At 42.0% G+C, this 57671-nt stretch carries 54 protein-coding genes (1 of these 54 running past the window's edge); 24 read left to right on the forward strand and 30 right to left on the reverse strand.

All coding sequences use genetic code 11. The annotated features are described in order from the left end of the window. Positions 1–235: 235 nt before the first annotated feature. Together ABJF11_RS02785 and ABJF11_RS02790 are read left to right on the forward strand one after the other, a co-directional pair. Positions 236–652, forward strand: coding sequence for a VOC family protein (locus tag ABJF11_RS02785; RefSeq protein ID WP_348117913.1), 417 nt, complete (start codon positions 236–238; stop codon positions 650–652). A gap of 76 nt (positions 653–728) precedes the next feature. Continuing rightward, positions 729–1136: a hypothetical protein gene (locus ABJF11_RS02790; protein WP_348117915.1), complete on the forward strand. Its 408-nt coding sequence runs from the start codon at positions 729–731 to the stop codon at positions 1134–1136. Positions 1137–1147: 11 nt separating this feature from the next. On the opposite strand, the gene ABJF11_RS02795 is transcribed toward ABJF11_RS02790, so the two are convergent. Further along, entirely contained in the window at positions 1148–2122 is a 975-nt protein-coding gene (locus ABJF11_RS02795) for a radical SAM protein (protein WP_348117916.1), read from the reverse strand. 272 nt (positions 2123–2394) lie between these two features. Next, on the reverse strand, positions 2395–2694 hold the full coding sequence (locus tag ABJF11_RS02800; RefSeq protein ID WP_348117917.1) for a hypothetical protein: 300 nt from the start codon (positions 2692–2694) through the stop codon (positions 2395–2397). Positions 2695–2822: 128 nt separating this feature from the next. On the opposite strand from ABJF11_RS02800, the gene pyrF reads away from it, so the two are divergent. The 5 genes from pyrF to ABJF11_RS02825 all read left to right on the forward strand — a co-directional run bounded on the left by pyrF (position 2823) and on the right by ABJF11_RS02825 (position 11326). Beyond that, on the forward strand, positions 2823–3635 hold the full coding sequence (pyrF, locus tag ABJF11_RS02805; RefSeq protein ID WP_348117918.1) for an orotidine-5'-phosphate decarboxylase: 813 nt from the start codon (positions 2823–2825) through the stop codon (positions 3633–3635). Between the two features lie 94 nt (positions 3636–3729). Continuing rightward, positions 3730–5091: a dipeptidase gene (locus ABJF11_RS02810; protein ID WP_348117919.1), complete on the forward strand. Its 1362-nt coding sequence runs from the start codon at positions 3730–3732 to the stop codon at positions 5089–5091. 76 nt (positions 5092–5167) lie between these two features. After that, positions 5168–6310 carry a class I SAM-dependent RNA methyltransferase gene (locus ABJF11_RS02815; RefSeq protein WP_348117920.1) on the forward strand — a complete coding sequence of 381 codons (1143 nt, stop codon included), beginning with the start codon at positions 5168–5170 and terminating at the stop codon, positions 6308–6310. A gap of 64 nt (positions 6311–6374) precedes the next feature. Continuing rightward, positions 6375–9101 (forward strand): hypothetical protein, encoded by a 2727-nt coding sequence (locus tag ABJF11_RS02820; protein WP_348117922.1) that lies wholly within the window; start codon positions 6375–6377, stop codon positions 9099–9101. Positions 9102–9103: 2 nt separating this feature from the next. After that, complete coding sequence (locus ABJF11_RS02825) at positions 9104–11326, forward strand: amino acid permease (RefSeq protein WP_348117923.1); 2223 nt, start codon at positions 9104–9106, stop codon at positions 11324–11326. Between the two features lie 50 nt (positions 11327–11376). Here the strand turns inward: ABJF11_RS02825 and ABJF11_RS02830 are convergent, their stop codons facing one another. Beyond that, complete coding sequence (locus tag ABJF11_RS02830; protein ID WP_348117925.1) at positions 11377–12096, reverse strand: ABC transporter permease; 720 nt, start codon at positions 12094–12096, stop codon at positions 11377–11379. 159 nt (positions 12097–12255) lie between these two features. On the opposite strand from ABJF11_RS02830, the gene ABJF11_RS02835 reads away from it, so the two are divergent. After that, positions 12256–12915, forward strand: coding sequence for a GyrI-like domain-containing protein (locus ABJF11_RS02835; RefSeq protein WP_348117926.1), 660 nt, complete (start codon positions 12256–12258; stop codon positions 12913–12915). Here the strand turns inward: ABJF11_RS02835 and ABJF11_RS02840 are convergent. The 5 genes from ABJF11_RS02840 to ABJF11_RS02860 form a co-directional block, all read right to left on the reverse strand. After that, on the reverse strand, positions 12881–14101 hold the full coding sequence (locus tag ABJF11_RS02840; RefSeq protein ID WP_348117927.1) for a rubredoxin domain-containing protein: 1221 nt from the start codon (positions 14099–14101) through the stop codon (positions 12881–12883). The two genes, ABJF11_RS02835 and ABJF11_RS02840, sit on opposite strands and share 35 nt — an antisense overlap. A gap of 107 nt (positions 14102–14208) precedes the next feature. Next, positions 14209–14871, reverse strand: a complete 663-nt coding sequence (locus ABJF11_RS02845) for a response regulator transcription factor (RefSeq protein ID WP_348117928.1) — start codon at positions 14869–14871, stop codon at positions 14209–14211. A gap of 4 nt (positions 14872–14875) precedes the next feature. Continuing rightward, positions 14876–16246 (reverse strand): sensor histidine kinase, encoded by a 1371-nt coding sequence (locus tag ABJF11_RS02850; protein WP_348117929.1) that lies wholly within the window; start codon positions 16244–16246, stop codon positions 14876–14878. Positions 16247–16358: 112 nt separating this feature from the next. Then, positions 16359–17651, reverse strand: a complete 1293-nt coding sequence (gene kynU / locus ABJF11_RS02855; protein ID WP_348117930.1) for a kynureninase — start codon at positions 17649–17651, stop codon at positions 16359–16361. Positions 17652–17690: 39 nt separating this feature from the next. Next, the gene (locus ABJF11_RS02860; RefSeq protein ID WP_348117931.1) at positions 17691–18218 is read right to left on the reverse strand and encodes a 3-hydroxyanthranilate 3,4-dioxygenase; all 528 of its coding nucleotides are present in this window, start codon (positions 18216–18218) and stop codon (positions 17691–17693) included. 113 nt (positions 18219–18331) lie between these two features. Between ABJF11_RS02860 and ABJF11_RS02865 the strand changes: the two genes are divergently transcribed. Both ABJF11_RS02865 and ABJF11_RS02870 read left to right on the forward strand, forming a co-directional pair. Beyond that, complete coding sequence (locus ABJF11_RS02865; RefSeq protein ID WP_348117932.1) at positions 18332–18838, forward strand: metallophosphoesterase family protein; 507 nt, start codon at positions 18332–18334, stop codon at positions 18836–18838. An 18-nt stretch (positions 18839–18856) separates the two neighbouring features. Continuing rightward, positions 18857–19444, forward strand: coding sequence for a hypothetical protein (locus ABJF11_RS02870; RefSeq protein ID WP_348117934.1), 588 nt, complete (start codon positions 18857–18859; stop codon positions 19442–19444). 45 nt (positions 19445–19489) lie between these two features. On the opposite strand, the gene ABJF11_RS02875 is transcribed toward ABJF11_RS02870, so the two are convergent. From ABJF11_RS02875 to ABJF11_RS02895, 5 genes are all read right to left on the reverse strand, one after another. Beyond that, complete coding sequence (locus tag ABJF11_RS02875) at positions 19490–19738, reverse strand: hypothetical protein (protein WP_348117935.1); 249 nt, start codon at positions 19736–19738, stop codon at positions 19490–19492. 92 nt (positions 19739–19830) lie between these two features. Further along, entirely contained in the window at positions 19831–20151 is a 321-nt protein-coding gene (locus ABJF11_RS02880) for a cupin domain-containing protein (RefSeq protein WP_348117936.1), read from the reverse strand. After that, positions 20148–21044, reverse strand: a complete 897-nt coding sequence (locus ABJF11_RS02885; protein ID WP_348117938.1) for a DUF1684 domain-containing protein — start codon at positions 21042–21044, stop codon at positions 20148–20150. The genes ABJF11_RS02880 and ABJF11_RS02885 overlap by 4 nt, the downstream gene beginning before the upstream one ends. Beyond that, positions 21010–21891, reverse strand: a complete 882-nt coding sequence (locus ABJF11_RS02890; RefSeq protein WP_348117940.1) for an aldose 1-epimerase family protein — start codon at positions 21889–21891, stop codon at positions 21010–21012. The genes ABJF11_RS02885 and ABJF11_RS02890 overlap by 35 nt, the downstream gene beginning before the upstream one ends. 369 nt (positions 21892–22260) lie before the next feature. Then, complete coding sequence (locus ABJF11_RS02895; protein WP_348117941.1) at positions 22261–22422, reverse strand: hypothetical protein; 162 nt, start codon at positions 22420–22422, stop codon at positions 22261–22263. Positions 22423–23039: 617 nt separating this feature from the next. On the opposite strand from ABJF11_RS02895, the gene ABJF11_RS02900 reads away from it, so the two are divergent. Continuing rightward, a complete protein-coding gene (locus ABJF11_RS02900) occupies positions 23040–23930 on the forward strand; it encodes a DMT family transporter (protein WP_348117942.1) in 891 nt (296 codons plus the stop codon). Positions 23931–23957: 27 nt separating this feature from the next. Here the strand turns inward: ABJF11_RS02900 and ABJF11_RS02905 are convergent, their stop codons facing one another. The 4 genes from ABJF11_RS02905 to ABJF11_RS02920 form a co-directional block, all read right to left on the reverse strand. Then, a complete protein-coding gene (locus ABJF11_RS02905) occupies positions 23958–24701 on the reverse strand; it encodes a LytTR family DNA-binding domain-containing protein (protein ID WP_348117943.1) in 744 nt (247 codons plus the stop codon). 3 nt (positions 24702–24704) lie between these two features. Beyond that, on the reverse strand, positions 24705–25766 hold the full coding sequence (locus tag ABJF11_RS02910; protein WP_348117944.1) for a histidine kinase: 1062 nt from the start codon (positions 25764–25766) through the stop codon (positions 24705–24707). A 9-nt stretch (positions 25767–25775) separates the two neighbouring features. Beyond that, positions 25776–26489, reverse strand: a complete 714-nt coding sequence (locus ABJF11_RS02915; RefSeq protein ID WP_348117945.1) for a LiaF domain-containing protein — start codon at positions 26487–26489, stop codon at positions 25776–25778. 175 nt (positions 26490–26664) lie between these two features. Next, positions 26665–27435, reverse strand: a complete 771-nt coding sequence (locus ABJF11_RS02920; RefSeq protein ID WP_348117946.1) for a DUF5668 domain-containing protein — start codon at positions 27433–27435, stop codon at positions 26665–26667. Between the two features lie 213 nt (positions 27436–27648). On the opposite strand from ABJF11_RS02920, the gene ABJF11_RS02925 reads away from it, so the two are divergent. Continuing rightward, positions 27649–28773: a hypothetical protein gene (locus tag ABJF11_RS02925; protein ID WP_348117947.1), complete on the forward strand. Its 1125-nt coding sequence runs from the start codon at positions 27649–27651 to the stop codon at positions 28771–28773. A 35-nt stretch (positions 28774–28808) separates the two neighbouring features. Here the strand turns inward: ABJF11_RS02925 and ABJF11_RS02930 are convergent, their stop codons facing one another. The 6 genes from ABJF11_RS02930 to ABJF11_RS02955 form a co-directional block, all read right to left on the reverse strand. Beyond that, on the reverse strand, positions 28809–29294 hold the full coding sequence (locus ABJF11_RS02930) for a YfiR family protein (RefSeq protein ID WP_348117948.1): 486 nt from the start codon (positions 29292–29294) through the stop codon (positions 28809–28811). Positions 29295–29401: 107 nt separating this feature from the next. After that, positions 29402–29995, reverse strand: coding sequence for a hypothetical protein (locus ABJF11_RS02935; RefSeq protein WP_348117949.1), 594 nt, complete (start codon positions 29993–29995; stop codon positions 29402–29404). Positions 29996–30100: 105 nt separating this feature from the next. After that, entirely contained in the window at positions 30101–32275 is a 2175-nt protein-coding gene (locus tag ABJF11_RS02940; protein WP_348117950.1) for a methyl-accepting chemotaxis protein, read from the reverse strand. Positions 32276–32522: 247 nt separating this feature from the next. Next, positions 32523–32894 (reverse strand): nuclear transport factor 2 family protein, encoded by a 372-nt coding sequence (locus tag ABJF11_RS02945; RefSeq protein ID WP_348117951.1) that lies wholly within the window; start codon positions 32892–32894, stop codon positions 32523–32525. Between the two features lie 105 nt (positions 32895–32999). Continuing rightward, positions 33000–34391, reverse strand: a complete 1392-nt coding sequence (locus ABJF11_RS02950) for an aldehyde dehydrogenase family protein (RefSeq protein ID WP_348117952.1) — start codon at positions 34389–34391, stop codon at positions 33000–33002. A 26-nt stretch (positions 34392–34417) separates the two neighbouring features. Further along, positions 34418–36061 carry an acetolactate synthase large subunit gene (locus tag ABJF11_RS02955; RefSeq protein ID WP_348117954.1) on the reverse strand — a complete coding sequence of 548 codons (1644 nt, stop codon included), beginning with the start codon at positions 36059–36061 and terminating at the stop codon, positions 34418–34420. Between the two features lie 128 nt (positions 36062–36189). On the opposite strand from ABJF11_RS02955, the gene ABJF11_RS02960 reads away from it, so the two are divergent. Continuing rightward, the gene (locus ABJF11_RS02960) at positions 36190–37032 is read left to right on the forward strand and encodes a sterol desaturase family protein (RefSeq protein WP_348117955.1); all 843 of its coding nucleotides are present in this window, start codon (positions 36190–36192) and stop codon (positions 37030–37032) included. On the opposite strand, the gene ABJF11_RS02965 is transcribed toward ABJF11_RS02960, so the two are convergent. Then, positions 37012–38286, reverse strand: coding sequence for a type IX secretion system plug protein domain-containing protein (locus ABJF11_RS02965; RefSeq protein ID WP_348117957.1), 1275 nt, complete (start codon positions 38284–38286; stop codon positions 37012–37014). The genes ABJF11_RS02960 and ABJF11_RS02965 overlap by 21 nt on opposite strands. 132 nt (positions 38287–38418) lie before the next feature. Between ABJF11_RS02965 and ABJF11_RS02970 the strand changes: the two genes are divergently transcribed. The 3 genes from ABJF11_RS02970 to ABJF11_RS02980 are packed head-to-tail and all read left to right on the forward strand — an operon-like array spanning position 38419 to position 41576. After that, positions 38419–38967: an RNA polymerase sigma factor gene (locus ABJF11_RS02970; RefSeq protein ID WP_348117958.1), complete on the forward strand. Its 549-nt coding sequence runs from the start codon at positions 38419–38421 to the stop codon at positions 38965–38967. Continuing rightward, positions 38954–40297, forward strand: a complete 1344-nt coding sequence (locus tag ABJF11_RS02975; RefSeq protein ID WP_348117959.1) for a hypothetical protein — start codon at positions 38954–38956, stop codon at positions 40295–40297. Before ABJF11_RS02970 ends, ABJF11_RS02975 begins: the two co-directional genes overlap by 14 nt. Positions 40298–40307: 10 nt before the next feature. Beyond that, positions 40308–41576, forward strand: a complete 1269-nt coding sequence (locus tag ABJF11_RS02980) for a hypothetical protein (RefSeq protein WP_348117960.1) — start codon at positions 40308–40310, stop codon at positions 41574–41576. Between the two features lie 168 nt (positions 41577–41744). Here the strand turns inward: ABJF11_RS02980 and ABJF11_RS02985 are convergent, their stop codons facing one another. The 3 genes from ABJF11_RS02985 to ABJF11_RS02995 are packed head-to-tail and all read right to left on the reverse strand — an operon-like array spanning position 41745 to position 44158. Beyond that, on the reverse strand, positions 41745–42737 hold the full coding sequence (locus ABJF11_RS02985; protein WP_348117962.1) for an SUMF1/EgtB/PvdO family nonheme iron enzyme: 993 nt from the start codon (positions 42735–42737) through the stop codon (positions 41745–41747). Between the two features lie 19 nt (positions 42738–42756). Beyond that, positions 42757–43776 carry an SUMF1/EgtB/PvdO family nonheme iron enzyme gene (locus ABJF11_RS02990; RefSeq protein ID WP_348117964.1) on the reverse strand — a complete coding sequence of 340 codons (1020 nt, stop codon included), beginning with the start codon at positions 43774–43776 and terminating at the stop codon, positions 42757–42759. Positions 43777–43795: 19 nt separating this feature from the next. Beyond that, entirely contained in the window at positions 43796–44158 is a 363-nt protein-coding gene (locus ABJF11_RS02995) for an STAS/SEC14 domain-containing protein (RefSeq protein WP_348117965.1), read from the reverse strand. A 236-nt stretch (positions 44159–44394) separates the two neighbouring features. Between ABJF11_RS02995 and ABJF11_RS03000 the strand changes: the two genes are divergently transcribed. From ABJF11_RS03000 to dnaN, 8 genes are all read left to right on the forward strand, one after another. Further along, positions 44395–45219: a purine-nucleoside phosphorylase gene (locus ABJF11_RS03000; protein WP_348117966.1), complete on the forward strand. Its 825-nt coding sequence runs from the start codon at positions 44395–44397 to the stop codon at positions 45217–45219. A 9-nt stretch (positions 45220–45228) separates the two neighbouring features. After that, the gene (locus tag ABJF11_RS03005; RefSeq protein WP_348117967.1) at positions 45229–45948 is read left to right on the forward strand and encodes an SDR family NAD(P)-dependent oxidoreductase; all 720 of its coding nucleotides are present in this window, start codon (positions 45229–45231) and stop codon (positions 45946–45948) included. Positions 45949–45971: 23 nt separating this feature from the next. Continuing rightward, positions 45972–46889, forward strand: a complete 918-nt coding sequence (gene gldA / locus ABJF11_RS03010; RefSeq protein WP_348117969.1) for a gliding motility-associated ABC transporter ATP-binding subunit GldA — start codon at positions 45972–45974, stop codon at positions 46887–46889. Continuing rightward, entirely contained in the window at positions 46890–47618 is a 729-nt protein-coding gene (gene gldF / locus ABJF11_RS03015; RefSeq protein WP_348117970.1) for a gliding motility-associated ABC transporter permease subunit GldF, read from the forward strand. After that, positions 47612–49297, forward strand: coding sequence for a gliding motility-associated ABC transporter substrate-binding protein GldG (gene gldG / locus ABJF11_RS03020; protein ID WP_348117972.1), 1686 nt, complete (start codon positions 47612–47614; stop codon positions 49295–49297). Before gldF ends, gldG begins: the two co-directional genes overlap by 7 nt. Positions 49298–49304: 7 nt before the next feature. Then, on the forward strand, positions 49305–50243 hold the full coding sequence (locus ABJF11_RS03025; RefSeq protein ID WP_348117973.1) for a DUF4340 domain-containing protein: 939 nt from the start codon (positions 49305–49307) through the stop codon (positions 50241–50243). A gap of 107 nt (positions 50244–50350) precedes the next feature. After that, positions 50351–52732 (forward strand): heavy metal translocating P-type ATPase, encoded by a 2382-nt coding sequence (locus tag ABJF11_RS03030; RefSeq protein ID WP_348117974.1) that lies wholly within the window; start codon positions 50351–50353, stop codon positions 52730–52732. Between the two features lie 209 nt (positions 52733–52941). Further along, the gene (gene dnaN / locus ABJF11_RS03035) at positions 52942–54069 is read left to right on the forward strand and encodes a DNA polymerase III subunit beta (protein WP_348117975.1); all 1128 of its coding nucleotides are present in this window, start codon (positions 52942–52944) and stop codon (positions 54067–54069) included. An 88-nt stretch (positions 54070–54157) separates the two neighbouring features. On the opposite strand, the gene ABJF11_RS03040 is transcribed toward dnaN, so the two are convergent. From ABJF11_RS03040 to ABJF11_RS03050, 3 genes are all read right to left on the reverse strand, one after another. After that, entirely contained in the window at positions 54158–55288 is a 1131-nt protein-coding gene (locus tag ABJF11_RS03040) for a carboxypeptidase-like regulatory domain-containing protein (RefSeq protein ID WP_348117977.1), read from the reverse strand. A gap of 219 nt (positions 55289–55507) precedes the next feature. Next, complete coding sequence (locus ABJF11_RS03045; protein WP_348117979.1) at positions 55508–56878, reverse strand: TlpA disulfide reductase family protein; 1371 nt, start codon at positions 56876–56878, stop codon at positions 55508–55510. 30 nt (positions 56879–56908) lie between these two features. Beyond that, positions 56909–57671: the 3' portion of a PAS domain S-box protein gene (locus ABJF11_RS03050; protein WP_348117980.1), read on the reverse strand. The gene runs 851 nt beyond the window's last position; the window shows 763 of its 1614 coding nt (coding positions 852–1614); the start codon falls outside the window, past its right edge; it ends in the stop codon at positions 56909–56911.

A 57671-nucleotide genomic window follows, 5' to 3' on the forward strand; every position in this document is an offset into this window, starting at 1 on the left:
CAATCATAAAGCACTTTGAAATAGACACTTAACATATATTTATTGAATCACCATAGCGGTGCTATGCCTCTTCAATATAAGTGCCTCTTTCTTTGCGCTTTATGCTTTCATCACGATTCCTAATGCATAATCCAGGTTTAAAATATCTGTATCGGATAAAGTGTTGAAATCATACTTTCGGGTGAGCCCAAAAAAGACCGCTATCAGTATATTTGATTGAATCAAAAACACAATTATGAAACGAGTAACTGGCATAGGCGGTATATTCTATAAATGTGCCGACCCCGAAAAAGCAAGAGCCTGGTATGGAAAACATCTTGGTCTCGTTACCAATCAATACGGCTCACTCTTTGAATTTCGTCAAGGAGACGATCCTGAGAAGATCGGCTACTTACAGTGGAGTCCGATGGCTGCGGATACCAAATACTATTCGCCGTCCAATAGCGAATTTATGATCAACTATCGCGTGGATGATCTGGTCAGACTCCTGGAGATTCTTAAAGAAGAAGGTGTAGAGATAGTAGGGCAGATGGAAGAATACGAGTACGGCAAGTTTGCCTGGATTATGGATCCCGATGGACATAAGATAGAATTGTGGGAGCCAATAGACACAGTATTCACCAAAGAATACGACGGTCAGACCACAAAATAATTATTTCATTGGCCAGCATTTTTTTGTTCTAAGCCAATTTAACTCAATTGATTATCTTCAACATAAACTATTTAATATGAATGCAATTTTGAAAAATATTCTAGCTGTGATCGCAGGAATCTTGGTTGGAAGCATTGTAAATATGGGCCTAATCATGCTAGGTCTTACCGTGATTTCACCGCCTGCTGGCGTGGACATGATGGATGCTGAGAGCCTCAAGTCCAATATTCATCTATTTGAGTTTAGACACTTTATCAGTCCATTTCTAGCACATGCGCTCGGTACATTAGCAGGAGCCTATGTGGCGGCCAGAATTGCTGTCACTCATCAAATGAAGTTCGCTCTTGGAATTGGTGTATGCTTCTTTTTAGGCGGTGTTATGATGGTTATGGATATGCCAAGCCCGATGTGGTTCAACGTGTTGGATCTTGTAGGCGCCTATGTCCCTATGGCCTGGATTGGCTGGAAATTATCATCAAATTAGACAGACCTATGCTAAGATAAAAGGTGACGCCAGGTGCCTTTGAGTCGATTGTACTTAAAGGTGCTAGGCAGCGCCTTCCAAAAATACTTGCTGGTTTCTACGGTAAAAGACGGTTGCATATAGCAATTGATTGTACATCCTTCACAGGCCGGCAATCGGCCTTCGGTCAGGATTTGGCGTTGCACTTCTTCACTTCGATATAGTTCTACCAAATTTCCCCCTATGGGGAACGAACGCTCACCCAGATGATAACAGGGCAGGATCAGCTCATTTTCCGGACTAATGACAAGAGTGGTACTTGCCGCCCGACAAACCGGGTCTTCGGTATGGTTGCCTCCATCGCGTCGCAGCTCCAAAAAGGCTTGATTCATGAAAATATTTTTCTTTTTTCCCCAGCACTCCAAAATCGAAAGTGTTTTTTCAGACAGCTGATCTCCTACTTGATTGTATTCGAAGGCAGGATTGAGAATCAAGACCAGATCATTAGGCAGACAAATTTGCTCATAGACCGCAGCGATATCAGCATGATTTTCTTCAAATACTGTAAATAGTATGTCGGGTCTTTCGCCAAGCGATTTGGCGATCTGGATAGATTCCATTACAAAATCAAAGCAGGCCACACCGCGCATAGTATCATGTTTTTCTTTGTCTGCAGTGTCCAAGCTAAAATGTAGCATGTCTACCTTGCCTTGTAGTCTTTGGGCAAATTTGGGATAAAGCAGCCCGTTGGTGGTAAGCGTGGTTATGAACTTCATTTTTTTGGCCAGAGCCAAAAACTCATCTATTTGCTGGTGCAGCAATGGTTCTCCACCAGTGAAATCTATCACATTGACCCCCAGCTTTTTTAGAGCCACAAGGTTTTCCTCCACCTGACTGAGCGTAACATACGGCGATGGTTTTTCCCAAATATCGCAAAACCCACATTTCGCATTACAGCGATAAGTAACGTAGTAATTGCACAGCACGGGATGATTTACTAGGCGCATCCCGATCTATTATTTTTTGTCTGAGTTATCAAATATCCCGGTTATGGTCAGGGATGAAGATCTGATTTTGTAGAAAAGAGTACACTGGCCGCAAGTGGTCTCGCGCATACCGGGGTAGTTTGATTCTATGCCTGCGAAATTGTAATTGGACAGAAATTTTACGTTGGATCTAATGAGAAAAGCGAGCTTTTTGCATTCTCGCTTATGACCATCTCTTTTGAAATATTTTTCTAAAATATTTTGCCTTTCCTGTTGAGCCGTATTTGTCCAAATTACTTGTTTAGCCATTCGTCTTCGTCCACCTGGATATGTTTTTCAGAGACAACCGTCTTACCTGCCATCTCCGCTTCACTTTGCTCTAGCAGTCGCACCTGCTCATTTGATAGTTTGATAGGCTTTTCCAACTCTCTGACGATGCCGGAAGCATCCACATTTTTCAACAGTTGTGCCAATTCAAAATCATCTCGATCTTTCTCACTTATAGCCTTCGCTTCAATTTCCAAAGATTGCATGAGCTCAAGCAAATACTTCAGCTCTTCTTGAGACTTGGGATTTATGAGTATAGAATCCATGATCAAAATTATGAATTTTATTTTAAACAATTAGGACAGAAGCTCAGCCATTCGGACAATTATGGTATTAAATCAAATCTGTAATCTTAACAAAAGATAAATTCTCATCTTTGACCTATTTTTGCGGCATGACGAAAGAGGCGCTGTTCAATCAAATACAACAAAAAAAATCTTTTCTCTGTGTTGGCCTTGATACCGACATCAAGAAAATTCCAAAGCACTTGCTTGAAATGGAAGATCCAATCTTCGAATTCAATAAGCAAATCATAGACGCTACTCAAGAATTTGCTGTAGCGTATAAGCCAAATATTGCATTTTATGAAGCCCTCGGAGCTTCTGGCTGGCGCTCATTAGAAAAGACCATGCAATACATCCCGAAGGACATCTTTACTATCGCTGATGCGAAACGCGGAGATATTGGCAACACTTCGTCTCTCTATGCACGTGCCTTTTTTGACAATATGAATTTCGACTCGGTCACCGTAGCTCCTTATATGGGCTCCGACTCTGTCAAACCGTTTTTGGAATTTGACAACAAGTGGGTCATCCTTCTGGGAGTAACATCTAATGAGGGCGGAAAAGATTTTCAGTTTCTCGAATCTGACGGGAAGCCTCTATATCAGCACGTCATGGAAAAATCCTCCTCTTGGGGATCAGATCAAAACATGATGTATGTGGTAGGAGCTACACGCCCAGAATACCTTCAAGACATCAGAAAAATAATTCCAGATCATTTTTTACTGGTACCCGGTGTAGGTGCACAAGGAGGAGATTTGGAGGCTGTTTGCAAACATGGGATGAATGACCACTGTGGCCTATTGATAAATTCTACCCGTGGTATTATATACGCCTCCGACACTACAGATTTTGCAGATGCCGCTCGCAGCGAAGCTAAAAAACTTCAGGAGCAGATGGCTCCAATGCTGGAAAATTTAAAATAGAATGCTGAGACGAAGAGCGTATAGATACCGACTGGATTAATCAAAACTCTCTAACTTTCCGCATAAAGAATATTACAAATTTTAACTCATGATAATGAAATCAATAGACTACATATTATCCAACAAGCAGCGCTATCTCGACGAGCTTTTCGAATTGCTTAGAATTCCATCCGTTAGTGCTGACAAAAAATTCTCAGGCGACATCAGAAAGGCAGCTGAGTTTATTCGTGACAAGTTTAATGAAGCAGGAGTGGATAGTGTTGAAATCCATGAAACGGATGGCAACCCTGTAGTCTATGCCGAAAAAATATTGGACAAAACGCTTCCCACAGTACTCGTATATGGACACTACGACGTGCAGCCAGCTGATCCATATGAGTTATGGGACTCCCCTCCTTTCGAGCCAGTAATAAAGGATGATAGAATCTATGCCAGAGGGGCTTGCGATGACAAGGGTCAGATGTACATGCATGTCAAAGCGTTTGAGGCTATGATAAAACATGATGAGCTTCCATGCAACGTAAAATTTATGATTGAGGGAGAGGAAGAAGTGGGATCAGAGCATCTTGGTGATTTCGTGAAGGCCAACAAAGAAAAGTTAGCGGCGGATGTGATACTAGTTTCTGACACGAGTATCCTCAGCAATGACTGCCCGTCGATCACAGTCGGACTTCGAGGCTTGAGCTACATAGAAGTAGAAGTCACCGGACCCAACAGAGACTTGCACTCAGGAATCTACGGAGGCGCAGTCGGCAATCCAATCAACACTTTGTGCGACATGGTCTCTCAACTGATAGATGATAAAGGACATATCACCGTCCCCGGCTTCTACGACAAGGTGCAAGACCTGTCTGAAGCAGACAGAGCAGCTATGGCCAAGGCTCCTTTCGATATCGAGATGTACAAAAAAGAATTGGACATAGATGATGTAAAAGGTGAAGAGGGTTTTTCTACGCTGGAGCGTGTTGGTATACGACCTACACTAGATGTGAACGGTATATGGGGTGGATATATTGGAGAAGGAGCAAAGACGGTACTCCCTTCTAAAGCGTATGCAAAAATATCCTGTAGACTAGTACCAAATCAAGATCATGAGGAGATTACCGAACTGGTAGCCAGACATTTGGAAAAAATAGCACCTAAGCATGTGAAGGTGAAGGTCACTCCGCTACACGGTGGTCAGGCTGCAGTGATTCCAACTGACTCGAAAGGTTATAGGGCGGCAAGCCAGGCTTTTGAAAAAGCATGGGGCAAAACACCAATTCCAATGCGCGATGGTGGGAGTATTCCTATTGTAGGTCTCTTCCAGGATGTGCTTGGATTGGATTCGATTCTACTGGGCTTTGGCTTGGATCAGGATGCAATCCACTCACCTAACGAAAGCTATGGCGTATTCAACTACATGAAGGGCATAGAGACCATTACTTGGTTTTATCAGTTTTTTGCCAAAAAATAATTTCAATTTATGATCTAAGATTTAGGGCGTAGGAATACGACCTGGCCCTGAATCCTAATCGTTAAACTCAAGGCCTGTGCGTCAATCCAAATTAGTTATCAACTGCCAACCCTCACTATCGCCATTCTTAAAAAAAGAAGTAGAGGGGCTTGGGTATAGAATCTTAAGAGCTGAAAAAAGTGGTGTGACCATAGAAGGGGGTTGGAAAGAGGTGATGCACCTCAATCTCAACTTGCGTACGGCCTCCAGGGTACTCTGGCTGATCAAGTCCTTTGAAGCTAACCATCCGGATAAAATGTACGAGGAGGCCAAAAAAATCCCCTGGCACAAGCTACTTCCGGAAGGCACCAAAATATCAGTGCAGTCTTTTGTGAAAAACGATTTTATCCGAGATGGCAGATTCGCAAATCTCAAACTCAAAGACGCTATTGTGGATCGAATGCAGGAGGAGACTGGTGTCAGGCCTGATTCGGGAAATGAAAAGGATCACACAGTAGTGTATCTCTATTGGTATCTGAATAAGGTGCATGTCTATTTTGACACTTCCGGCGAAACCATTACTAAACATGGATACCGAAAAATTCCGTTCAAGGCTCCCATGCTGGAATCGCTGGCTTCGGCTTGTCTGATCTCCGCAGGATGGAATGACAAGAAGGGCGCATTTATCAATCCTATGTGCGGTAGCGGTACATTGGCGATCGAAGCAGCCCTCATGGCTGCCGGAATTCCTCCAGGCTTGAATAGAGAAAATTTCGGCTTCATGCATATCAGCGGATATGACGAGTCTTTGTGGAAAGAGACACTGGATCGCGTAGAATACAAAGACCGAATCAAATCAACGATCATAGCAACTGATTGGAACGGTGATGCCATAGACGCTGCTCTGGCAAATGCACGTACTGCTGGTGTCGAAAAAATGATTGATTTTGACAAGGTTCCCTTTGAAAAAACCTTCTTGCCCTCGGGGCCAGGCATCGTAATGCTCAACCCTGAATACGGAGAAAGACTTGGAGAAGAAAACATGCTAAAATCTGTCTATAAAGACATAGGGGACTTTTTCAAACAGTCCTGCGGAGGCAAGACCGGCTATATTTTCACCGGTAATTCCAATTTGGCGAAAGCCATCGGACTGAGAACAAAATCCAGGACAGAATTCATGAACGCGAGAATAGAATGCCGCCTACTGGAATATGAGCTATACGAGGGTAGTCGAAGATAAATATCTTACATAGCCGGCTTGCTTTCTAGCGCTCCTCTCCATAATTTGCATCAAAAGTGCTAGCGTGAAAAGAATACTATTGATAGTCTTATTGGGACTCCTGCTGATCGGAGGTGCAGCGGGTGGATTCTATTGGTGGAAGCAGAGTAGAATCACGCTGTGGTCTTTTGTACCAGAAAATTCAATCATGGTCTTTGAGCCCAATGATTTTGCGTATCTCTGGAGACCAGATGATAATAGAAAAGTTCTAAAAAACCTCAAATCTCTTCCCCTCCTCGATTCGGTACAACGCACAATAGGAATATTGGATTCGGTCACCAATTTTAAGTTTTCTCAGGTTATCGATCAGGGCAATTTGCTCATCTCCTTTCATCAAAATACGAATGAATCGCTGGCTGCATTATATCTTCTCGAAGTCAAAGAACTCGAGCAGCACAGCTTACTTAGCGATTTGCAACTATTCATCAGAGACAACTTAGATTTCAAATTGTCTGAGCGGACTTATCAGGGATACTTGATTACGGAGCTCAAAAATGAGCATTCGACCCTCACTTATATCTTTCACAAAAACTATCTTATCGCAAGTTTTTCTCCTTTCATGGTGGAGGATGCCATCCGTATGATCGCCGATAGTAGAGTCAATACTTATCAGGAAACAGAACTCCACGTAGCAGAGGTAACGGATGGGTCGACTGGTGCCGGTCGATGTTATATCAATACCAACTTTCTGGACAAGCTTGCTGGTATTTTTGCCAACCCGGTAGAAATCAATACAACGCCTCTAAAATGGCTAACCCATCTAATGTATCTCGATCTTTCTTTCGAAGATGATAAGATCGACTTATCCGGATTTGCTGTGAACGACACTTCAAAAATCAACTACCTATCAGCATTTGACGGGATCAGAGGTGTCGGGTTTGATATGAAAAACATCGTGCCTGCCAGCACTTCGTACGTATTGCATGCCTCGGTAGAAGATGTGAGCCTTTGGCACAAAGGGTTGAAAAACTATTGGCGAAAACATGAGCCAAGCCAACTGACTGAGATCGGAGAGCTAGAAAATAGATATGATTTTGTAATCAAAGATTTCTATCAGTTTATGGCCAATGAAATTGGCTACTTCGTAATCGAGTCAGGCAAATCATCTCCTGCGGATTTAATTTTCGCAATTGAGCACAAAAGTGAGAATCTAGCGATTCAGTTCTTCGATTCGTTGGCACAAAAATCTAACACTGATACAGCAACCTATCGGGAAAACTATGCAGATCGAATCATTCGACACATAGAAATTGACGAGGTGCCCGCCCGACTTTTTGGACCCATGTACGATGGGTTTCCATCTTCTTATTATTTCATTGATGATAGTTACGTTTACTTTGGCAACAGCCAACAGGTGCTGGAATTGCTCATAGATGACATCGACAATGAAAATACCTGGCGACGGTCTATCAAAACGAATGACTTTCTTGCTTCCACGCACGAAGACGCCAACTTCAGCATGTACATCAAAACCAGTGGAGCTATAAATCAGGTGAGGAAAAAGCTAAACGACTATTGGGGAGGCTATCTTGAAGAAAACAAAACGATCCTGGCTCAGATAGAATACGGTGCAGTTCAATTTACCCATGTCGATGGTCAATATTATACCAGTATCTCTCTACAGCATCCCGGAGAGTTGGTCAAGCAAATCAATCCTCAGTCCTTTGAGACCATCCAGCAGCAGGGTTTTGCCAACAATCTCATATCCAAACCTTATGCGGTCAGAAATCATAACGACAAGTCTCTGGAAATGATGGTACAGGATGAAGCTTTCACCCTACATCTACTGGATGCTCAGCTAAAACCTACACTGAAGATCCCGTTGAAAGGAAAGCTAAAAAGTAAAATCTATCAGGTAGACTACTACAAAAATGGCAAGCTGCAATATCTCTTTGCTCTGGCAAACACGATTCATATGATCGATCGAACAGGGACTTATATTCCCGGGTATCCAGTGAAAATTAAGTCCAATCAATCGATTGCTGAACTTTCGCTGATTGACTATGACAAGACCCGTAACTATCGTATCATGGCGGCTGATCAAAAAGGAAATTATTATCTATATGATAAAACAGGCAAGCTATTGGCTGGTTGGAATCCTAAAAAAACCGGCAGTGGCCCTGCCACACAGGGTAGGCATATACGTGTGCAATCAAAGGATTTTATGCTTCTCGCTCAGAAAAACGGTATTTTTCAAGGACTGAATCGGAATGGGACTTCAAAAAAAGGATTTCCTATTGATCTCAAAGGTTCGCTCTCACAAGACTACTTTGTAAGCAAAGGCAGCAAACCTTCCAGTACCGAAATTTCGGCGCTAACCGATCTGGGAGAGCTGGTTTCCTTTTCGCTCGATGGAAAAATTTCTGACCGAAAGCAGCTGGTCAGAGCAAGTGATTCTGTGAGTTTTGCAATGGTAAATTCCGGTACAGGAAAAGAGTTCATTATTATTAAAAATGACGGGAAGAAACTGACTTTCTTCAATGAAGCGCTTGTACAGCAATTTGAAATTGACAACACTTCATCTTCGCTACTTTTTCAATATTACCATTTCAGCGTTGACAATCAGCTGATCATTGTTATAGATCAGACCCATCAAAAGGGGTATATATATAATCAGGAAGGCAGGTTGCTGCACAACGACCCGTTGAGCACAGGACATCTACTAGCTGTACTGTATCAGGAAAGCAAAGGTCAGTTTGACCTATATTGCAGTAGCGGCAACCAACTGAACATCGTCTCCCTGAAAAAATAATCATGAGTAATCTTCTCTCCAAAAAAGCCAATTTTGGCACCTTGCCGGTATTTTTGACCGCCATATCGACTATTCTTGGAGCGGTCATGTTCTTACGATTTGGCTATGCCGTTGGCAGCGTTGGGTTTATTGGCACCGTAGCCATAGTCATCCTGGGACATATGGTCACCATACCCACGGCCATGTCCATCGCAGAAATCGCCACTAATCAGAAAGTAGAAGGGGGTGGTGAATACTACATCATATCGAGGTCTTTTGGAATCAACATCGGTGCATCGATTGGGATCGCACTCTACCTGTCTCAAGCTATAAGTGTAGCCTTTTATGTCATTGCCTTTGCAGAGGCCTTTGATCCGGCCATCGCCTGGTTAGGCGAAAACTACGGGATTGTAATCAGCGACAAAAGGCTAATAAGTATCCCTGCGGTACTGTTGCTGAGCGTACTCATGCTGACCAAAGGAGCTGATCTGGGTATGAAGGCACTGTATATTGTAGTAGCGACACTGTTTGTCTCTTTGACTTTTTTCTTTCTTGGTCATACCGATTACCACGCAGGACTGGAAAAATTCGATGCCATGGCTCACGTCTCAGATAGCCAGGGCTTTTTCATTGTTTTTGCAATCATATTTCCAGCCTTCACAGGAATGACCGCCGGAGTAGGCCTGTCCGGTGATTTAAAAGACCCCAAAAAATCAATCCCATGGGGTACGCTTTCGGCCACGCTGATTGGGATGGTTATTTATGTATTCATTGCTTACAAATTGGCGGTTAATGGAAGCCCGGAAGAGCTGGTCGGAGATCCATTGTTTATGTCAAAAGTAGCCATATGGGGACCTATCATCCCGATAGGTTTGGCTGCAGCTACCATATCATCTGCCTTGGGATCTATCATGGTGGCGCCCCGAACTTTGCAAGCACTAGCAGCAGATCACATTTTCCCAACAAGTGGGATCAATTCTATTCTGTCGAAGGGGAGTTCAAAAAACAACGAGCCTGTAAACGCTACGGTAGTGACTGTTTTTTTAGCGCTATTTTTTGTAAGCCTAGGGAGTATAGACACAGTGGCAAAGGTGATCTCTATGTTTTTTATGGTGACGTATGGTGCGATTTGTACCATTTCATTTTTTCAACATTTTGCAGCTGACCCATCCTACCGACCTGCGTTTAGATCCAAATGGTATATTTCACTTCTGGGTGCTATCATGTGCCTATTTTTGATTTTCAAGATGGATGCAGCGTACGCCGTTGCCTCTATCGTGATCATGGTTCTGATCTACTTTGGACTCTCTAAATTCAATGATGAGAAAGCCGGAATGGCTAATATCTTTCAAGGGGTCATCTTCCAACTAATCCGTCAGATTCAGGTCTTTATCCAAAAGGCGGATAAGGATACCGATAATTGGCGCCCTTCTGTGATTTGTATTTCAGGCTCCTCTTTTGATCGGCCATCAGCTTTTGAAATGATGAGCTGGATCTCGCATCGTTATGGATTTGGCACTTACCTGCATTATATAAAAGGATATTATTCTAATGAAACCAATACCGCGTCTAAAGAAGAATTGGCTCGACTCATTCGCGTGGCAGATATATCAGAAAGCAATGTCTATGTAGATACGCTGGTGTCTCCCTCCTATACCACAGCTGTTGCTCAGGCCCTGCAGTTGCCTAGTGTATCTGGCAAGGATATCAACATGATGCTTTTTGAATTCTCTAAGGAGCATCCTGAAGAACTCAAGGAAATCATGGACAACTATGCGATGGTGAGAGCCTCGGGGTTTGATACGTGTATCCTGGCAAGCAGCAACCGTGGACTGGACTCGAAGGCTGAAATTCACATCTGGATCAAACCTTCAGATTTCAACAATGCTAATCTTATGATTTTGCTTGGGTTTGTGATATTGGGCCATCCGCAGTGGAAAAAGGCTGAGATAAAAATCTCGGCTATTGTACGAGAGGAAGAATTGGAACAGCAGAAAGAAGAGCTCCTGGATCTGATCAAAACTGGAAGACTTCCGATTTCGGCAAACAATGTTCATATTATTGAGCGATCCGAAGGTGCAGACAATCGAGAAATAATAAACAAACATTCTAAGGATGCTGATTTGACGATCCTGGGTTTCCGCTCTGAGGCGGTAAAGCAGCTGGGAGAGGAGATTTTTGAAGGTTATGATGCTATAGGCGATGTCCTCTTTGTGAACAGTACTAAGTCGAAAGAAATTAAGTAAATACCACGCCTTTAGACGCTCCGCTAAAGGTATGTACTACACATAGAATATTATTTCTGGTCGGTTTCAAAATTGCTTCGAGCTAAAACCAGAAAAATTGCCACTGAAATCCCTGCGGATCCAAAAGCCATACACATCACTACGATCTGATACCGTACGGCGATCAATGGGGAAACACCAGAGAGTATTTGGCCAGTCATCATACCGGGAAGTGATACCAATCCTACAGCAAAAAGTGAATTAGTAATGGGAATCAGCGCAGCTCGTAATGCGGTATTTCGTGCAGAGGTATAATCCTCTCCTCTACTCAACTCTGAAGTCAATCGTTCGCCGGCAAGGCTGACACTGTTCATCGAGTTAGCGAAAATCATTCCCGCCAAGGGGATCAAAAACTGAGGCAGATACCAGGGATCGAGCATCAATACACCTTGTGTGATTAAAATCAGCACACTCACTCCGCCCACGGCAACTGATGCCAGTGTTTTGAAAAACAATTCTGTTCTCCGGTCACTCAACGTTCTCAATGCAATCCAGCTGGATGAAAATAGCATGACAGCCAATACGCCAATCACAATCCAGGAATTGTCTGATTGAAAAATGAATGTCAGCACATAGCCGACCAGGATCAGCTGGATCACCATTCTGCCGACTGCCCAAAGCGAAGTTTTGATCCCTTGCTTCCAGCGAAACAAAATGAAAATCACCACGAGCACCGGGATCAGTGACACCAATAAATTTGGAATTGAAATGATATGTAGGGAGTCTTTCATTCGCTATAGGTAATGGCAATTTAGCTATCAAATAGCAATTGCTGCTTTCTTTTTGTCCAAAAGGATAGAATGCCGAGGCTAAATAAAAAAACCGAATTCACTGACATAGGGCTGTCAGTCATTCCTAATACATTGGTTTAATCAAAAAAATTAATACCTATGAAACACGAATGGAGAAAGGCAGAAAAAGATATCTACTTGCCTAAAAACAAACCACAGTTTATTGACATTCCTGAATACCAATTTATTACCATAGCCGGCAAAGGCAATCCAAATGACTCACCCTTCGCTGACCGTATTGGTGCGCTCTATGCGGTAGCCTATGCTATTAAAATGACACTTAAAAAAGAAGCCGTCGCTGATCGTCATAACGACTACACAGTATATCCACTAGAAGGAGTTTGGGATATCAGTGAGAAGGCCAAGAAAGAATTTAATGGGGCAATAGATAAAAATGAACTAGTCTACCAGCTCATGATCAGACAGCCTGACTTCGTGACTCCAGATTTTGTACAAAAAATGATAGCACTCAGCAGGCAGAAAAAGCCGAATGCACTAATCGACCAGGTAAAATTCGAGCGAATCTCTGAGGGGCCTTGTATTCAAATGCTTCATCTTGGTAGCTATGATGAGGAAGATAAAAGCTTTAGGGAAATGGAAGACTTTGCAGAGTCTTCAAACCTGGAGCGAGTATCCAAAATACATCGTGAAATATATCTATCTGATTTCCGAAAGGTAGCTCCTGACAAACTGAAGACAGTTCTTAGGTTCAAAGTAAGATCATCTAAGAGTGGTCATCAATCTGATCAAAGTACATGACACTGAGCTCCATAAGCAGTGCAGGCAAGACATTTTTTGACACGCCACTGACGTAGGTCAGATACTCCGCCGAGTTAGGATTAAATGCTTTCGAATACAAAATATTATAGGTCTTATTTTCACCATGAGCCTCATTGTTGAATTCGATGACTACTGATGTAAAGAGATAAATATCATCGTTAGGTTTGATGGTAAACGTGAGACCGGAGGTACTGATATCTTGCTTATCCAGTGCTCTGACTAGGAAATTTTTCAACTCTAACGCCTCCTCGCTCTGTACAGGTAAATGCCAATTGAGCTCTAAAGAGGAGTGCCGTAAATTGATCCCGTATCGACCCATCAGCTTTTCCCAACCGATCAAATATCGCTCTTCAATACTTTTTATGATCAGTGATTTCCAGGGTGTGAGCGTGATTTGAGGATGATTGGTGGCCAAACATCTTTTGCACACTTCTATCAGAAAATCGACGGAAAATTGATTGTTACGCCAATAGAGACCAAGCCAGTAGTTTCCGCTTGATTCCCGATTGAGACCTTCGTAGTATGGAAAAGAAGCCGCTGGCAATTTCAAATTTTCTTTGATTGCGATTGAATCAATCTTTGCTTCATCCAATTTGGAGAAAATATCGACTGCTTGCACATTGGGATCGTCCAACTGGTACTCATTTAGTATACGAGCCACTTTGGCTATTTCATGATCGGAGATCAATTCATCATAGCAGATTGGTCTATCCTCATGCTGCTTGAGTCTGAGGTACAAATACCAGTAATGAGGTTCGGGAGACGCAATAAAATTGATATTACCGGTGAATAACGGGACAAGGCTCTGCGTAGGATCTACCAGATTGATCCGATGTTTTGCTCTAAAATTAAAATCCCCTAAGATCTGTTGATAGATTATGGGAGTAAGCCATTCGATGCTGGGCATGACGTCCAACGATACGTACGAGCTTACAATGTTCTGATGCGTAAATTCATTGATTTCGTATTCTGTATGGATGGAATTGAATACAGGATCAAGCAGGGCTTCACTTCTGTCCGTGGCGGGAAAAAGAATGTCTTGCCGCGAGCCCAAATGGATATAATCTGTTCCCAACTCACGAGCGGTCGTCAAAATTTTCAACAGTTGATCGGGAGCAAGTATGCCTCCTTTTACAAATACCCTGACCAGGTTCTTCTTTTGCATTTCCAATAGTTTGGATCAAAGATAGATTAATACCGAAGTGAGCAGCGTACGATTTCGTGTCAATACAGATGCTAGGCGTCTTATATTCATGAATTGTGCGGTCAGTATCATATAATAATAGCGGGCTCCTTATCTATTTTTCTAATAAGTTCGGTGACATTTCCTACTCCTAATTTTTTCATGATATTGAACCTGTGTGTTTCCACGGTACGAACACTCTTTTGGAGTGTATCCGCTATCTCCTTGTTGCTGTGGCCTTCGTAGACTAGTTTCAAAATCTGCTTCTCTCGCTTGGTGATATGATATTCGATACTGGCGACAGTATCTCCAGGAGATGAATTTGACTTCCCTAAATATCCTTTGACCAGCGCCGCCGAAATATCCCCACTAAAGTATTGGTCCCCGTTCAGGATACTTCTTAGTGCTTTCATAAATTCTTCCCGGGTCGTGTCTTTCAGTAAGTAGCCCAGAGCACCTGCTTTTACGCTGCTGATGATATATTCGTCATCGTCGTGCATTGACAGGATCAGGGTTTTCGTCTCGGGTGCTATTTTTTTCAATTGCGCAGTAGCTTCCAATCCATTCATGATCGGCATTCTGATATCAGAGACCAAAATATCAGGCTTGAGTTGTTTTACCTTTTCAATGGCTTCGATCCCATTTGAGGCTTCAGCTATCACCTCAACATCACCTTCGCTTTCAAGCAAAATTTTTATTCCGTTTCTTACTATGACATGATCATCTGCGAGAATTACTTTTATCGTCTTCATAGCTCTAGGTTAGCGGTACTTTGATACTTATTTTTGTTCCAACTCCGGTTAAAGACTGGATTTCAAACAAACTATTAATGAATGCGGCTCTTTCTTTCATATTAAAAATACCATGTCCCGACGCCGCAAAGTGTCCTGACTGAGATAATTTTTCGATTTCAAAGCCTTTTCCATCGTCTTCTATCTTCACAGTCAGCTGTGTTTGGCTATGATCAAAACTAATCACAATTTTATCGGCTTCCGCATATTTGATGCCGTTGTTCACCGCCTCCTGGACGATCCTATACAGATTAGTTTCAATGTTTTTGTCCAGCCGATTAATGAAGTTGGAGCGATTCTCAAAAATTACAGTAGTCTTGGTCAATGCGGTGACTTCCTGACTTATTTTTTTCATGGCTGGAGCAAGGCCAAAATCATCGAGACTACTAGGAGTCAAATTAAAAGAAACACGCCTAATTTCTCTGAGAATGCTTTTCATAAGCATTTTTGTGTCTCGAAGCCGCTGCTTCATTGCTGGTGAATTGGCCAGCGTAATGCCTTCGAGATTTAGCTTCAGCCCCGTTAGCATTTGGCCAATTCCGTCATGGATTTCCTGTGAGATTCTCTTCCTTTCTTCCTCCTGCCCTTCCAGAATCAGTACCGATCTATACTGCTGTTCTTTAACCTGTTTTTCTATTAGTTCTCGATTTATTTCTCTGGAGCGCTGTTTTGCTTCTTTTATTTCAGTGATGTCACGACCTATGGCCAGGATATTTTCCTCCTGTGACAACCCTTGCTTTACCGGCTGTAAGGAAATGTCCCACCAAATCAAATCTCCATCGATATTGGTCACCTGCAATTCACCTGACCATGAGTCGCCCTTCGTGAGTATACTTTTGAGATTATCAACAAAGTCCTCACTCTGATGTGCCTCATTCAACCAATCGTACAGATTGGGATGAAACGGTTCGTTGCCCTGAGCCATCACCCTTCTGAAGTAGCTGGAAATATAGGTGATTTCGCCTTTTGCATTCATCCTCAGCAGCGTGCTGGGATCCTCCGGAACAAGGTTTACCGCTTCCAAATCCTGATAGGATTTACCCAAGGCATTGTATAGCTTGTTGAGCTCCTGTGTCATGGATTTAGCTGATCCTTCTGACTCTATCAGGGCGGAGTATAGGGACTTGAACTCAAGGTAAGCCGGCCTGACAAGGGTGACAAAGAGTACGGTGCCCAGAACAAATACTGAGACCAGAAAGACAAGAGTATAATTTTGGTTAAGCAATTGACCTGCGCCGAGCATATATAGATACCCCGCAAGTCCATATAAGGTAATGGCGGATAGTGCGAAGAGGCATTTTTTGACCAGTGTGCTCAGAGCATGTGTCTTTTTCAAATCTTAATTGTTTGACTCAAAAATTAACAATAAAATCGACTTAGACTACTTTTAAGAGACGAAAGGACTATAACATTAAATCGTGGTTGCCTCCAAATATTACTGGACCTAACTAAAGCAGGGAGCCAAGAAGATTTACAAAGTTCCAAACATCTACATAGGAATTGTACATCGGTACTGCGGCCACACGGATTACGTTTGGCTCGCGCCAGTCGGCCAGTACCCCATTGGCTGACAGTTTGTTGAATAGTTCTTTGCCTCCATGAGAGACGCACAAGGAAAGCTGTGCTCCTCTTTGATTGGGATCTTGCGGTGTTATGATTTGTATTTTCTCTTCGTCAGCGTTCAATTCGTTCAACAGAAACTCCATATATCCGGTGAGAAATACACTCTTCTTTCTCAGCGCCTGGATACCAGCCTCACCGAAAATCTCCAAAGAGGCCAAATGAGCTGCGCTCGGTAGCACATTGACATTGCTCAACTGCCAGGCATCTGCACCCTCCATCGGGATAAAACCCTTGCGCATCTGAAACCTTTGAGACTCATCATGCCCCCACCATCCGGCAAACCGTGGCAAATCAGGGTTCCTACTGTGGCGCTCATGAACAAAAACTCCCGACACACTGCCGGGTCCTGAGTTGAGATACTTATACGAACACCATACAGCGAAGTCTACTCCATCTTCGTGTAGCTGTAAGGGGACATTGCCAAAGGCATGCGCAAGGTCGAACCCTACAAGGGCTCCACAGTCATGCCCTTTTTTCGTAATGGCTGCGATGTCAAACAGCTGCCCGGTATAGTATTGAACACCTGCCATCATGACCAATGCCAACTCGTCCTGATGCTTCTCTATTGTGGCGAGAATATCTTCTGTTCGCAAAGTTTCTTCACCCGTGCGTGGTTGCAGTTCAATCAGTGCATCCTTCGGGTCAAATAGGCGTTCGCCACCACGATTGGCGTGAAAATTTATTTGTGTCTCCAAAGCATATTGATCGGATGGAAAAGCCCCGGCTTCGGTTATTATCTTGTATCGCTTGGCCGTCGGCTGATAAAAAGACACCATCATCAGGTGTAGATTAGTTGTCAGACTGTTCATAGAAACCACTTCGAGCTCCTTTGCTCCAGCCAAGTCAGCCAGATATGGTTTCAAAAACTTGTGATAGTGAAACCACGGTCTCGTTGCGCTTTGGTCAAAGTGTCCTTCTACCCCAAGATTTTGCCAATCTGTGAGCTCTTGCTCCACAAACGATCTGGTTGATTTTGGTTGAAGCCCCAGTGAATTACCTACAAGGTAGACACAGTCTTTACCGTTGTGCTGAGGTATGTAGAATCGATCTCTAAAAGATTTTAGTGAATCATTGGCATCACACTGCTGTGCAAATTCGAGTGAATTTTCGTATGGCATGAAGGATAATTATTCAAATAAAAAGTGGGTAAAATTGAGCTAAACGAACCTAGGGTCAGTTTCCATCACATGACCACAGCTATTGCAGGTTCGCAGCTCTTCTGACGCATAAAACTCCTTGAATCTTGGCTGAAAGTCTTTTTCTACATTGGTGAGATAGAAGTAGGTCTCGTGCAGTTTGTTGTTGCACTTGTCGCAAAACCACATCAACCCGTCGTCCAATTCACGATTGCGCTTTCTCTCAATCACAAGCCCTACGGTGTTTTCTCCTCTAATCGGAGAGTGTGGAATTTTGGCAGGGTGAAGATACATTTCACCTTCTTTGATGACTACGTCTACCGCCTTGCCGTCTTCCTGAATTCGGACAGTGATTTCACCTTGAAGCTGATAAAAAAGCTCTTCGGTCTCGTTGTAGTGATAATCTTTTCTAGCATTGGGGCCACCTACAATCATCACTATATAGTCGTCTGATTCTACATATAGGTTTTTGTTGCTCACTGGAGGCTTTAGCAGATCGCGATTGTCATCGATCCATTGTTGCAAGTTGAAAGGTCTGCGAATAGGCATAATGTTGTTGTTTAATTAAAAAAAATTGCCAACTTCGAATTTCATATTCGGCGGGGTAGTCCGTATATAGTGAAACAAGAATACAATTCTTTGATCATCAAAACTAATAAAAATTGCGCATAGGTCTAATCTCTGATACTCATGGTTTTCTGGACCCAAAAGTCTATGATTATTTTGCTGAAGTAGATCAAATTTGGCATGCAGGTGATGTAGGCACGGCAGGATTGATTGAGGAATTGGGGGCATTCAAACCGATTCTCGGTGTCTATGGCAATATCGACGGTCATGATGTCCGTCAACTTTTTCCCGAAGATCAAAAATTCGAATGCGAAGGTGTTCGGGTCTGGATGACGCATATTGGAGGTAAACCTCCCCGGTACAACCCTCGCGTGCGGCCTCTCATCAATAAATGGTTGCCACAATTATTCATCTGTGGTCATTCACATATACTAGCCGTCATGCATGATCCCAAAAGACCCGGTGTATTATATTTAAATCCGGGTGCTGCCGGTCGGCACGGATTTCACAAGGAGCGCACCTTGCTGCGGTTTACTTTGGAGGCTGGCAAGATCAAAGACCTGGAAGTAATTAAGCTTGGCAGTAGAGCCAAGCTGGAATAAAACAAAAAGATAAAAATTGTGAAGGTCAAACATCTACTTATCATCAGTGGACCCAGTGCTGTCGGAAAGACGACTTTGATCGATGACCTGATCAACAAACAAAGTAAAATTTCTCATCGGCTGCTCAAACACACTCCCGAACAGTTAGAAAATGCAACCATCTGCAACGCTATCAATGTAGAAAAACTTGAGCATCCCAATATCGATTTTCTGATCCTTCATTATGACATTTATAGCAACTTCAAAGAAGGTGAAGGGTTTTTATATCTGCCTGATTTATTTAGATCAACTGAAAGTATTCGGATCATTACACTAGTGACTCATCACCGAGTATTGGTGAAAAGAACCAAGCAAAGATTCGTGTATTACCTCTTTAGGGCGCTCATAAAACCCTCTCCCAGCAAGTTCAAGAAACTGCGACTTATCTACAGCAAAATCAAAACTTACCAGAGTCCTACTGTTGCCAATGCGATATACGAAAGATGGGAGAATTTTCTGTCAGAATGGGACGTAAGAGACCATCAAATCATAGACACTACCACGGATTCACTCGCCACGACTTATGATTCTACTACTGCAAGGTCCGTTTTAACTGGGGTAAATTGAAATACCGCAGTATAAATAGTAGAGATTGACTAGAGTCTGCTGGCCTCATTTTTCACATTCCTCAAGCAACTTAGCCAAATCAATAGCCTTCCGCTCAGCGATTCTTGCCATGGCAGCCGCTTCTACTGCTTTTTGCTCTTGAGCCTTAGCTTTTGCTTCGTTTTCTATTGCCAATTCGAGATTTAATTGCGCTTGCATTGCACTCTTCTCAGCCTCATTGGCTTTTATGTTTGCAAAAACAATAAAAAAAGCTGAAACCAGGATTAAGAATCCGATGAGAATATTTTTGATCATAATCTATTCGCTAAGTGATTTAATTAATAATGGAAAGACGCAAGATATATATATCCGAGTGATCCAGGCAATCATGCAAAGTGAAAATACAATTACTTATAGTCTTCTCTGACCGGATTAAAGACATCTATGACCTTGCAGTCTGTAAGCGCCACACCCGAATGTTCGGCATTGGAAGGGATAGTGGCAACTGACCCTGCAGTTAGGATTTTGGTCTCACCGCCAACAGTCATTTCAAACTCCCCTTCCAGTAGATTAGTGACTTGCTCATGCACGTGTGCGTGTGCGGGAAGTACGGCTCCCTTGGCAATGTTGAAATACCCGATCGTCAGTGTATCCGTATGAATCAAATGCCCTACAATACCTGGAAGTAATTCCTTTGTTTCAAGGTTTTCGAGTTGATGAAATATCATAGTCTGGTAGTCTTTTCACCTGCTGTAATTTCTATTGGGAGTACATTTGGTGCAGGAGGCAGCGGGCAGGTAGTAAATTTAGAATAAACGCACGGTGGATTATAGAGTCGGTTTAGATCCAAGATCGTTTTACCGCCTGATGTTGGAAGATCGACGTAGACGTATCTGCCTCCACCATAAGTAGTCTTGTCATTGGTTTGGTCTCCTACAATCACAAAACCATCTTCGCTCACCAGCAGCTCCAAGGCCATTTCACCAATCGTGAAATTTAGTACGCCTGAAAATTCTAACTGCTGTGCTGTACCCAGCTGAGTGTTGACAGCCTTGGTTTTTTTCTCTTTGTAGGGTTTGTAATCCGCTTCCAGCACGTATTTGCTTTGCAAGGGGTAAGCTTCAAAGCCTTTAAATTTACCTGCCTCTGAGCTATTGTGATCCTTTACTCTAAGGAAGTACTCGTCTGCCCTCTTGATCACCTGCCATTCCAGATGATTCCACTTGAGCAAAGGTGAATTTGGGAAATCGCTAAAATCAAAAGCCGCCCGGCTGACCAAAGAATCATTGGAGGAGAATCGGATCTGAAGACTGTCAGAGGCTACAAACCATATACTGTCACCAGAAAATTCAACGGCTCCAATGGTGGCGGGTAGATCAGCGCTGGTCAACTGGATGTTGTTGACTTCGGAAGCTCCGAACAAATTGGTGCCATTCACCAATGGATGCAAGCCTACCAATTTCAAATAGTGGTCTCTACCTTGTCCAAGTTCTTGCTGAAATTCTTTATGAAGATTGAAATATTCGTCGGTGAGTGGTTGTTCTTTTGGCTCACAGGCCAGCAGAGCAATAAAAAACAATGGAAGGCTAAGCTTCAAAAATTTGAATTGTATAAGATGCATAATGAATACTTCCTGGTCCTAATTTGATAATACCGGGTTTGTGAGTAAGCTCTTGATCCGAATCCTCAAAATCTGGCAGCCCATCCCAGGGTTCTATACATAGAAAATTGGCATTAGGTTTCGACCAAACACCAAGAAACGGAAAATCATCAAAATTAACACTGATTTTGCCTTTGGAGCTTTTTGACTTGATGCTCACTTCTGAGGAATTTAATTCTGTAAATATCAACGCATCGTTATCAAATAACCCATTCTCAAGTGAGAGCTTCTGAGTTTCCTTCATCAGGGGTTTTTCCTTCTTAGTCAGCAGGCCATTTTTTGAAAGAACGAATATTGAGTTGTTCTCTTTTCTTTCGAATTCCAGATAATAGTCGTCTTTATTTTCGCCTTCTTTCCAGGGATAGTTGAAGGCTGGATGTCCGCCGATAGAGAAATAAATCGGGTTGCTATCGGTATTGACCACCTCGTGAAAAACCTGAAGCCTGCTTTCGAATAAGAAAAAACTAATTTTCATGTCGAATTTAAATGGGAACATGGCCATGGTCTCTTCGTCATTGGAAATGGCAAAGGATAATCTGGAACTGGTTCTATTGATCAGACGAACTTTTTTGTTGTTTCTAACAAATCCGTGCTTTGGTAATTCGTAGGTTTTACCATCGTAAGTATACTTGCCACCTTTGAGGGCACCGATGATAGGGAATAGTACAGGTGCAGCTCCTTTCCATACTTTTGGATCAGCCTGCCAGATGTACTCATAATCTGTTTTTTTAGACAAAATACTACAAAGTTCAGCACCACATTCATCAATTTCTACTTTGAATTGGTCGTTTTCGATCGAGTATTTCACTTTAGTTTTTTTTGAGGTTCTTGCAAATTAATCAATATCTGGTGCCTTATGCTACATTCTAAGCGACATAGATAAATTGATTAAAAAAATTAGCGAATGAAACAGACGATTCCCAAGAATACCTCGAATTTCTTTTTAGGATAGCGAATAATTTTGAAGATTGGATTCCACATGGCCGAATCCATGTATGCTAAATAGCACAAAAGTGGACGAATATATTTTTAAGACAAGTGTCTTAGAAGAAACCTATCTAAATGTGCGAAGTGTAGTAGTTGCAAAAATGTAATACTTAGAGAGAGGAGCTTGAGAAGGGGTTTGAAATAAAATTGCTCCCGAACAAAAGTTCAGGAGCAATCTATTTTGCTTCAATTATGAGTTAGGTACTCTGACCATAGCACCAACTAAAACATTCACACCGGGCGAGGCCTGAAACATGATCTGAAATAGCCAGTAACTAATTTTATTGGTTAATGTTGATGGTTTGTCATCAAAAGGGTTGTTGTAGTAGTTATTTTTCCGTCCTTCTTTCATCTGTGTAGAATTTATGAGTGTAGGTCGCAATAATTCCAAAGAAATGTGACCTGAAGAATTCAAGTCTTTAGAATAACCCAGCCAAAACAGCTTGATGATTCGTTTTTCTTAGTTAAATGTTTGAAACCTGTTCGATAAGTCCTCTATGCTTTCTGCATTAGACGGGCTTACCCCTTATTCTATAATTAATTTCTCAAAGTAATCCAGCGTCTGGCTCTTACAATGAATAGTGAAATCTACAACTTGTGCTATCCAACTGCATATTTTATCGACCAACCAAAAGGAGTAATCGATTAAACCTTAATTCTTGAAGATCGATGTTTAACCTGAAATATGCATTAGAAAACCTATTCCAATCATAAAGCACTTTGAAATAGACACTTAACATATATTTATTGAATCACCATAGCGGTGCTATGCCTCTTCAATATAAGTGCCTCTTTCTTTGCGCTTTATAGCTTTCATCAAGATTCCTAATGCATAATCCAGGTTTAATTACAAGCCTTTGACTTTGAAGTGCTATACTGCCAAGCCTCACGCTAGATTCAGGTTTTCGTCGACATCAATAAAACGGCACTGCGTTGTAAAATGAACCTGTTTTACCTTATAATCGCCATATGAATCGGTCTCTTACCTTGTTGTTTTTGGTGCTGACTATGCTTTTTTGGGCGGTCAACTTTCATGTCACTAAGATTGCCTTGCAGTCCTATTCTTCTATGCCTGTCGCATTTTGGAGATTTCTATTTGGCGCAGTTACACTACTGGTGATTATTGTGGTTAAATATGGGAGCTCACTGACCAAAATCAGAATGACACTCAGGACGCTCTGGTATATCGGGCTGGTATCTTTTTTTGGAATCTTTCTCACGATCTATTTTTTCAATAAGGGGCTTCAAACTACGAGTGCAGTCAATGGCTCATTGATTTTGGCGACTAGCCCAATCATCACAGCGATTCTTGCTTACTTTTTCCTCAATCGCAAATTCAATAATCAACAATTGTTGGCTATAGGCCTGAGCCTTGTGGGAGTTATCATATTATTGGTAAAGGGCGATCTTGGTCAGTTGTTGACCTTGAACCTTGAAAGTGGCGATCTTTTCATTTTAGGAATGGCATTCGTGTTTTCACTATCGCAAATTATAGTGGATAAGTACCTCTCAGCTGTCAATTCCATTTTGATGACCTCCATCAGTACCTTTATCGGGCTCCTAATGTTTGCGGCGATCTCCACACCCGAACTTTTGGCTACCCCTGTCCCGGTAGATTTGCCTTTTTGGTCCAGTATATTGTTTATGGGAGTACTAGGCACAGGCGTCGGCTACGTAGCTTTCTATTATGCCGTCGTAAAACTCGGAGCTACGACCACTGCTTTGTATGGCAATCTGATCCCGCTTTTTACAGTATTGCTCGCCTTTCCATTTGGTGAAGAAATATATGCCGCACAGCTCGTCGGTGGATTTGTCGTAATCGCTGGTCTTCTGATATTTGGCCAGTCAAAAAAAGGATGACATACTCAGAAGATATCCCTTGAAGGTCTACCAGCCCAGCAGCTCCTTAAGTTTGGCAAAGCCAGTAGCACTTACAACTACTTCATCACCGTTTTTGAGTATTGCCAGGTGAGTCTCTTTCCCGTATTTATCGATTTTATCAATCTGAGCAACCTGTACAATAGACGACCGATGCACACGAACGAATTTTTTTGGATCCAGCACCTGTTCTAAATGTTTCATGGTCTGTTTTTTCAGATGTTTGCCCTTGGCTGTGATTATTTCTGAATAATCATCTTGTGCCGCTATTCGGATTATGTCCTCTGCGGGGATGATGTCTATTTTTGCACCATCTTTGACCACCACCCGGTGCGATGGCTCTTGTAGATATTCTTGGACTAACGATTCTGTTGGGAGAGGGGCAGGCCTGGTCCCAATCAGCTTACGTGCTTTTTCCAATCCATCTTCGAATCGCTCCTTATTGAAAGGCTTGAGCAGATAGTCTGCCGCATGCAGCTCAAACGCTTTTAGTGCATACTGATCATAGGCCGTAGAAAATATAATCACGGGCGGCTGATCGATCAGTTCGAGCAATTCGAAGCCAGTAAGTTTAGGCATTTGAATATCTAGAAATATCAAATCCGGCTGCTCGTTTTGAATCAGCTTCAAACCGTCAAAGCCATTTTCGGCTTCACCTACAAATTCGAAATCAGTATGGTGTTTCAGAAAGTGTTTGATTACCTCTCGGGCAGGAGGCTCGTCGTCGATGATGATTACTCTATATGCACACATACTTTACTGGGGGTTGTCTTGCGGTATTGTTAGATGTACTCTAAATTGGTTTTCTTCTTTGGTTGTTTCAAGCAGATCTACACTTTCGTAAATCAGTTGTAACCTCTCTTTTACGTTCTTTAGACCTATACCTTTGCCTTTTTTCGCAACTCCATCCGCTTCAAAACTGTTGACAATTCTAATCTCCAGACGCTGGTCTGCATAGGAGAGATTTACAGCTATTGTGCTGGTGGTTGTGCTTTCATAGACTCCATGTTTGATAGCGTTTTCTATCAAAGGTTGCAGTATCAGGTTAGGGACTTTCACATGAGCTGGTATTTGGTCAATACCTTCAAATTTGACTTCAAGTTTTTGACCGAATCTAAGTTTTTCGATTTCTAAATATAACTGGATAGATTCCAACTCCTTATCCAGCAGCACTAGTTCTGTCTCCGCATGGCCGATCGTATAGCGCAAAAATGAGGAGAGTTTTACGATCATTTCATGAGCATCTTCGGGTCTGGTAAGTGTCAGGGAGCTGATCGAATTGAGACTGTTGAATATGAAGTGTGGGTTGATCTGTGCCTTGAGCATACTGAGCTCTGTCTCTTTCAGTGTAGACTGCATCTCAATCTCTCGGATCTGCTTTTCCTTATAGTTTTGATAGAAAATCAATAGGTAATAAACCAAGGAGATTAGCAGATAATAGACGATTCCCAGCACTATCCGCCACCAAAGATCTTGAATCGGAATTTGACGTATTGAAGACGCCTTGTCAAGCAGTAAAGCGGTGAGGTAATAACTTCCAGCGAGCCACAAAAAGATCAATAGGGCAGCTGCCGCCAGATGACTGCTCAGAGCATTCCACAGATTTCCCGTTTCTAATCCTGTAAACCGTACAATGAACCAGATGCCAAGCCCAACGATAGAGAAGCCAAAACAGTAGATAATAGATTCTGTCAAAGCATGAGACCAAAAGATATCTTGCGTCGAGCGCAAAAGTAGGGTTTGAATGAGCGTAAGCATGACCCAGAATAGAAAGTAGGCCAGCAGATGGTCTCTATTTTTCAGGATGGGGTTGACCATTTTCTCGGATTAGTAGTTTTTAATCTCACCTCCACCAAAGAGTACAAAACCCTTGATTCGTAGCTGTTTTTTAGTAGCATCAGCTTCCGCTGGTTTTAGATGCTTGCGCTTGTCGCTAATTGCCCCAAATAGGGCTGTCACCTCTACTTGCACCTCCCAGTCAGAGGGAATAATAAAAGTAAATCCGCCGAAGATCGCAAACACATCAAGTACGTGAATGCCTTCTGCTAATTTGGATCCACTCATGTCATAGCTAGCGCCTCCGAAGATCGCGGTCGTACTTCCACCTTTAAAATTTTGGGATTGCACCTTTACTTCACCTCCACCCATTAAGTTGGAATCGTTGAGATAATCAAAAGATTGGCCTGTAGTTTTTCTTTTAAAATCAATAGTCTTCTTTTTGAGTAGGATATATCCTGTAGTGATCATCATCAACGGCCAAAAGATTCTACTCATCCCTATGTTGACATGATACTCCTGCCAGACAAAGGTGGCAAGGATGAAATATGAGGCAATACCTATCATAATGATTCCGGGCATCTTATTGGGCTTGGTCGCAAATAAAATGATGCCTATTACCAATAATACTCCTTTCCAGTTGGCTACCAAATTATGAATGGTATATGGTAGGAGATCGAAATTGATCAATAAGAATAGCCCTCCTAAAATGACCATGAGTAGGCCTATGGCGTTGGATCTATCTTCTACTTTGAAATGTCTCATGATTATTTTGGATTCTGGTTTACAAGATACATCTAGTTCTTATGATTTTGAAATGATCCACAATTACCTTGGTGGGTGATTGTGTGATGTGCTACCAGTTGCGAGCTCACCCTGATCGAAAAGCATATGCCTTCGGACAGGGTGAGTGAGTAGCCTCTTATTCTGAGTTTGTTTTTTATACGTAGTTTTTCACTTCACCACCTCCAAAGAGGACCGTACCCTTGATCAGTAGCTCCTTGGTATTATCAGTCTGAGTGCCGGCGAGTACTTTTCTACTGTCACTAAAACCGCCAAATATGGAGGTGACTTCTATACGCACATTCCAATCTGGGGGTACAATAAATGTAGCTCCACCGAATAGCACCATGAGGTCTATTTTCTGAGTGCCTTCTGCTAATTGCGCTGCGCTTAGGTCATAAGTGCCGCCGCCCATGACAGTAGTAACCTTGCCGCCCTTGAAGTTTTGTGAGGTTACTGTCCGATCGTCTCCACAGAGCGCGGCCGTTACGTTGATGTGGTCTCCGTCACTTGGTACGTCTTTGTTGTCTTCGTCTACTTCTATGACATGCACACCTATCAGTGGCGATTTACTTCTTCTATTAAGTATGATTAGTCCGATTACGATAAGTAGTATTGGCCAAAACATTTTTCTGGTATCATACCAGTGCCAGTTAAATTCATATGAAAGCACCTCTGACATAATGAAAAATCCGCCTACAGCCATGAGTATTATGCCGGGACTCTTATTGTCTTTGGTAGAAAGTAGGATGGCACCTACAACTATCATTATTCCTTTCCAGTTGAATAAGTAATATGAAATTTCGTAAGGAATAATATCCAAATTATCCAGCAAAAACAAGCCGCCGAGTGCAATGAGCACGATTCCTAGTGCGCTTGATCTGGATTGACTTGATGGGTTTGATTTTTTTTCTGATCGTCTTGACATGGTCGTATGAGTTATTGATTTATGATACAATTCTACGCGGTGTATTCCAATTAGTATAGTACAAATCGGTAAAGCCGGAGATATTGTCGGTAAACCCGGAAAATGAAATTGCAGATTGAGCCTTTTAAAATTGAGCGAACAGATCTCGAATACCAGAAAAGCTAAGGGAAATTCGACAGTTGTGTGTTTCTATCTCACACCACTCGATTAATTATGAAATTTTTTGACCGCCTTATAGCATCCATTCTACTTATCACTGTCTGTCTACCCCTTGCAACTGAAGCGCAACCCACAGGTCCTCCGGGGTTCGAAAAAATCTATAGTCAAAGATTAGATGAATCTCACAATGCATTTGACTTTTGGCTTGGAAACTGGGAAGTCACCTGGCAAAGATGGATTGGAAAGGATAGTTATCAAGCCACCAATATCAGCCAGCATAGAGTTTTCGCTGCCTTGGATGGTAAGGCACTGATCGAGCTGGCCTACGAAGACTCGATAGTGTTGGACAGCAAGACTGCCGGATTTAGTATTAGATACTTTGATGATAAACTGCAAAAATGGGTCATGTTTCAATGCTGGCCAGGCAAAAACAGGGTGAGTTTCTCTTCACTGCAGGGCACACATCATCACAAAAGAATTCAACTTTATCGCCAGGGGAAACTGAGACGTCCATTATTTGGGGTTCCGGCTGGTACTACCTACGACAATCGTTATACCTTTTCTGATGCTCACCCAGATTCATTTCGATGGGAAAGTAGTGTTTCGCTCGATATGATGCGTACTTGGGCCACTCTGAATATAGCCGAAGGAAACCGACTGACTGATTTTGATGCTTTGGTAGATGATCAAAAACAATGGTTTACTCAAGGTGATAGTTATGATTGTGGTGATAGCTTACTTGCTCCTTTGGCACCATACTTGGGTACTTGGACAGGTGAGCTCACGTACATTGAGGGTAAAAAGAAAACCAAATATAAAACCGAACGAGTCCTCAAACCATTTTTAAGTGGTTGTGCTGCTTTGGGCTATCAAATCAATTACATCGGTGGCGAGATTCGCAAGGAGATCATATTTGTTAGTCCATTGACTGATTCAGACCAGTGGGTATTTTACACCCTCAACAATCAAATGGGAGAAAGCCATAAGACTTTTTTCGCAGATAACATGGGAAAGGAAACCCTATTCACAAAAAAGGATACTTTGGGAGTGACCAGCTCCGGGTCATTGAATTCCTTCAGTTGGAAGGCATCCAAGCCCAATAAACAAATTATTAAAGGAGATATTCCTGAAAAGGATTGGGCTTTTCAATTGCAGTTAGTCAGGCAGGAAGAGGACTAAGCACCTATCGCAAGGCTTCAAAAATTTTGAATGATTTATAGAGTTTCGGCAAGAGACGCTAGCCTTTTACTCGGAATCATGCCTTTGATCTTGATAGATTCTTCATTCATAATATATCTCAACTTTCCTTCCGAAACATACACGACGGCATTGGCACCTTTCTGAATATGATTTCTATCTTCACTGACCAGCAGGATACTTTTTTGATATAGACTGGCAAATAGTGGTTTGATCAATCCGCCTTGAGCCTCCGACAAGTAGACCAAATGGCACTTGCTTGCGTCGTCTGTATTTTCCAATTTGATTACTTCCAAATTATCCTTTCTACCAGCAAACCTCACGAGCTCATTATAAATGGTGGAGTTGCCCAGCACACCTACAGTAATTTTTGCAGGGCTGTCAGGCCAAACGATATATTCTGTAAACTTATAGATAAGCAGCGCTTTGAATTTGTCCATGTCGTTTGCCTGTGCACTCACAGTCAAAGTCATACATAAGGTGGCAACTATTATTGATTTCATATCAGAAGGATTGATTTTGATCACAAGGCTTAATTAGAAACTTGAGAATGCAAAGATCAATAGCCTGAGAGCAGCAATCAATAGTGTATTCACTGATTTGACTAGGGTTAATGCGTAAATTTCATGTTGCGCATAAACCATAATGTGATGCCCTCACTTTTATAATCCCAGGTGTGATATACTTCAAAACCATACCGCTCATAGACTCGCTTATTTTTGGCAATCGAGGTTTCGAGATATATCGGTAATTGCTGCGATTCTGCCATACCAAAAACGTGTTTTTGTAGTTCGTACGCCGCTCCTTTTCCTTTCCCTTCCTGGCTTACGCCAAAAAACCAAAAGTAGAGGTAGCGGCCATCGGCGGGTCTTTTCTTTTTTACATAAATATCCCTTCTCAATACCTTACCAATTCTTTCAATGCCTATTGCGCTAAATGCCAGAACGGCCTGATTCCAGTAATCAATTAACGTGTCTTTGTGATTATTCAGTTGGTAACAGACGGCCACACCCTGGCGATCTGAAGATAGAAAAATACCATTTTTCCTAAGCGAGGTTCGGAATACAAATCGAGCTAAGGCACGCATGCGCTGTGGCTCTTTGTGATCATTTTTGATTACAGATAATACGCTTGGATTGGTAGGGAATGAATCAGCGATTATATCTATGACGACTCCCTCGTCAGCTTTCGTGGCTCTTTGCATGTTGGTGTTGGTCTAGCAGAGCCAAAATAAGCGATGTGTAGCGAAGCTTGCAAATCTTTCATCAATCGATACTCGATTATTGCCATTTCCACATGGGATAATACCTTAGGAAACTAACTCTTCCTGTCTCTCCTGCCTGGCTAGTGTAAATTTGCTCATTCGCTCCTTTAGCTCTGTGGCTACATGGGTAAGCTGCTGAGACTTTTGATTGTAATTGTCCATTCCAGAGGACAATTCAGTAGCAGAACTGGCGACTTCTTCTGTGCCTGCTGCTGTTTGCTCAGCAATCACCACTACAGATTCTGTAATACTTACTATCTGGCCAATATCTGCTTGTTGAGACTGTGTTGCGTTTACTATTTCCTCCGAGTAGGAGAGTGTACGGCTGGTAGAATCTGCTATTTCCTTGAATACCTCAGAAGCTTCGTAAGACGCCTGCCCGCCTGACTTCACGCTAGTATTCATGGTTTCGATTACTTCGGCAGCTTTTTCAGTATCCTTCTGTACATCGGCTACAAGTGTTTCTATTTCTCGTGCTGAGCTTCGTGAATCCTCGGCCAGCTTCCTGATTTCTTCTGCCACTACGGCAAACCCACGTCCGGCATCGCCGGCCTGTGCGGCTTCAATGGCAGCGTTCAGTGCTAGTAAATTGGTCTGAGAGGCGATTTCTGTGATCACACCCAGCACTCTGGTAATCTCCTCTGATCGTTGTGTCAGTACCTTGATAGAGTCGTGCGTTTTCACTGAATAGATAAGAATCTCCTCCATACTGTTGGCGACATTGCCGACCATATCCTTACCTTTTTTGCTGCTTTCAACGCCAGATTTCGCCGCATCATTGATGTTGGAAGCTGTACTTCCCATTTCATTGGAAGAGTTTCTAATTCCTTCCACCAGATTGGACGTCTCATCGACTTTTACTACTTGATTTTGAGCACCAGTACTCATTTGCCCTATAGCGGAAGCTATCTCTCCAGTGTTGGATGACATTTCCTCACTGGCATTTAGCATTTCTGTAGCTGCTTCTTCTACCACATCAGTACTCCGCGTAATTTGCATGAGCAGATCATTCAGATTAGAAGTCGCTTTATTGAGATTGCTTACCAAGGTGTAGATATCGCCTTTCGAGTCAAGTTCATACTTATGGGTAAGGTTGCCCTGAGCCATTGCGGTTACGATCTTGTTGACCTCCAGAATAGGGGTCGCGATTGAATGTAGCAGATGATTGATTGCCTCACTTAGTTCAAGCCAGGCACCTTCTTTATTGTCAATAGCGATGCGCGCATCAAGCCTGCCATCTTCTCCCGCAGTTTTTACCACTTCGTTGGTTTCACTGATTACCTTTTTCAAATTGTTTCTCATAGAAAGCAAGGCATGTCCAAGTACATCATCTTCACTGAGCGCCCGAAAGTGTGCTTCGAGATTTCCTTTTCCGATTTCACTGGCAAATTCAGAAGAAGATTTGAATCCCTGGATCAAGGAATTGATACCGTGACTCATCTCGCCAATTTCGTCCTTGTTCATTTTGGTAATGGCCTCGGGAGTGTCACCTCTTCTGAGCTGAGAAATTTTCTCCTGGAGTACTTTTATCGGCTTTGTGATGTTGCCGCTGAGCCAGTTGGAGATGATAAACCCAAAAATAGCACCAGCAATACCGAGTATCATGATCGCCAATCCCAAGTCTGAAAATGACTCCTCCATATCAGCACTGATGGTGTTGGTTTCGTTGGATTTAGCTAAAATCATGGCGTCTACTTTTTCTATGAGTTCGTCGCAAACTGGGATGATGTCGCTTTCTACCAGATCTTCAGACAAGAATAGACTCATGGCATCCTCGTAGTCTAATACAGTGCCCAACCGATTCATTATGTCTTGCTGATTCTCCAATACCTTATCAAACGAGGCCAAGATGCTGTTGATCAGTTCTGCTTCCTCTGGATGTGTAGTTTTGACTATCGTTTGAAGTTTTTTCTTAAGCGCAGGATAGGATTGCTTATGGATGGTTTTCAGTTTCTCCTTGTCTTTTTGATAGCGACTGACATAGACCCAGTTGGTAGAATATGCCTTGCTATCCTTGATCAGATTTCTGAGTTCACTATAAGTATTGAGCGTTGGAGAGACATCCTTGGAAACTTTGTTGAGCAGCGAAATACTTTCACGCAGAGTATACGATGTGTAGAGACCGCTTAATAGAATTACACCAATCAGTACATGGAAACTCATGCGAATTTTGCGACCGATTAAAAAATTGAATTTAATGAGGCGTTTGAGCTCAATCATTTGTTTTGCTTCTCTAAGATGGAAAAGCCTAAAAAGACACGACCATCGGATGATATTTAATGCTGAAAATTCACTATTGGAACATCAACTTTTGAATTCCACAAAATTAGGTAGGAGGAGGGGAGTAAGGCAATAAGCGGAACTACTCAATTTGTGCGTAGGAGAATATACGGATAGGAGGAGGAGGCATGGGTTCATTCTACAGTCCGGCGGTGTATTGCACCGCCGGACTGTAGAATAATAGTCATCAACCTTGTGGAGCAGGCGTATAAAAGAATTGTTCTTTTACAATTTTTCCATCAGCCACTTCATAGACACATACTTCTTCCATGGTGATTTTACCCATTCCAATAAAATCGGCTTCCATGAAAGTGGTCAGCGTAAAAAAACGGTCCGCCACCAAAGGTTCTGAAATCTTGACGCTGTGTACCTTTTCTATCATTTTGTCGAAGTCTTCGCCTTTCTTTTTGATTGCTTCAAGGCCTTCTGTTCGTTCGTTGGGTGCTCCGGCCGGTTCCAGACTCACTGCATTTTCGGCATACAGTGCTTCTTGAGCTCCAGACCAATTTCCTTCTCTGCAGTAAGCCGCCAGTTTCTCAGCAATTTCGTTGATATTCATAATTCATGGTGTTTGTTTTGAAATTGATCCTACGATTACAATCACTCAGAGATACAAAAACTGATTTTATTTTAAAGATTTGTTTTGAATGGTCAATCAATCCAACTAGAGTACATCACTTTTGATCACCATTAGCTTTTCTCGACTCATATCGTGCATAGAATGTGGGATACTCCCCAGACCGAGTCCTGATGAGTCACGACCACCGAACGGCATCCAATCCACTCTGAACGCCGTGTGATCATTGACCATGACGGCCGTGGAGTTGAGTTTTTTGACCGTGTCCAAAGCTACATCGATGTTTTTGGTGAATACCGACGACTGAAATGCGAAATCTAAGGCATTGGCTCGATCAATCGCTTCATGTCTGTCGGTATAACTATACAGACAAACGACTGGCCCAAATATCTCTTGAGTAGAGACTCTACAATCTTCTGTGGGATTTAGCAACAACGTGGGCTCGTAAAAGAAGTCTGAAATCTTCTTGCCTCCGCACACAACTTTGGCTCCTTTTGCCTTGGCCTCTTCTACCCACTCGTGTACGCGATCTACCTCCTTGGGTAAGATCAGAGGACCTACTTCGGTAGTTTTGTCGAGTGGATCGCCACTTTTCAGTGCTCGTACCTGAGTATCCATTTTTTCTACTATATCATCGATGATAGATTCATGCGCATACACGCGTTGTACTGATACGCAGACCTGTCCCGAATGATAAAACCCTCCTTTGACCAATGCCGGTATCATCGACTTGATATCGGCGTCGGGTTCGATGATCACAGGTGCTGCTCCTCCGTGCTCCAATGCACACCGGGTGCCGGGAGAGAGTTTCGATCGCAAGTACCAACCGACTTTTGCAGATCCGATAAATGAGAAGAAGTTTACTTTTGGACTAGTGACCAACTGTTCGGCGACATCATTGTCACAAGGCATCGCTGTGCACCAACCAGCAGGTAATCCTGCAGATTCAAATATTTCAACGAGCAGCAGACAAGTGAGTGGGGTGGTAGGCGCCGGTTTGATAATCACGGGACTGCCTACAGCTATGGCTGGGATGGTCTGATGGATGATCAGGTTGATCGGGTGATTGAAGGCACTGACCGATGCGACCACACCTATTGGCTCTCGCATCGTATAGGCCATCCGGTTGGCTGACGAAGCAGTATGACCCATTGCCACTTCTTCACCTTTCATATGGCCTATATTTTCAACGGCAAGCTTTACCCCGTTGATGGCACGTTTCATTTCTACTTCTGTATCCATCCAGGGCTTGCCACCTTCCTGAGCGGAAATTTGGATGATTTCATCTGCTCTTTCTTCCATTAGAAAGACGATGTTTTCCAATATTTCTACCCGCTTGTATTTTGGTAACCATTGCGACTGATCTAGAAATAAGGCGTGAGCACGATCTATGGCTTCTGTCATTTCCTGGCTTGTAGCCAAAGGTATTTCTTTGATTAACTCTTGGTTAAAAGGGGCTTTTACTTCTAATGTTGACATTGCGAATGTTTAATAAAGTTGCTGAATTAAAGGGCTTCTGCCTGCTCTTTGATTTTCACATTGAGAATAGCATGGTTGAGCGAATAATCTACAGGACAGTCGATTACATGGACGCCGTCGGTATTTAGACATTTCGTCAAGGTGCTGGTAAAGTCATCGTCGCTTGTTATGCGATGACCATGAGCGCCATAACTTTCAGCGTATTTCACAAAATCAGGGTTGCTGTAATCCAGTCCAAAGTTATCGAAGCCCATACCTTCTTGTTTCCATTTGATCATGCCATAGGCATTGTCATTGAGAATGATCACCACGACGTGTAGCTTTTCGCGAACTGCGGTTTCCAACTCTTGAGAATTCATCATGAATCCACCGTCACCGCAGACTGCGATCACTTTTTTATCGGGATGGATCAGTTTGGCAGCCAGGGCAGAGGGCAGTCCTGCACCCATGGTAGCCAATGCATTATCCAGCAATAGAGTATTGGATTCATAACACTTATAGTTTCTGGCAAACCAAATTTTATATACGCCATTGTCTAGGGTCACAATACCATCATCTGGCAAAATCTCTCGGACTTGGTTGACTATCCGCTGAGGTAGCATTGGGTATCTTTCGTCTTGAAAGTACTTGGTGATATGACTTTCTACCTCATCATGCACCTTCGTATAGTAGCTAAAGTCCCAGTGCGACTGCAGGTCAATTTGCCTGGTGATTTGTTCTATAGACTCGGCAATATCTCCTACGACATTGAGCTGTGGGAAATAGACTTGGTCTACTTCGGCAGAAAAGAAATTGATATGTATAACCTTTTTCTTACCATGCTCCATAAAAAATGGCGGTTTTTCTACCACGTCATGTCCCACATTGATGATGAGGTCAGCTTTGTCTATGGCATGGTGGAGATAGTCATCGGATGACAAAGCAGCTGTACCGAGAAACAGATCTTGTCTTTCATCTAGCACACCTTTTCCCATCTGGGTATTGCAAAACGGGATCTTTGTCTCTTCCACAAGCGCTTGCAATGCAGTGCGTGTTCTTTGTCGATTCGCTCCTGCACCAATCAGTAGAAGAGGCATTTTTGACGCTTCGATCATTTTCACTGCTTCCTTTACAGCTTTAATGTCTGGCGAGGGTCTGCGAATAGGAAAAACTTCGAATACTTTTTCATCAGACTCTTCGGCCGCTACGTCTTCTGGTAGCTCTATATGGGCTGCGCCGGGCCTTTCTTCTGAGGCCAAGCGGAAGGCTTCTCGGATGATAGACGGAATATTGTTGCCGCTGACTACCTGTCTGGTATACTTGGTGATGGGACGCATCATATCTACTACATCAAGAATCTGAAACCGTCCTTGTTTACTTTTTTTGATTGGTTTTTGTCCAGTGATCATCAGCATCGGCATAGCGCCCAATTGAGCATAAGCTGCGGGTGTCACCAGATTGGTAGCCCCTGGGCCCAGCGTAGACAGGCATACGCCTGGTTTGCCCGTCAGTCTACCATACGTGGCAGCCATAAACCCAGCGCCTTGCTCGTGACGAGTAAGTATTAGCCTGATCTTAGAGCCCTTTAATGAATTGAGTAAATCAAGATTTTCTTCACCTGGAATACCGAAGATGTATTCTACACCTTCGTTTTCGAGGGCCTGTACAAATAGGTCTGAAGCTTTAGTCATAGTTTAATTTTTTTGGCTATTGAATTTAAGCATTAAGGATGATATCACAAATGCTGGTTTGAAATTAAAGGCTATCAAAGGTGATTAAGTTCATTTTTGTTTAATTTTTAGGATTCAATTCAATTATTATGGAAAAACTTATTGACTTTTTCACTCATGTGCCCATGTGGTTTAGAGCGTCACTCCTGATTGGAGGTTTGATGTTTTTCTGGGTATTGGAAGGTATCATACCGTTGTACAAATTTCAATACAAAAAGGTCAGACACGCCGGGATCAATCTTTTTTTGACGCTGACCACTGTGTTGATTGGATTTGGTATGGCAGCTTTACTTCTGTTGGCGTCAGATACAGTAGCGAATAATAAGTTTGGTTTACTTTATTTGATTGATATGCCGCTTTGGGCTCAGGTAGTAGTTGGTGTATTTCTTTTGGATTTGATCGGCGCTTATTTAATTCATCTGGTAGAGCACAAAGTCAAATGGATGTGGAAATTTCATTTGGTTCATCACTCTGATACTCACATTGATGTGACCTCGGGACTCAGACATCATCCAGGAGAAACCATTTTCAGGATGTTGTTTACCATCATGGCAGTGATCATCATCGGGGCTCCGATGGGCACGATTATGTTATACCAAAGCCTCTCTGTTCTATTTGCACATCTTACACATGTGAATAGTTCTGTTTTTGGAAAATTAGATAAACCTATATCGTATTTGCTGGTTACGCCTAATATGCATAAGGTGCATCATCATTTTACTCAGCCGTGGACGGATACCAACTTTGGCAATATATTCTCTATTTGGGATCGCTTCTTTGGTACTTTTCAATATGTCGAAAATATGGAGGAAGTGAAATTTGGAATTGATACCCATATGAAACCAGAGGAAAACGACAATCTGGGGAATCTTCTGGCTATTCCATTTCAAAAGTACCGCGTACCTCCTGAATCAAAATTCGGTGCTGAATGAGTAGTATCCGACTACCTTGTCGGTCAAATCACTAAATGAACGGTGGTAGACTATGATGTCGTAATTGTTTCTGGTTTGATAAAATGACCCTTCGAAGTAGTATGGGTCTCCATCAGGATCATCCACCCAATAAATGTAATCATAATGCCCTTGCTTCAAGAGTATTTCACAGACGTATGATTGGCTGGTATTATCATACTTCATCCTGGACTGATCTGTTTTGTTATAGTCATTGAATGCACCCAAGACATAGACGGGACTCTGAATCTGAGGTGATTTGATCTCAAATTTGGTCTTTATGTAATCACACTCCAAATAGCTGCCGGCAGCCTCAGTCGATGCTATATAAAAACCACCATTTTTATCCTGTATCTGAGAGTAGGCCTGATGTTTTCTACTCTTTCCAGGATTGACTGATGCTTGTCTCGGATCAGTATCTGGGTTGACGCTGGTTACAAATGCGCCTCTGAAGCTGTAGCTTCGAAGATCGGCCGAACGAAACTCATTCCCGCCTTTAAAATTGTTTTCCAGATTGAAGTGTCGATATTCTAATAAAGATTTCTCACGTCGAATAGCTGTTGGCTGTAGCCCTGTTAGCGCATTGTCCCACCTCTGATTTTGTCGAATTACTATTTTTAATTCTGTTCTGGGGTTGGATACTTTTATGCGACTATGAATTAGGTCGAAGTCGATTTGCTGGTTGAAATCCCTTTCTAATACGCCTGTGGATGTTCGGGTGGTAGGTTGAATACTGATCAGATTATCAAAGACGATAAATCTTCTAGTAAGAAGTATATCTTCTTCATCACCATTTTGATAGACCTGCACTACATAATTTCCATTTGTTTTTACCCGAGGCATCCGGAGCCAATAATTCACAAACAAGGTCTTGGTATTGATTGAATATTCGAAATCACGAAGGTCAAAATTATTGTAGTCATAGAGAAACTCAATATCGTTGAGAACGGACTTGGTCCAGTCTGCATTGCAATGAATTATTTTGGCTTGAACATCGATATATTCTTCTAGCAACAGATCAAACTGCAGGAGTAGATTTTCTACTTGACTACGTGGGACGATGGGAGCACCTAGTTCCTGATTGGCATTGTCAGTGATAGGGTAGAACTGGGTCGTGCCTACGATGGCTGCAAAAGATTTATCCTCATATATAGTCCCTTTTGGCTGTGCTTGCACGTTCGGAATTATTTTTGCAAAGAGAATTATGATGGAAACGAAGTGTAGAGTTGATTTCATAAGTGGTAGTCAAGCTATGTGGTAACGAAAGTAAACTGGAATGATTTCGAATAAAAATATATTTTCTTCCAACCCTTTTCTAAGAATCGGTGTCCTACTCTCGAACCAAGACCAATATTCCTCCTGATTGAAATGGAGATAGACGAAAAGGAACTAATCAAAGGCTGTATAGAAGGGGATAGACTATCTCAGGAGATGCTATACAAGCGGTTTTCCGGGCAGATGTATGCCATTAGTCTGCGGTATACCAAAGCCACACAGGAAGCCGAAGATGTACTTCAGGAATCGTTTATCAAAGTCTTCAGACAAATAAAAAATTACAAAAAGGAGGCGCCATTGGTTTTTTGGATCAAAAGAATTGTGATCAATACGGCCCTGAATGCACAACGTAGCAAGCTGTACTTATATCCAATGGTGGACGTAGATGATCTAAAAGAAAAGGCAGGAGAGCAAAAGGAAGTTTCAGATTATACGATGGACGAATTGATGTCCATGGTCAAAGATCTACCGGCCAGCAGCCAGATTATTTTTAATCTCTATGCCATAGAAGGATATAAGCATCATGAGATAGCAGAAATGCTGGAAATATCAGTAGGAACATCAAAATCTCAATATTCAAGAGCCAAGTTCCTGCTGAGGGAACGGATGAAAGAAAAAAGTAAGCATTATGGAAAAGGCTAACAAGACATTCGAGGAGCAATGGCATCAGGCCTTGGGCCATGCGGAGGTGACACCACCACAGCAGGTTTGGGTGGCGATCGATGGCCAATTAGCCAATGATCAGGCCCGTGATTACAAGAGGCTTTTGATATTTTATAAGTGGGTGGCAGCAGCTTGTATTTTACTTTTTGTGCTTGGCACCGTGCTTTTCTGGCAGAATGGAAATTCTTCTTTGGACTCTGAAATTGCCGATGCAGAGATCAAATCAAATTCTAATTCTTCGAACTCTAACGAAACGATTGCTCAGAAATCGACCGGTGTCATTGCATTGGATGAAGATGATAATCGTGAAGAAGCAAGTTTATCTCTAGAAAGCGATGCCAAACCGACTCAAGTGAATAATTCTATTGCAGCAGTACCTAACCCATCGAGTAGAGGGTCAGTTGTAGTTGTGGAGTCAATTCCATTGAAAATGGAAGAGATGACCATTGTGAGTTTGCACCCTAAATCAGCCTCAATCCCCTCTACTCTTGAACCGTGGAAGGCAACTCATTTGTATGGAGTAGCCAGAACCTGGGAAGAAGTAGAGCAAGACATGGCATCAAGCCCGCTTTGGGCTGGCGTCAGCTTTTCTGCAGGAAGCTTTGATCCCGGATATGGAGAAAGCTCAGGTAATGATTTGATTCTGTCTGATCAAATAGGCTTCACATCAGAAAGTGCGGTACCGCAACAGAGAACACAGTCCAGACCGACCTACTCTGCCGGGCAATCGGTGGCTGGAGGTTTGAATGTTGGAAAGAAAATAACCAGACGAGTGGTGTTGAGCAGCGGGCTGCATTATAGTGCGTTTAGTACAGGATCAGCATCAAGCCAGTTGGTCTCAGATGAGCTCGACAATCTATATGCGTTAACTGCCGAAACTAGTGATAATAACCTTGAGTCCGCACTTTCAGCAGGCGAATTGAGCTATGAAGGTGAATTGGTGCAACTGACCAATGAATTTCAGTATCTCACCATTCCACTCAAGGCTGGATATGTTTTGCTCGACAGAAAAATCAATATCACGCTCAATACTGGCTTGGCCGGAAACTTTAGAGTGGACAGTAGGCTGGTGGCTGAGGGAGAACCGGGTGGACTCAATAATGACTTTAGTACCGCTGACAGTTATGAACGAGTCTATTTCAATTTTTTAACCAGTGTAGAGTTCGGGTATCTGTTCAAAGAGCACTATCAGTTCTTGCTAGAGCCTAACTACAATCAGGCGCTAAATGATTTTACCAGCTCCAGTAATCCTAATCAGGCTAAACCCAGAAACCTGGGACTTTCGATCGGATTTAGATATAACTTCTAATAAGACTGCTATGAAAACAAAAAATACAGAGTTTAAATCTCAAATTAATGCGGTAGGGAAGCTGATTGCTTCAACACTATTATTTCTGATTATGCTTTCCATCCTTATACAAGGATGTAAGGAGGCATGCGATACAGAGATTTACACGTACTACGAACCGGTATATGCACCAAAGTCAGAAGTAGTGAAAGATGCCTCACTTGAGGAACCGAGGCCAATAGATAGTCCGGGTAAGATCTATTATAAGGATGATTATCTTTTTATCAACGAGGTCGATCAGGGCATTCATGTCATCGATAACCGAGATCGCTCAAACCCTGTATCTGTTGGATTTATTGACTTACCAGGCAACAAAGACCTGGCTGCAGCGGGAGATTTTTTATATGCCGATAATTATACCGATTTAGTCGTACTCGACATCAGCAATAAGTCCAACATCATGGAGGTCAATCGAATTGAGGATGTATTTGACGCCTACTATTATTACTCCGCAGAGATGGGCCTGATTGTAGATTATGTAGAAGTACAAGAAGAAATAGAGGTGGATTGCGGTCCACAAAACTATAGGCATTATTATAACGATGGTTTCGATTTTGCGGCGTTAGAATCAGGAGGAGGGAGCACCGGTATCGGAGGTTCATTGGCAAGATTCACCATCACGGGTGGACATCTGTACACCGTCAATGATTATCAAATGAAACTATTTGACATCGCTATAGCTGACAGTCCGGTGGAAGGCAATACGGTGGATCTGGGCTGGGGTATAGAAACAATATTTCCATATGGAAACAAGCTATTTTTTGGCGCACGCAGCGGAATGCATATCTATGACAATAGTAATCCAGCCGAGCCGACGTACATTTCTACGTTTGAGCACGTCAACACTTGCGATCCTGTAGTCGTGCAAGGTGATTTGGCTTATGTCACTCTTAGATCAGGTACCGAGTGTGAGACCTTTACCAATCAGTTGGATGTGATCGATATATCTGATGCGACCAACCCGGAGCTATTGATTACTCACGATATGCAAAATCCACATGGGCTAGGCATCTATGGTGATTGCCTGTTTATCGCGGAAGGGCAGTATGGGCTAAAAGTCTTCAATGCTAAGGACCCCAATCTGATAGGAGAACGATTGATGGCTCATCATCAAAATGTGCACGCACTAGATGTGATTCCCTTAGAAGACGTGCTTTTCATGATTGGAGAGGATGGATTGCATCAGTACACATACGATTGTGAAAATAGGTTTGATTATCTGAGCACAGTGATTTTTTAGCTCAAGTAGGTGCTTAAATGGAGTTTTAGCTTTTAGGAAATTAGAGATTGTACCGAATTTGAGTTCTGTACTTTCAATGTAAGATTACGGTTTATTTGATTAGTATGAGGCTGTCTCAAAAGGGCAGTCTCTTTTTAATTAATGAATAAAAACTCACCGATGAGCCAATTATTTTATCACCTCCACCAGGCATCTAAACCCAACGTCTGTTTTGTAGGATTGCAATGGGTCTTCTTCGAAGATATCTTCCTCCGTGTTAAGTGTTTGGAAACTTCCACCAATGGCATACCCTTCCTGAACCATTTCTTTCACATTGCCATACATATTATAAAAACCCCTTTCATTCGGTTCAAAGCTGTAGACATACTGAGGTATTTCGATGGGTATACCGCCGCCGTCATATTTCAGATTTACATTATATCCTAGAAAAGAAGACTTGTCTATGGCTGCCTCAGTGGTGAATCGGCCTTTGACCATATCTTCTATCAAAAACTGCTTTCCCTTTTTGCTTATGGGGTGAGTTGTTATTTCTATTTCATCGATGTGAGACCCAGCGGCGATTAGCCATTCTTCTTTACTAGGAAGTCGCCCCGAAAATTTATATTTATTGGGCTCATCTATCAGCATTTCTTTCAGTCCTTCATTGAGTTTTTCTGCCCTCCACCTGCAGTAGGTCTCTGCTGTTTTTAAATCTACAGCCAGCACCGGAAAAAACGAGAACTCGGAATTTTTGTAGTAGTTGAGGACATATTTATTTTCTTGCTTAGGTAAATATGTGCGGTCTTTGTATCGACCAGAGTCCTTTACCATAAAGAATAGAAATTCCTCAAAATGAATATTGGCTAATTCTGTTTGGTCCAGAAATTTACCTTTTGCTATAGGCAAGGTGCCAGGAGGTACAATATAGCGCTGATTGTAGAGCTCAGAGTTGCTGTAGTCTGAATCTCTCCATGGATCGTATTTACCGTAGTAGAACGCTGATTTTTCAGAGAATTTATTCGCTACATAAACTTGCATCAAATCTCTTGCCTGATCTGAATGATAAGTATAGATAGGAATGCCCGTCCGCTCGCTGCAGCAGCCCGGCGCAAAGCTTACGGGGTGTAAATCCTGGGCTATCGACAAAAGGGGACAAAGTAGAAAAAGAAGAATAATTTTCATGGGACAATAATAATAGTTGTTAGCGAACAATTTTGGTAACACATCGAAATCCAATGTCCGTCTGATAGTCAAATTCGGTAGTGTGCTCGAACAATTCAGCATGAGAATTGCCAGTTTTATAACTACCACCAATAGCATAGCCTTCCTGTACGATTTCTTTCACGTTGCCATACATGTTGTATGAGCCAGTGACTCTTGGTTCAAAACCATAAATATAGAATGGGATTTCCTTTTTGATAGCGAATGCCGTGCCATGGTCAAGGTTGACGTTGTAGCCATAAACCACCTCAGCGTCCAGTATCTTCTCATCAGCAAATCCTTTATTTATTATGTCATTAGCAAGAAACTCCAGACCTTTTTTGTTGAGCTCATGGGTTCGATCCTTGATTTCTTTGGCACTGTGTCCAGCCGCCCGTTTCCACTCATGTTCGCTCGGTAGTCGACCAACATATCTGTATTTTTTGTATTTGCTCTCATTCTCAAGGAACACCTGCAAGCCTTCATTAAGATTTCTTGCTCGCCAGTCACAGTAAGTCTGTGCACTCAATGGATTGATGCCTATGACGGGAAAAAAATAGAACTCAGGGTTGTTGTAGTAGTCATCCATATACTTGTCATCCAGTACAGGTAGATAACTATCATGTATGGCTACACCTGAATCTCTCTCTACAAAATGGAGAAACTCATGATAATGTATGTTGGCTACTTCAGTCGCATCGATGTATACCTTTTTAAACACTGGAATAGTATGTGGTGGAACTATATATAGCTGAAAATACAGCGGATTATTTTTGTTCTCTTTTTGTTTCCACGGATCAAAAAAACCTTCATAAAAAACAGACTGCTCAGAGTGTTCATTTACATTTTGCAATAGCAGTCGGTCGATCTCATACACTTTATTATAGGTATATATCTCACGATCTGTGATTTCAGAAACTGGACTAGGGTCCAATGCTGTGGGGTGTTTTTTGCTTTGGGCATTCAGTTCAAGGCTAAGCAGGCTTAGCCCAAAGGAGACTAGTAATATTGATAATTTCATTAATTCAATTATTGCTTATTTAATTGCAAACCCATTCAACGGCTTCATCCATTTTGCCGTCATCAAATCTCATTACTTTTGCTGATTCAAAATGATTCTTAAGACCGGGAAAAGTCGTAATTAAATTGTCCTCTGTCATAAAGCCTATTTTGTCAATTGCTTTATGGTGATCTTTTACGAATTTCAAATGTTGGAATAAGCCATCAAGATTATCCCAGCCCGGAAATTTCCTGACTTTGAAAATTAGACCCTGCAATTTGCCGGTCTCTTCAATAAAGTGATTTAATTCTTTGGTTAGGTTTTTCATATCGATCACTGAAACGGGAGCGGTGATCGATAATATGACATAAGCTTGGTCTTTGTGTAGACTTAGATTAATCATAAAACTATTTTTTTAGGTTGCTGAATTTAAAAATACATCAATTAATTTAATATTCATGTAACAAAAAGCAGCCTATTCGATGAATGAAATTTATTACAGGATGACTGCGCTATAAATTCTTGGGATAGCAATAAGTTTTATTCATAAAGTACAGATACGTTCCTCGTACATTCTTGAAATTTCACACAATTTTTGAAACCCTCATGTTATCTTAGCACTTCACTATTACTATAGAAATGGACTACCTGTTGCGAATCAAGGAAGCTACTGATTATATCAAGCAAAAAGTAAGTTTTGAGCCTGAATATGGTATTATCTTAGGTACAGGGCTCGGTGCCTTGGTAGAAGATGTGAAGGTGGAAGACTCGATCCACTACGAAGACATTCCTCACTTTCCAGTTTCCACCGTAGAATCGCATTCAGGGACACTGATCTTCGGCTATCTTGGTGATAAAAAAGTAGTAGTGATGAAGGGGAGGTTTCACTTCTATGAAGGATATTCTATGAAGGAGGTCACCTTTCCCGTCCGAGTAATGAAATTGTTAGGTATTAAGAAATTGATCATCTCCAATGCATCGGGAGCGCTGAATCCAGGATATCAAAAGAGCGAGCTTATGATCCTAAATGATCATATAAACCTACAAACAGACAATCCATTAGTAGGAAAAAATTTGGATGAAATGGGTGTAAGGTTTCCAGACATGAGTGAGCCCTATGATCAGAAAATGATTGAGGCCGCTGTCAAAATAGGTGCCGAAGAAAATATACCTTTGCACCAGGGCGTTTATGTCGGTGTGAATGGGCCCAACCTTGAAACAAGAGCTGAGTATAATATGCTTAGAGTCATAGGCGCAGATGCGGTTGGTATGTCAACTGTGCCCGAAAATATAGTAGCCCGACAGATGGATATACCGGTATTTGCAGTATCTGTTCTTACAGATCTGTGTTATCCCGGTCATATTAAGAAAATATCCGTAGAAGAAGTGATAGAAGCAGCGATGAAGGCTGAGCCCTATTTAACAATGTTGATTAAGAAGGTGATTGCCGCCGATAAAATATAAATTTAAGCCGTGAAAATAGTACATAGCAATATGAGTTTAGAAGGAAGAGTTGCCATCGTGACCGGTTCGAGCAAAGGTATTGGGTTGGAAATGGTAAAGTTGCTATTGTCCAAAGGGGTGAAGGTAGCAGGATGGAGTCGATCAGACAATGATTTCTCAGATCCTAACTATCTGTTCATTTCAGTAGATGTGAGTGACCCGGAAAGCGTGTCTCATGCCTACCGTCAAACTGCCGAGATGCTTGGTGAAGACATAGACATTTTGATCAACAATGCAGGAATGGGTCATTTTGGGATGATGGATGAAATGCCGTTTGAACAGTGGAAACAGATGTTTGATGTCAATGTTCATGGAATCTATTTTGCTTCTAACGCCGTCATTCCTAAGATGAAAGAATTGGATCGAGGTCATATTATCAATATTGGTTCTATTGCTGGTAGAAATCCTGTCAAAGGCATGGTCGGATATGCAGGCACAAAACATGCGGTGACTGGCATCTCGCATTCAATGTTTATGGAGCTAAGAGACTTTGGTATCAAAGTGACCTGTATCTATCCGGGCAGTGTGAATACAAATTTCTTTGATGACATAGACGCAGTGACAGCCAATGAGAATATGATGAGACCTGAAGATGTGGCAAAGAGCGTGGTGCACTGCCTCGAAACCCATCCTAATTTCCTTCCAGTGGATTTTGAAGTCCGTCCACTCAGACCCAAACCCACCAAATAACAGCTAACCCAAATCGATTTTCCTTGTCTATAGAAGTACTAAACCTTACGAAACTATACGGTCCGCAGAAAGCTGTAGATGCGATTTCTTTTTCAGCGAAAAAGGGGGAGATCTTAGGTTTTTTAGGACCTAATGGAGCTGGTAAATCTACCACCATGAAAATAGCGACCGGTTATTTGGGAGCTACATCTGGATCGGTTGAAATCGAAGGTATAGATATAGAGAGAAACCCGCTGGAGGCTAAAAAAAAGATTGGCTATCTGCCAGAGCACAATCCATTGTATCTGGATATGTATATACACGAGTTTCTTGCTTTTACCGGCAAGATCAACCAAATGAAAAGCTCAGAGATGAAAAATGGAGTGAAACGTGTGGTGGAAATGTGTGGACTGACACTTGAACAAAACAAAAAAATAGGACAACTTTCTAAAGGATATCGTCAACGTGTGGGATTGGCACAAGCACTCCTGCACGATCCACCAGTCTTGATATTGGATGAACCGACAACAGGTCTCGACCCAAATCAAATCCTGGAAATACGCCGATTGATAAAAGAAGTGAGCAAAGACAAAACAGTCATTTTCTCCTCACACATCATGCAAGAAGTGGAGGCACTATGCGACCGGGTCGTCTTGATCAATAAGGGCAGGCTTATCGCAGACAAACCTATAGCCGAATTTTCTAAAGGCTCAACCGGTGAGGCCATGCTACGTGTTGAATTCAAAGTACCAATCGATACTGCTCCTTTGGCAGCGATAGAAGAAGTACTGGAGGTGAGCGAAATCCAGCCAGGAATATACAAGCTAAAAGTGAAGGAGAGCGAAGCAGCTAGAAGTGCAGTTTTCAAACTGGCAGGGGAGTCCAACCTACCACTGGTCGGGCTTCAGGAAGAAGAGAGTTCTTTCGACGAAATTTTCCACTTACTGACTAAAGAGAATTAAATGCTGGCGGTATTTGTAAAAGAGATAAATAGTTTTCTAAACAGCCTGATCGCATACATCGTGATCGCAGTCTTCCTGACATCAATAGGTCTGCTCATGTGGGTTTTTCCAGAAAGCAGTATTCTAGAGTATGGGTACGCAGACATGAGCTCACTATTTACTTTGGGGCCATATGTCTTTATGTTTTTGATCCCGGCTATTACCATGCGATTCTTTTCTGAAGAAAAAAGAATAGGCACTGAAGAGTTGCTGATGACCAAACCACTATCAAACTTTCAAATCATTCTGGGAAAGTATTTTGCAGGATTTGCACTTGTGGTCATGTCGATTGTACCTACTTTGATCTATTTCTACTCTGTCTACACCTTGGGAAACCCTATAGGAAATCTCGATGTATCAGGCACCGTGGGGTCCTATGTTGGGTTGGTCTTATTAGGAGGGGTGTTTGTAGCCATCGGCGTTTTTTCATCTGCCCTTACGGACAATCAGGTAGTAGCCTTTGTGCTCTCAGTCTTTTTATGTTTTGTGATTTATTCCGGGCTATCCTCCATGGCTACCATAGATGTATGGGGCAATGCCTCCATATGGCTTGAGCAAATGAGCCTGGTATTTCATTACGATTCGTTGAGCCGTGGGTTGATCGATATCTCAGATCTGGTTTATTTCGTGAGTGTCATTGCAATAATGATTCTCTTGACTCAACTTAAACTCGACGCAAAGAAATGGTGAGAGTAAAACAAGTAGAGAGTTTGTTAAAATTGAGTATCGGTATTCTGCTGATTGTGATTTTGAATCAACTTGCCGGTCTATTTCCTATGCGTCTGGATTTGACAGAAGAAAAGAGGTACTCGGTTACTCCAGCCACCAGAGCTTTATTGGGAGATCTGCAAGAGACGGTATATGTCCAAGTTTTCCTCGAAGGAGAAATGCCTGCTGGATTCAAAAGATTGCGCAATGCAATTGAAGAGACACTGAACCAATTTGACTACTATGCCGATGGTCAGATTCAAGTAGATTTTATAGATCCATCTGCCGCACTAAATGAAAAGGCCCGAAACGAATATTTTCGTTCTCTGCTACAAAGAGGCCTACAGCCCACAAATCTTTCGTACAAACGCGATGGCAACAAAACTGAAAAATTGATTTTCCCGGGTGCTATTGTTACCTATTTTGGGCAAGAAATCCCAGTGACATTGCTGAGAGGTAGTCAGTCTGCCACCTCCGAAGAACGACTCAATCAATCGATAGAAGGACTGGAGTATGAATTGGCCAGCGCCATCAGAACTTTGTCCAATGACAGAAGGAAAACGGTAGCGCTGATAAGAGGGCACAATGAGCCAGACAGTTTAAACCTTGCCGGTCTTACTAACGCCCTTTTGGAAAAATATGACGTGTTTAACGTAACACTGGATAATAAAAACCGAGCTCTGAACAGATTCGATGCTATTCTATTTCCAAAGCCGACTTCTGGATTTTCACCTCAGGAAAAATTTCAAATAGATCAGTACATTCTGAACGGAGGCAAAGCACTGTTTTTTGTGGATGCACTACGAGTGAATATGGACAGTGCAAGTGGTGAAGGTACCTTTGCCTTCCCTTATGAACTGGAGCTTGATGATATGTTTTTCAAATATGGGGTACGGATCAATCGTGACTATGTGCAAGATATAGTGTGCGGAGAATATCCGATAGTAGCTGGTAACATGGGCGCTCAGGCTCAAATCAGAATGCTACCCTGGCCATTTTTTCCTATGGTCAATAATTTTGGCAATCATCCAATCGTAAAAAATCTTGACGCCGTATCTATGAAATTTGTCTCCACTATCGATACAGTGAAGGCACAGGGAATTACTAAAATACCACTGCTAAAGACCTCGCAGTATACCATGGTGAATCAAGCTCCTGTAAAGGTGGCTTTCAACGAGTTGAGAAAAAATCTGGACCCTGATCGATTCAATCATGGATCAAAAAACGTATCGTATTTACTGAAAGGGAAATTTACTTCGCTCTATAAAAACAGAATTTTACCCAAAGGAGTAGATAAGAGCAATTTCAGAGAAAATGGTGAAGAGACCAGTATCTTAATCTGCTCTGATGGGGACATGATCCGCAATGAGTTTAGTATTAAAGACGGTACACCACTAGAGCTCGGCCTGAGTCCATATAGTCAAATGAAGTTTGCAAACAAAGATTTCGTTATGAACGCCTTGGATTTTATGCTAAACGATCAAGGATTGATAGTCTCAAAAAACAAGTCGTTCGCCATCAGGCCTTTGGATAAAGTAAGAATAGCGAATGAAAAGCTAACGTGGCAGTTAGTAAACCTGGTATTGCCACTATTGGTGCTACTGATTTATGGAGTACTCAGAGCCTATTGGAGAAAGAAAAAGTACGCTCATTATAAGTGATTAGTTGATGAACAGAGTAAAGAAGCTTAGTGTAATATTTGTTGGCCTACTGATCGTATCGCTTGCTCTTCACTGGATCGGTAATAGAGAAAAATCCTCCAAAGTCAATAAGGAACTATTTGCGGTTGCAGATACTACTCAAATTGAAAATATTACAATTATCACTGAAGCCAGCACGATCTCTATCAATCGTGAGGTGCCTTTCTGGACACTCAACGGTCAGTATAAGGTGGACCCGCAACTTGTATATTTATCCCAGCGCATACTGAGTCATGTAGAAGTGCAGCGTCATGTGAGTAAGTCAAATTTCGAAGACATTAAAAATGAACTCAAAAACTCAGGAAGTCAGGTGACTATCAATCTAAAAGATGGATCTGAGAAGCAATTTTATACGGGTGGAAACACGGCTAAGACAACGGCCTATTTCGCAAACGATGACCTCACTGAAATCTATATTGTTACAATTCCGGGATACAAGAGCTACCTCTCAGGGATTTTTGAATTATCACTGAATCAATGGCGTGATAGAGTGTTATTCTCATCCAGCTGGCGAACTATTCAGCAGTTGAAAATTGACTATACGAGTGCCAAGAACCAAGACCTTGAAATAGTATTTGACGGTAATTTTCTTGCTGTGAAGCAAGTCTCTCAGCTGGACACTGCTAAGCTAATTGAATACCTTGAGCCCTTTGAACAGTTTCAAGTCAATGACTACCTTGATCAAGGAAACTTCCCAAGGTATGACAGTCTACTCGGAGTTGAGCCGCTCGCTATACTGGCCTTGAAAGATATCGATACGAAGAAAGATCAGGTTCTTACAATTTTTCCTAAAATTGAAGGGGAAAGATTCTACCTGCTGACTAATAAGTCTAGTGAAATGCTGGTAGTAGATGAGCGAAGAATGGAACGTTTATTATTTGACCCATCACAATTTATACGAGACTAATTGCCTTGTACTTCTTGCAGTTCGTATTAGATTGTTTGTACTTCATTACGGAATTTTACATTTGCTAAATTTGTTGAATCCCTGAACATCATATTGATTTAAACACGATGGAAAAACCTTATCATGTGAGTGGTATGTCATGCAATGGATGCAAGACCCATGTCGAAGAAGCTCTAAGCCAGGTACCTGGAGTGACAAATGCTGAGGTGCATTTGAAAGAAGATAAGGTGGTTGTTTCTTCACAACACGAAATCTCTATTGATGGCTTGAAAAATGCCCTTGAGGGGTCATTATATCATCTCGATGACTGGTCAGATCAGTCCCATAAGAAGGTGCTAGCTCCGATGCCAGCAATCAAAAAGAAACCAACCTCAGGAGTCTACTATTGCCCAATGCACTGCGAAGGAGAAAAAACCTATAATCGATCAGGAGACTGTCCGGTATGCGGTATGGATTTGGTAGCTCAGGAATCAGCCGATGGTCAAGAAGACCAGTCCTATAGGCTTCTCTTAAGGAAATTCAGGGTAGCCGTCGCTTTCACTGTACCACTTTTTCTCATAGCGATGTCTGATATGCTTCCAAGTGGAATCCAGATGGATTGGATGCCTGATAATTTCATTAGCTGGGTCCAATTGTTACTTTCCATTCCGGTGGTATTCTATGCTACATGGATGTTTTTTCAGCGGGCTTATACATCAGTGGTCACAGGCAACTACAACATGTTCACTTTGATTGGGATTGGAGCAGGAGTAGCTTGGCTTTTCAGTCTTTTTAGTTTGCTTTTTCCAGGATTACTGCCAGATCAATTCCGCACAGAGGCTGGCGCCACCCACCTTTATTTTGAATCAGCGACCGTGATACTCACGCTAGTCTTGCTAGGTCAGGTGCTCGAGGCGCGTGCCCATCGAAAAACCAGCTCTGCCGTTAGAGCCTTACTGAAATTGACACCGAATGAAGCCATAAGAGTCGAGAACGGTAATGATATAAAAATTCACGTGGATGACATTAGGTTAGGAGACGTACTTCGGGTGAGGCCAGGTGATCAGGTCCCTGTAGATGGTGAGATAGTCTCAGGCACTGGCTTCATTGACGAATCTATGATTACCGGTGAGCCACTATCGGTCGAAAAAGGGACAGGTTCCAAAGTAAGTGCTGGTACGCTCAATGGTAAGCACTCCTTCACGATGATGGCTAAGAAAATTGGTTCTGATACACTTTTAGCGCAGATCATCGCTATGGTCAATAGTGCGAGTAGAAGTAGAGCGCCTATTCAGAAAATAGCTGATAAAATCTCTGGCTATTTTGTTCCAATAGTAGTTTTGATTTCTATCCTCACATTTATTGCCTGGGTGATATTTGGGCCTGACCCCAAATTTGTCTTCGCCATGGTCAATGCCATTGCGGTATTGATCATCGCTTGCCCATGTGCATTAGGCCTCGCCACTCCGATGAGCGTGATGGTAGGAGTCGGAAAAGGAGCCAATTTGGGGGTGCTAATCAAGGATGCTGCGTCCTTGGAGAAAATGGATGAGGTCGATACGCTGATCATTGATAAGACCGGTACGGTGACCGAGGGAAAACCTTCTGTAGAAAAGGTCATCACTTTTAACGAAGACCTCGATCGGGTCATTCAGCTTGTCGGCTCGGCGAACAGTCAGAGTGAACACCCGCTGGCAGAAGCCACCTTGCAGTATGCAAGAGAAAAAGGAGTCGAACTCTTGGAGATCACTGATTTTGAGTCCGCTACCGGCAAAGGTGTGGTCGCAAAGGTTCAGAATGCTATGATCCATGTTGGCAATGAAAAGCTGATGGAAGAGAATCAAATACTAATAAGTACTACAAATAAAGAGGAAGCAGCGAAATATCGAGCCTTAGGTAAGACTGTCACTTTCGTGGCCAAAGAGGGTCAGATTGTAGGCGCCATAGTTATTTCTGATAAGATTAAAACCACAAGCAAGGGTGCCCTCGACGAATTGAAAAACTTAGGTATAGAAATAATAATGATGACCGGTGACAATGCCTTGTCTGCCGGGGTCGTAGCCAAATCATTAGGTTTAGAATCTGTCATCGCTGAGTGCCTACCCGAGGACAAGATGAACAAAGTGCGCGAACTGCAGGCCAGCGGAAGGGTGGTGGCTATGGCTGGAGATGGAATCAACGATGCACCAGCACTTGCTCTATCTGATGTAGGCATAGCTATGGGTACTGGTACAGATGTAGCGATAGAGAGCGCTTCTATAGCATTAGTGCAAGGGGATCTTAACGGCATCCTAAAAGCCAAAAAGCTCAGCCATCAGGTGCTGCGCAATATCAAGCAAAATCTGTTTTTTGCTTTGATATATAACGGTTTGGGTGTACCGCTGGCGGCAGGAGTATTATTTCCATTCTTTGGAATTTTACTTTCCCCTATGATTGCAGCTCTGGCTATGAGTTTTAGTTCCGTTTCTGTTATTACCAATGCGTTAAGACTTAGGGCGATCAAGATATAACTCAGGTTAAATAGGTGATTAAACAGGTGCCAATTGAAGGCTGTGAAAAGAGCCCAGTCTTATGAATTAATATCCAATTTTGGCTCAAAAAACACTCCATAAAAACGTTAGTTTATTATTAGCATTTTATCATTAACTTTGACTCAAAATTGGGATGACTCTTACCTCACCCTGTTTTTGCATCTACAAACTTAAATATAGACTAGCGAATGAAATTCATTGTTTCTTCCTCATACCTACTAAAACAGTTGTCTGCCATCAATGGTGTAATCACGACCAATCCGGTGGTTCCAATTCTGGAAAATTTCTTATTCGAGATCAATGACGGAAAACTGACCATTACCGCCTCAGATTTACAAACTTCTATGATTACTGAATTAGAAGTGGAGGCCAAAGAAAACGGCAATATTGCTGTACCATCAAAAATATTGCTGGAGACGCTTAGAAACCTTCCAGAGCAGCCAGTCACTTTTTCGATCGACGAAGAAACGTACAGCATTGAAATCAACTCTGACAATGGCCGATACAAGTTGGCTGGAGAGAATGCAACAGATTTCCCTAAAGTACCTAGCGTGTCTGACGGCAACGATGTCAATATTTCTTCTGATGTACTTGGCAACGCCATCAACAATACGATCCTTGCTACGAGTAGCGACGAACTCCGACCAGCAATGACTGGTGTCTATTTGAATTTATCGGAAACGAACACCACTTTTGTTGCAACTGACGGTCATAGATTAATCAGATATCGAAGAGTGGATATTGCCTCTGACAATGGGGCTGCTATGATTATTCCGAGAAAAGCCTTGACGCTGCTCAAATCAACTTTGCCAAGTAGCAATACCAACGTCAATGTGCAGTACAATGTGGCCAACGCTTTCTTTAAGTTTGATGGTATACATATGGTGTGTAGACTGATCGATGAGCGCTTCCCTGATTACGAAAATGTAATACCGTCTGACAATGAAAATGAAATGATCATTGACAGAACAGAGCTTTTGGGGTCGCTAAAAAGAATAGCTATCTACGCAAATAAGACTACTCATCAGGTTAGACTAAAAATAACAGGCAGCGAGCTTGTGATTTCGTCTGAAGATCTTGACTTCTCAAACGAAGCCAACGAAAGGCTCTCTTGTGATCATAATGGTGCGGATATCGAAATTGGATTCAATGGCAAATTTCTCATAGAAATGTTGGCCAATATAGATTCTACTCAAGTATCTATGAAGTTTTCTGAGCCAAACAAAGCCGGATTACTTTTTCCAGTAGACAAGGATGACAATGAAGATCTATTGATGCTTGTCATGCCAGTCATGTTGAGTAATTATTCTGCTTAATAGCTGAAAGAAGAATGCATTTTCTTCGAAAGATATAAACAAAAAGCCCTGCAATGCGGGGCTTTTTTATTATCCGAAAATAAGGCTATTAAAAGCCCAATGTCTGTTTTTCCTTAGCGCTCAGCTTGATGTAATTAAATCCTTCCCAGAAGTTCTCCGAGAAAGACGAGGCGTGGTTGAAAAATATGTCATTTTTAGTAAGAGCCTCGGTCAACTCAGGTCTTTTTTTAACAGATTCGAAATCGGTCACTACCAGCAAAGCTTCAAAAGTAATAGGCTCTCCATTCTGCTCCCATTGTCCTAGGTAGGATACGCGGTGAATGTACCAGCTGCTGTTGACTTCCTTATATTCTTCAATCCATTTTACTTTTTTCCAAAATTGTTGGCCATTGAGGACTGGTTGGTATTCGGCTCTGATGACTGCCTTAGACTTAGAATCTATAAATATGGTACCCGAGGAGTTACCTTTTTTATTTTTCGGTTCAAAATGTATTTTGAAAATCTCTTTACCGTCATACCAGGTCAAACCTTCTTTACTAAATTCATAGTTGTTCAGCATGTCAGCATTTATAAAGCTATCGGCTCGTCTGGTGATGCCATTGATCATGTCAGTCGCATGACCATTAATAAGTGGCATGACCATAGTATCAAGAGATGCAAAGACTTTTTTGCGTGTTTTTCTTGGGTGAATAGTGGCTTTTTCTTTGCTATAGACAGTGGGGTAGTAGATGTCGAAAATGCCCTCGGCCAGATATATGCATTCATCATTGGAGCTAACGGTCTCCTTATAATAAGATGACAGCAATTGATTAGAAAACTCGTAATTGATCTGATGATAAGTATTGACATCCTCCAGGAGCTGGTCTGCTCTAACGACTATTACCTCATCAAGTATCTCTGTTTTCGGTATAAGCGTTACCTTCAGTTTGGTATTGTCATAGGTAAGTGGAACTATCGCCGTTTCATACCCTATGAATTTTATGAGTAGTGAGTTTTCGGGCTGATGATAGGTGATTTGAAAAACAAATTCCCCATCAAGATTGGTAGTGGTACCAGTATTGTCGTAGATGATATTGGCAAACGGTAGTGGCTCGTTGGTTTTTTGGTCTATGACCTGACCTGATACCTTCAATAAGGCGCCTTCTTCAAAATCGTAAATGTAGGCTTGACTACAGTAGCTATACAATAATGCTACGCATAATAATATTAATTGCTTCATGGCATTCTTACTCTAACTAATTATTGAATGACAATATTCTTTAGCTGATCATCGAATAATACCAATCCATTGCTGATTAATAATATCAGTAAGATAAATATAAAATTAGAATAATTGCTAATTATTCAACCGGTCAATACTCATATTCATCGAATAGAATATTGCTTCACGCGCATTGCTTTATGAAAATTGCAATTATTTATATTGAAAATTATGTGTTTAGGAATTTGAGACAAGTGATTGAAGCAACTCTCTTATTTGTGGATCAGAGGGCCGTGCTGCATTAGGGTCGATAATATTACCTTCCGTGTCCAGAACAATAAATCTTGGTATACCATCAATTGCATAGGCTTTTACAAAGTCAGATTGCCAACTGTTGTCCGCATAGAGCTGAATACCGCTTAGCTCTTTAGATGCGACCATTGACTGCCACTTTTCATAATCCTTTTTCTCATCTATAGAAATACTTACAAAGGCCACCGATGCATCATGATAATCGCTTTCCAGCTGTTTGAGCGCAGGTATCTCTCGGAGGCAAGGTCCGCACCAAGTAGCCCAGACATCTATATAAACATAACTTCCTCTGAGGTCAGACAGACTAACTGTCTCGCCTTCTATACTTTCAAAAGCAAAACTTGGCGAAGCCATGCCTTTTTGTAATTTTCTGATTTTTGCAATTTTTTCAGTCAGCTTAGCATGTGTGAGAGAATCCGATGTGATTGATATTATACCCTCATAGATGGCTTCCGCATTTTCGTTGCCAGGCTGAACCTTTCTAGAATAGTCAGGCACCAAATCTTCTCTGATAACCTCTGACGGAATTTGTTTAATTGCGCTAAAAGCCTCGCCAATTTCTCCACGCTCCATCATAGCCCCAAAGTAGGCCTGCAAAAGACGTTTGTAATTACTTAGTAGAATAAAATCGACCTCGTTAGCCAAATCTATATTGCTCAGGTGCTGATTAAACTCAGCAGGCACACGGTAGGAGAAATCCTTTGTGGCAAACTGATGATAATATTCATAGTTGGCGAATTGAGTCAGATATTCGTAGTTGATATTCCTTTTCTCTATTTCTACAAATGATTTATTCTGAATAGCGGATTGATCCAGTAGATCGTTCATTTTTGATTTCCAATCAACTAAAATTTCTACGAATCCATCTTCTTCTTTGGAAAACAAAGTTTGAAAATCAATTGTCATTTCTTCATCAAGCCTGGCTTTGTTAGCCAGATAGTTGTTTTCTGTAGTCCCGTTACCTTCTCCGGTAAACTGGAGCGTTTCATCAAATAGCTCTTGATCTAATTCAAGACTAATTTCATATCCATGATCTAAAAAGACATTGGTTCTTTCCCTACCTGAGTAGAATAGGTAGTATCCTTGATCTACTCTAAGCGTATCGTAAAATGTGCCATCAGCATTCATATCGATGTCGTAGGAATAGTTGTTTCCTTTTACTGTGACATAACTGATGTTTCCTGGATTGATGATTTTACCTGATAATAATACGAAGTCTTTTGTATTATTTGGCTGACAAGCGACAAGAAGACCTATTACCAATAGGTAGGTGAGTGTTTTGAGTTTTTTTGACATGAGTAATGTTGTTTTATTCTAGCAAGATAATTATTCTTTTGGAAGCTCAACAATGAATTTTGAACCGTTACCAATTTGGCTCTCCACTGAAATGTTTCCATTTAGTGCATTTACGTGACTTTTCACCAGGTATAATCCTAGTCCACGGCCTTCCATTTTTCCATCTAGTTTTTCATAGATCATGAACAATCTACTTTCATTTGCGTCCAGATCTATCCCAATGCCATTATCGCAGACGGAGAGTATATAGCTAGATTGTGTTTCTGCAAAACTCAACTTTACCTTAGGTTGGCTGTCTTTGCTTCTAAACTTGATCGCATTGTCAATAAGATAAACCAGGATGTTTTTGAAGAATTCTGGTACCGACTTAATTTGTGCATCCGGTAGGATATCAAATTCTATACAAATTTGGTTGTCGTTGATCACAGACTGAAAATTCGACATCACCTCCTGAGCTGTTTGGTCCACGATGATCACTTCTCTCAATTTTTTCTCACCTTCTCGGACTGTAAGTGTCCGATTCAGATCCTTGATGATCAGATCTAGGTTCAGTGTGCTTTGTTCTATAAGATTGAGTATTTCCAGATTATCAGAGGTGGCTGTTGATTTGTCAAATATTTTGGTGAGGCCCATCATATTAGCCAATGGGCTGCGTAGATTATGAGACAGAATAAATGCGAACTCTTCCAAATCCTTATTTTGTCCTTTTAGTTTTTCAATTAAACTGGACTTCTCTTTTTCACTTTCCACTCGCTCCGAGATGTCCTGAATGATTCCGTGAAGTTCATTGCCT

The organism is Reichenbachiella sp. (assembly GCF_039941815.1).
Taxonomy (GTDB): domain Bacteria; phylum Bacteroidota; class Bacteroidia; order Cytophagales; family Cyclobacteriaceae; genus Reichenbachiella.

Coding starts and splice junctions, on each gene's coding strand:
- ABJF11_RS02910 (WP_348117944.1), bottom strand. CDS start 25,766: ATGGTCAACCCCATCCTGAAAAATAGAGACCATCTGCTGGCCTACTTT.
- ABJF11_RS02930 (WP_348117948.1), bottom strand. CDS start 29,294: ATGAAATCAATAATAGTTGCCACCTTATGTATGACTTTGACTGTGAGT.
- ABJF11_RS02845 (WP_348117928.1), bottom strand. CDS start 14,871: ATGAAGACGATAAAAGTAATTCTCGCAGATGATCATGTCATAGTAAGA.
- ABJF11_RS02955 (WP_348117954.1), bottom strand. CDS start 36,061: ATGACTAAAGCTTCAGACCTATTTGTACAGGCCCTCGAAAACGAAGGT.
- ABJF11_RS02885 (WP_348117938.1), bottom strand. CDS start 21,044: ATGCATCTTATACAATTCAAATTTTTGAAGCTTAGCCTTCCATTGTTT.
- kynU (WP_348117930.1), bottom strand. CDS start 17,651: ATGCCATACGAAAATTCACTCGAATTTGCACAGCAGTGTGATGCCAAT.
- ABJF11_RS02970 (WP_348117958.1), top strand. CDS start 38,419: ATGGAGATAGACGAAAAGGAACTAATCAAAGGCTGTATAGAAGGGGAT.
- ABJF11_RS02935 (WP_348117949.1), bottom strand. CDS start 29,995: ATGCAAAGAGCCACGAAAGCTGACGAGGGAGTCGTCATAGATATAATC.
- ABJF11_RS02965 (WP_348117957.1), bottom strand. CDS start 38,286: ATGAAATCAACTCTACACTTCGTTTCCATCATAATTCTCTTTGCAAAA.
- ABJF11_RS03045 (WP_348117979.1), bottom strand. CDS start 56,878: ATGTCAAAAAAACTCAAAACACTCACCTACCTATTGGTAATAGGTCTT.
- ABJF11_RS03025 (WP_348117973.1), top strand. CDS start 49,305: ATGAACAGAGTAAAGAAGCTTAGTGTAATATTTGTTGGCCTACTGATC.
- ABJF11_RS02985 (WP_348117962.1), bottom strand. CDS start 42,737: ATGAAAATTATTCTTCTTTTTCTACTTTGTCCCCTTTTGTCGATAGCC.
- ABJF11_RS02960 (WP_348117955.1), top strand. CDS start 36,190: ATGGAAAAACTTATTGACTTTTTCACTCATGTGCCCATGTGGTTTAGA.
- ABJF11_RS02880 (WP_348117936.1), bottom strand. CDS start 20,151: ATGATATTTCATCAACTCGAAAACCTTGAAACAAAGGAATTACTTCCA.
- ABJF11_RS02785 (WP_348117913.1), top strand. CDS start 236: ATGAAACGAGTAACTGGCATAGGCGGTATATTCTATAAATGTGCCGAC.
- ABJF11_RS02950 (WP_348117952.1), bottom strand. CDS start 34,391: ATGTCAACATTAGAAGTAAAAGCCCCTTTTAACCAAGAGTTAATCAAA.
- ABJF11_RS03000 (WP_348117966.1), top strand. CDS start 44,395: ATGGACTACCTGTTGCGAATCAAGGAAGCTACTGATTATATCAAGCAA.
- ABJF11_RS02830 (WP_348117925.1), bottom strand. CDS start 12,096: ATGAAAGACTCCCTACATATCATTTCAATTCCAAATTTATTGGTGTCA.
- ABJF11_RS02875 (WP_348117935.1), bottom strand. CDS start 19,738: ATGATCAAAAATATTCTCATCGGATTCTTAATCCTGGTTTCAGCTTTT.
- ABJF11_RS02945 (WP_348117951.1), bottom strand. CDS start 32,894: ATGAATATCAACGAAATTGCTGAGAAACTGGCGGCTTACTGCAGAGAA.
- ABJF11_RS02895 (WP_348117941.1), bottom strand. CDS start 22,422: ATGAAAGAAGGACGGAAAAATAACTACTACAACAACCCTTTTGATGAC.
- ABJF11_RS02900 (WP_348117942.1), top strand. CDS start 23,040: ATGAATCGGTCTCTTACCTTGTTGTTTTTGGTGCTGACTATGCTTTTT.
- ABJF11_RS03040 (WP_348117977.1), bottom strand. CDS start 55,288: ATGAAGCAATTAATATTATTATGCGTAGCATTATTGTATAGCTACTGT.
- pyrF (WP_348117918.1), top strand. CDS start 2,823: ATGACGAAAGAGGCGCTGTTCAATCAAATACAACAAAAAAAATCTTTT.
- ABJF11_RS02975 (WP_348117959.1), top strand. CDS start 38,954: ATGGAAAAGGCTAACAAGACATTCGAGGAGCAATGGCATCAGGCCTTG.
- dnaN (WP_348117975.1), top strand. CDS start 52,942: ATGAAATTCATTGTTTCTTCCTCATACCTACTAAAACAGTTGTCTGCC.
- ABJF11_RS02995 (WP_348117965.1), bottom strand. CDS start 44,158: ATGATTAATCTAAGTCTACACAAAGACCAAGCTTATGTCATATTATCG.
- ABJF11_RS03030 (WP_348117974.1), top strand. CDS start 50,351: ATGGAAAAACCTTATCATGTGAGTGGTATGTCATGCAATGGATGCAAG.
- ABJF11_RS02825 (WP_348117923.1), top strand. CDS start 9,104: ATGAGTAATCTTCTCTCCAAAAAAGCCAATTTTGGCACCTTGCCGGTA.
- ABJF11_RS02835 (WP_348117926.1), top strand. CDS start 12,256: ATGAAACACGAATGGAGAAAGGCAGAAAAAGATATCTACTTGCCTAAA.
- ABJF11_RS02990 (WP_348117964.1), bottom strand. CDS start 43,776: ATGAAATTATCAATATTACTAGTCTCCTTTGGGCTAAGCCTGCTTAGC.
- ABJF11_RS02915 (WP_348117945.1), bottom strand. CDS start 26,489: ATGAGACATTTCAAAGTAGAAGATAGATCCAACGCCATAGGCCTACTC.
- ABJF11_RS02925 (WP_348117947.1), top strand. CDS start 27,649: ATGAAATTTTTTGACCGCCTTATAGCATCCATTCTACTTATCACTGTC.
- ABJF11_RS02800 (WP_348117917.1), bottom strand. CDS start 2,694: ATGGATTCTATACTCATAAATCCCAAGTCTCAAGAAGAGCTGAAGTAT.
- ABJF11_RS02790 (WP_348117915.1), top strand. CDS start 729: ATGAATGCAATTTTGAAAAATATTCTAGCTGTGATCGCAGGAATCTTG.
- ABJF11_RS02940 (WP_348117950.1), bottom strand. CDS start 32,275: ATGATTGAGCTCAAACGCCTCATTAAATTCAATTTTTTAATCGGTCGC.
- gldF (WP_348117970.1), top strand. CDS start 46,890: ATGCTGGCGGTATTTGTAAAAGAGATAAATAGTTTTCTAAACAGCCTG.
- ABJF11_RS02840 (WP_348117927.1), bottom strand. CDS start 14,101: ATGCAAAAGAAGAACCTGGTCAGGGTATTTGTAAAAGGAGGCATACTT.
- ABJF11_RS02810 (WP_348117919.1), top strand. CDS start 3,730: ATGAAATCAATAGACTACATATTATCCAACAAGCAGCGCTATCTCGAC.
- ABJF11_RS02795 (WP_348117916.1), bottom strand. CDS start 2,122: ATGCGCCTAGTAAATCATCCCGTGCTGTGCAATTACTACGTTACTTAT.
- ABJF11_RS02920 (WP_348117946.1), bottom strand. CDS start 27,435: ATGTCAAGACGATCAGAAAAAAAATCAAACCCATCAAGTCAATCCAGA.
- ABJF11_RS02980 (WP_348117960.1), top strand. CDS start 40,308: ATGAAAACAAAAAATACAGAGTTTAAATCTCAAATTAATGCGGTAGGG.
- ABJF11_RS02905 (WP_348117943.1), bottom strand. CDS start 24,701: ATGTGTGCATATAGAGTAATCATCATCGACGACGAGCCTCCTGCCCGA.
- ABJF11_RS02860 (WP_348117931.1), bottom strand. CDS start 18,218: ATGCCTATTCGCAGACCTTTCAACTTGCAACAATGGATCGATGACAAT.
- gldG (WP_348117972.1), top strand. CDS start 47,612: ATGGTGAGAGTAAAACAAGTAGAGAGTTTGTTAAAATTGAGTATCGGT.